Origin of the sequence: Laspinema palackyanum D2c, assembly GCF_025370875.1 — a bacterium.
Taxonomy (GTDB): domain Bacteria; phylum Cyanobacteriota; class Cyanobacteriia; order Cyanobacteriales; family Laspinemataceae; genus Laspinema; species Laspinema palackyanum.
Genome location: NZ_JAMXFD010000002.1, coordinates 57,672 through 115,342 on the forward strand (window position 1 = coordinate 57,672; position 57,671 = coordinate 115,342).

The 57,671-nt window shown below is 48.0% G+C and carries 50 protein-coding genes and 3 pseudogenes (2 of these 53 cut by a window edge); 27 read left to right on the top strand and 26 right to left on the bottom strand.

Going from position 1 to position 57,671, the window contains the following annotated elements; genetic code table 11:
- A protein-coding gene (locus NG795_RS03055; RefSeq protein ID WP_015147641.1) for an Hfq-related RNA-binding protein crosses the window boundary here: on the bottom strand, nucleotides 1-159 show its 5' portion. Its footprint begins 54 nt before the window's first position; the window shows 159 of its 213 coding nt (coding positions 1-159); the start codon lies at nucleotides 157-159; its stop codon lies off the left edge, out of view.
- 309 nt (nucleotides 160-468) lie between these two features.
- Here NG795_RS03055 and dapF point away from each other — a divergent pair, with 309 nt between their 5' ends.
- Both dapF and NG795_RS03065 read left to right on the top strand, forming a co-directional pair.
- Complete coding sequence (gene dapF / locus NG795_RS03060; protein ID WP_367287201.1) at nucleotides 469-1,323, top strand: diaminopimelate epimerase; 855 nt, start codon at nucleotides 469-471, stop codon at nucleotides 1,321-1,323.
- Nucleotides 1,324-1,375: 52 nt separating this feature from the next.
- Nucleotides 1,376-2,524 (top strand): hypothetical protein, encoded by a 1,149-nt coding sequence (locus NG795_RS03065; protein WP_367287202.1) that lies wholly within the window; start codon nucleotides 1,376-1,378, stop codon nucleotides 2,522-2,524.
- A 469-nt stretch (nucleotides 2,525-2,993) separates the two neighbouring features.
- On the opposite strand, the gene NG795_RS03070 is transcribed toward NG795_RS03065, so the two are convergent.
- Nucleotides 2,994-4,661, bottom strand: a complete 1,668-nt coding sequence (locus NG795_RS03070; protein ID WP_367287203.1) for a DUF1565 domain-containing protein — start codon at nucleotides 4,659-4,661, stop codon at nucleotides 2,994-2,996.
- 275 nt (nucleotides 4,662-4,936) lie between these two features.
- On the opposite strand from NG795_RS03070, the gene NG795_RS03075 reads away from it, so the two are divergent.
- Both NG795_RS03075 and thiS read left to right on the top strand, forming a co-directional pair.
- On the top strand, nucleotides 4,937-6,049 hold the full coding sequence (locus NG795_RS03075; protein ID WP_367287204.1) for a thiamine phosphate synthase: 1,113 nt from the start codon (nucleotides 4,937-4,939) through the stop codon (nucleotides 6,047-6,049).
- On the top strand, nucleotides 6,042-6,251 hold the full coding sequence (gene thiS, locus NG795_RS03080; protein WP_015147635.1) for a sulfur carrier protein ThiS: 210 nt from the start codon (nucleotides 6,042-6,044) through the stop codon (nucleotides 6,249-6,251). The genes NG795_RS03075 and thiS overlap by 8 nt, the downstream gene beginning before the upstream one ends.
- A gap of 685 nt (nucleotides 6,252-6,936) precedes the next feature.
- On the opposite strand, the gene NG795_RS03085 is transcribed toward thiS, so the two are convergent.
- Nucleotides 6,937-8,214, bottom strand: coding sequence for an MFS transporter (locus NG795_RS03085; RefSeq protein WP_367287205.1), 1,278 nt, complete (start codon nucleotides 8,212-8,214; stop codon nucleotides 6,937-6,939).
- 237 nt (nucleotides 8,215-8,451) lie between these two features.
- Here NG795_RS03085 and NG795_RS03090 point away from each other — a divergent pair.
- The 4 genes and pseudogenes from NG795_RS03090 to NG795_RS03105 all read left to right on the top strand — a co-directional run.
- Nucleotides 8,452-8,865 (top strand): annotated as a pseudogene (locus tag NG795_RS03090) (thiamine phosphate synthase); the annotation flags it as partial.
- 2 nt (nucleotides 8,866-8,867) lie between these two features.
- Nucleotides 8,868-8,978 (top strand): annotated as a pseudogene (locus NG795_RS03095) (MoaD/ThiS family protein); the annotation flags it as partial.
- 389 nt (nucleotides 8,979-9,367) lie between these two features.
- Nucleotides 9,368-10,333 carry a DUF1517 domain-containing protein gene (locus NG795_RS03100; RefSeq protein WP_367287206.1) on the top strand — a complete coding sequence of 322 codons (966 nt, stop codon included), beginning with the start codon at nucleotides 9,368-9,370 and terminating at the stop codon, nucleotides 10,331-10,333.
- A gap of 218 nt (nucleotides 10,334-10,551) precedes the next feature.
- Nucleotides 10,552-12,435: a protein kinase domain-containing protein gene (locus NG795_RS03105; protein ID WP_367287207.1), complete on the top strand. Its 1,884-nt coding sequence runs from the start codon at nucleotides 10,552-10,554 to the stop codon at nucleotides 12,433-12,435.
- A gap of 158 nt (nucleotides 12,436-12,593) precedes the next feature.
- Here the strand turns inward: NG795_RS03105 and NG795_RS03110 are convergent, their stop codons facing one another.
- From NG795_RS03110 to NG795_RS03125, 4 genes are all read right to left on the bottom strand, one after another.
- A complete protein-coding gene (locus NG795_RS03110) occupies nucleotides 12,594-13,871 on the bottom strand; it encodes a glycosyltransferase (protein WP_367287208.1) in 1,278 nt (425 codons plus the stop codon).
- 36 nt (nucleotides 13,872-13,907) lie between these two features.
- A complete protein-coding gene (locus tag NG795_RS03115) occupies nucleotides 13,908-14,129 on the bottom strand; it encodes a hypothetical protein (RefSeq protein WP_367287209.1) in 222 nt (73 codons plus the stop codon).
- Between the two features lie 417 nt (nucleotides 14,130-14,546).
- Nucleotides 14,547-15,494 carry a glycosyltransferase family 2 protein gene (locus NG795_RS03120; RefSeq protein WP_367287210.1) on the bottom strand — a complete coding sequence of 316 codons (948 nt, stop codon included), beginning with the start codon at nucleotides 15,492-15,494 and terminating at the stop codon, nucleotides 14,547-14,549.
- Between the two features lie 248 nt (nucleotides 15,495-15,742).
- Nucleotides 15,743-16,729 (bottom strand): glycosyltransferase family 2 protein, encoded by a 987-nt coding sequence (locus NG795_RS03125; protein ID WP_367287211.1) that lies wholly within the window; start codon nucleotides 16,727-16,729, stop codon nucleotides 15,743-15,745.
- Nucleotides 16,730-17,182: 453 nt separating this feature from the next.
- On the opposite strand from NG795_RS03125, the gene cobU reads away from it, so the two are divergent.
- Nucleotides 17,183-17,755 carry a bifunctional adenosylcobinamide kinase/adenosylcobinamide-phosphate guanylyltransferase gene (gene cobU / locus NG795_RS03130; RefSeq protein WP_367287212.1) on the top strand — a complete coding sequence of 191 codons (573 nt, stop codon included), beginning with the start codon at nucleotides 17,183-17,185 and terminating at the stop codon, nucleotides 17,753-17,755.
- Between the two features lie 354 nt (nucleotides 17,756-18,109).
- On the top strand, nucleotides 18,110-18,637 hold the full coding sequence (locus NG795_RS03135; RefSeq protein WP_367287213.1) for a hypothetical protein: 528 nt from the start codon (nucleotides 18,110-18,112) through the stop codon (nucleotides 18,635-18,637).
- A 35-nt stretch (nucleotides 18,638-18,672) separates the two neighbouring features.
- Here the strand turns inward: NG795_RS03135 and NG795_RS03140 are convergent, their stop codons facing one another.
- Complete coding sequence (locus tag NG795_RS03140) at nucleotides 18,673-19,650, bottom strand: ribonuclease Z (protein ID WP_367287214.1); 978 nt, start codon at nucleotides 19,648-19,650, stop codon at nucleotides 18,673-18,675.
- Between the two features lie 414 nt (nucleotides 19,651-20,064).
- Between NG795_RS03140 and NG795_RS03145 the strand changes: the two genes are divergently transcribed.
- Nucleotides 20,065-21,255: a SpoIID/LytB domain-containing protein gene (locus tag NG795_RS03145; RefSeq protein ID WP_367287215.1), complete on the top strand. Its 1,191-nt coding sequence runs from the start codon at nucleotides 20,065-20,067 to the stop codon at nucleotides 21,253-21,255.
- A 126-nt stretch (nucleotides 21,256-21,381) separates the two neighbouring features.
- Nucleotides 21,382-21,612, top strand: coding sequence for a hypothetical protein (locus tag NG795_RS03150; RefSeq protein WP_367287216.1), 231 nt, complete (start codon nucleotides 21,382-21,384; stop codon nucleotides 21,610-21,612).
- 49 nt (nucleotides 21,613-21,661) lie between these two features.
- Here NG795_RS03150 and NG795_RS03155 read toward each other — a convergent pair whose 3' ends face one another.
- Nucleotides 21,662-22,972 carry a hypothetical protein gene (locus NG795_RS03155; RefSeq protein ID WP_367287590.1) on the bottom strand — a complete coding sequence of 437 codons (1,311 nt, stop codon included), beginning with the start codon at nucleotides 22,970-22,972 and terminating at the stop codon, nucleotides 21,662-21,664.
- Nucleotides 22,973-23,157: 185 nt separating this feature from the next.
- On the opposite strand from NG795_RS03155, the gene NG795_RS03160 reads away from it, so the two are divergent.
- Nucleotides 23,158-24,138: a pentapeptide repeat-containing protein gene (locus NG795_RS03160; protein WP_367287217.1), complete on the top strand. Its 981-nt coding sequence runs from the start codon at nucleotides 23,158-23,160 to the stop codon at nucleotides 24,136-24,138.
- Nucleotides 24,139-24,709: 571 nt separating this feature from the next.
- Nucleotides 24,710-26,503 carry a translational GTPase TypA gene (gene typA / locus NG795_RS03165; RefSeq protein ID WP_367287218.1) on the top strand — a complete coding sequence of 598 codons (1,794 nt, stop codon included), beginning with the start codon at nucleotides 24,710-24,712 and terminating at the stop codon, nucleotides 26,501-26,503.
- Nucleotides 26,504-26,654: 151 nt separating this feature from the next.
- Here the strand turns inward: typA and NG795_RS03170 are convergent, their stop codons facing one another.
- The gene (locus tag NG795_RS03170; protein WP_367287219.1) at nucleotides 26,655-27,881 is read right to left on the bottom strand and encodes a type IV pilus twitching motility protein PilT; all 1,227 of its coding nucleotides are present in this window, start codon (nucleotides 27,879-27,881) and stop codon (nucleotides 26,655-26,657) included.
- Nucleotides 27,882-28,324: 443 nt separating this feature from the next.
- Complete coding sequence (locus tag NG795_RS03175) at nucleotides 28,325-29,047, bottom strand: hypothetical protein (RefSeq protein WP_367287220.1); 723 nt, start codon at nucleotides 29,045-29,047, stop codon at nucleotides 28,325-28,327.
- A 72-nt stretch (nucleotides 29,048-29,119) separates the two neighbouring features.
- Between NG795_RS03175 and NG795_RS03180 the strand changes: the two genes are divergently transcribed.
- A complete protein-coding gene (locus tag NG795_RS03180; protein ID WP_367287221.1) occupies nucleotides 29,120-29,356 on the top strand; it encodes a hypothetical protein in 237 nt (78 codons plus the stop codon).
- A gap of 165 nt (nucleotides 29,357-29,521) precedes the next feature.
- Here the strand turns inward: NG795_RS03180 and NG795_RS03185 are convergent, their stop codons facing one another.
- On the bottom strand, nucleotides 29,522-30,049 hold the full coding sequence (locus NG795_RS03185) for a hypothetical protein (RefSeq protein WP_367287222.1): 528 nt from the start codon (nucleotides 30,047-30,049) through the stop codon (nucleotides 29,522-29,524).
- 131 nt (nucleotides 30,050-30,180) lie between these two features.
- On the opposite strand from NG795_RS03185, the gene NG795_RS03190 reads away from it, so the two are divergent.
- A complete protein-coding gene (locus NG795_RS03190) occupies nucleotides 30,181-30,609 on the top strand; it encodes a hypothetical protein (RefSeq protein ID WP_367287223.1) in 429 nt (142 codons plus the stop codon).
- A gap of 180 nt (nucleotides 30,610-30,789) precedes the next feature.
- Here NG795_RS03190 and NG795_RS03195 read toward each other — a convergent pair whose 3' ends face one another.
- The 7 genes from NG795_RS03195 to NG795_RS03225 all read right to left on the bottom strand — a co-directional run bounded on the left by NG795_RS03195 (nucleotide 30,790) and on the right by NG795_RS03225 (nucleotide 40,267).
- Entirely contained in the window at nucleotides 30,790-31,812 is a 1,023-nt protein-coding gene (locus tag NG795_RS03195) for an NAD(P)-dependent alcohol dehydrogenase (RefSeq protein ID WP_367287224.1), read from the bottom strand.
- Nucleotides 31,813-32,296: 484 nt separating this feature from the next.
- Nucleotides 32,297-33,325, bottom strand: coding sequence for an alpha/beta hydrolase (locus NG795_RS03200; protein WP_367287225.1), 1,029 nt, complete (start codon nucleotides 33,323-33,325; stop codon nucleotides 32,297-32,299).
- Nucleotides 33,326-33,421: 96 nt separating this feature from the next.
- Nucleotides 33,422-34,318, bottom strand: coding sequence for an acetylglutamate kinase (gene argB, locus NG795_RS03205; protein WP_367287226.1), 897 nt, complete (start codon nucleotides 34,316-34,318; stop codon nucleotides 33,422-33,424).
- A gap of 115 nt (nucleotides 34,319-34,433) precedes the next feature.
- Nucleotides 34,434-34,982: a shikimate kinase gene (locus tag NG795_RS03210; protein ID WP_367287227.1), complete on the bottom strand. Its 549-nt coding sequence runs from the start codon at nucleotides 34,980-34,982 to the stop codon at nucleotides 34,434-34,436.
- A 70-nt stretch (nucleotides 34,983-35,052) separates the two neighbouring features.
- Nucleotides 35,053-36,498, bottom strand: a complete 1,446-nt coding sequence (locus tag NG795_RS03215; protein ID WP_367287228.1) for a hypothetical protein — start codon at nucleotides 36,496-36,498, stop codon at nucleotides 35,053-35,055.
- A gap of 4 nt (nucleotides 36,499-36,502) precedes the next feature.
- Nucleotides 36,503-36,835 carry a hypothetical protein gene (locus tag NG795_RS03220; RefSeq protein ID WP_367287229.1) on the bottom strand — a complete coding sequence of 111 codons (333 nt, stop codon included), beginning with the start codon at nucleotides 36,833-36,835 and terminating at the stop codon, nucleotides 36,503-36,505.
- Between the two features lie 108 nt (nucleotides 36,836-36,943).
- On the bottom strand, nucleotides 36,944-40,267 hold the full coding sequence (locus tag NG795_RS03225; protein WP_367287230.1) for a CHAT domain-containing protein: 3,324 nt from the start codon (nucleotides 40,265-40,267) through the stop codon (nucleotides 36,944-36,946).
- 100 nt (nucleotides 40,268-40,367) lie between these two features.
- On the opposite strand from NG795_RS03225, the gene NG795_RS03230 reads away from it, so the two are divergent.
- Both NG795_RS03230 and NG795_RS03235 read left to right on the top strand, forming a co-directional pair.
- The gene (locus tag NG795_RS03230) at nucleotides 40,368-40,589 is read left to right on the top strand and encodes a DUF6883 domain-containing protein (RefSeq protein WP_367287231.1); all 222 of its coding nucleotides are present in this window, start codon (nucleotides 40,368-40,370) and stop codon (nucleotides 40,587-40,589) included.
- 129 nt (nucleotides 40,590-40,718) lie between these two features.
- Nucleotides 40,719-40,976 (top strand): DUF4926 domain-containing protein, encoded by a 258-nt coding sequence (locus tag NG795_RS03235; RefSeq protein WP_367287232.1) that lies wholly within the window; start codon nucleotides 40,719-40,721, stop codon nucleotides 40,974-40,976.
- On the opposite strand, the pseudogene NG795_RS03240 reads toward NG795_RS03235, so the two are convergent.
- Together NG795_RS03240 and NG795_RS03245 are read right to left on the bottom strand one after the other, a co-directional pair.
- Nucleotides 40,971-41,318 (bottom strand): annotated as a pseudogene (locus NG795_RS03240) (type II toxin-antitoxin system PemK/MazF family toxin). The gene NG795_RS03235 and the pseudogene NG795_RS03240 sit on opposite strands and share 6 nt — an antisense overlap.
- A gap of 5 nt (nucleotides 41,319-41,323) precedes the next feature.
- Nucleotides 41,324-41,485: a hypothetical protein gene (locus tag NG795_RS03245; RefSeq protein WP_367287233.1), complete on the bottom strand. Its 162-nt coding sequence runs from the start codon at nucleotides 41,483-41,485 to the stop codon at nucleotides 41,324-41,326.
- 81 nt (nucleotides 41,486-41,566) lie between these two features.
- On the opposite strand from NG795_RS03245, the gene NG795_RS03250 reads away from it, so the two are divergent.
- Nucleotides 41,567-41,728 carry a hypothetical protein gene (locus NG795_RS03250; protein WP_367287234.1) on the top strand — a complete coding sequence of 54 codons (162 nt, stop codon included), beginning with the start codon at nucleotides 41,567-41,569 and terminating at the stop codon, nucleotides 41,726-41,728.
- A gap of 123 nt (nucleotides 41,729-41,851) precedes the next feature.
- On the opposite strand, the gene NG795_RS03255 is transcribed toward NG795_RS03250, so the two are convergent.
- The 3 genes from NG795_RS03255 to NG795_RS03265 form a co-directional block, all read right to left on the bottom strand.
- Nucleotides 41,852-42,325 carry a Uma2 family endonuclease gene (locus tag NG795_RS03255; protein WP_367287235.1) on the bottom strand — a complete coding sequence of 158 codons (474 nt, stop codon included), beginning with the start codon at nucleotides 42,323-42,325 and terminating at the stop codon, nucleotides 41,852-41,854.
- Between the two features lie 116 nt (nucleotides 42,326-42,441).
- Complete coding sequence (gene clpB, locus NG795_RS03260) at nucleotides 42,442-45,066, bottom strand: ATP-dependent chaperone ClpB (protein WP_367287236.1); 2,625 nt, start codon at nucleotides 45,064-45,066, stop codon at nucleotides 42,442-42,444.
- 190 nt (nucleotides 45,067-45,256) lie between these two features.
- Complete coding sequence (locus NG795_RS03265) at nucleotides 45,257-45,889, bottom strand: hypothetical protein (protein ID WP_367287237.1); 633 nt, start codon at nucleotides 45,887-45,889, stop codon at nucleotides 45,257-45,259.
- A gap of 175 nt (nucleotides 45,890-46,064) precedes the next feature.
- On the opposite strand from NG795_RS03265, the gene NG795_RS03270 reads away from it, so the two are divergent.
- Nucleotides 46,065-46,967: a WD40 repeat domain-containing protein gene (locus NG795_RS03270; protein ID WP_367287238.1), complete on the top strand. Its 903-nt coding sequence runs from the start codon at nucleotides 46,065-46,067 to the stop codon at nucleotides 46,965-46,967.
- A gap of 464 nt (nucleotides 46,968-47,431) precedes the next feature.
- On the opposite strand, the gene NG795_RS03275 is transcribed toward NG795_RS03270, so the two are convergent.
- The gene (locus NG795_RS03275) at nucleotides 47,432-49,918 is read right to left on the bottom strand and encodes an ATP-dependent Clp protease ATP-binding subunit (RefSeq protein WP_367287239.1); all 2,487 of its coding nucleotides are present in this window, start codon (nucleotides 49,916-49,918) and stop codon (nucleotides 47,432-47,434) included.
- Between the two features lie 694 nt (nucleotides 49,919-50,612).
- Between NG795_RS03275 and NG795_RS03280 the strand changes: the two genes are divergently transcribed.
- Both NG795_RS03280 and NG795_RS03285 read left to right on the top strand, forming a co-directional pair.
- Entirely contained in the window at nucleotides 50,613-50,819 is a 207-nt protein-coding gene (locus NG795_RS03280; RefSeq protein WP_367287240.1) for a hypothetical protein, read from the top strand.
- A 469-nt stretch (nucleotides 50,820-51,288) separates the two neighbouring features.
- Nucleotides 51,289-51,708 (top strand): hypothetical protein, encoded by a 420-nt coding sequence (locus tag NG795_RS03285; RefSeq protein WP_367287241.1) that lies wholly within the window; start codon nucleotides 51,289-51,291, stop codon nucleotides 51,706-51,708.
- Between the two features lie 38 nt (nucleotides 51,709-51,746).
- Here NG795_RS03285 and NG795_RS03290 read toward each other — a convergent pair whose 3' ends face one another.
- Nucleotides 51,747-51,875 carry a hypothetical protein gene (locus tag NG795_RS03290; protein ID WP_367287242.1) on the bottom strand — a complete coding sequence of 43 codons (129 nt, stop codon included), beginning with the start codon at nucleotides 51,873-51,875 and terminating at the stop codon, nucleotides 51,747-51,749.
- Between the two features lie 256 nt (nucleotides 51,876-52,131).
- Here NG795_RS03290 and NG795_RS03295 point away from each other — a divergent pair, with 256 nt between their 5' ends.
- The 5 genes from NG795_RS03295 to NG795_RS03315 form a co-directional block, all read left to right on the top strand.
- Nucleotides 52,132-52,821, top strand: coding sequence for a PPC domain-containing protein (locus NG795_RS03295; protein ID WP_367287243.1), 690 nt, complete (start codon nucleotides 52,132-52,134; stop codon nucleotides 52,819-52,821).
- 140 nt (nucleotides 52,822-52,961) lie between these two features.
- Nucleotides 52,962-54,182 (top strand): DUF790 family protein, encoded by a 1,221-nt coding sequence (locus NG795_RS03300; RefSeq protein ID WP_367287244.1) that lies wholly within the window; start codon nucleotides 52,962-52,964, stop codon nucleotides 54,180-54,182.
- A gap of 271 nt (nucleotides 54,183-54,453) precedes the next feature.
- The gene (locus tag NG795_RS03305) at nucleotides 54,454-55,092 is read left to right on the top strand and encodes a GNAT family N-acetyltransferase (protein ID WP_367287245.1); all 639 of its coding nucleotides are present in this window, start codon (nucleotides 54,454-54,456) and stop codon (nucleotides 55,090-55,092) included.
- Between the two features lie 124 nt (nucleotides 55,093-55,216).
- Nucleotides 55,217-57,097, top strand: coding sequence for an excinuclease ABC subunit UvrC (gene uvrC, locus NG795_RS03310; RefSeq protein WP_367287246.1), 1,881 nt, complete (start codon nucleotides 55,217-55,219; stop codon nucleotides 57,095-57,097).
- A protein-coding gene (locus NG795_RS03315) for a DUF8692 domain-containing protein (protein WP_367287247.1) crosses the window boundary here: on the top strand, nucleotides 57,094-57,671 show its 5' portion. The gene runs 136 nt beyond the window's last position; 578 of the gene's 714 nt are visible here — the first part of the coding sequence; it begins with the start codon at nucleotides 57,094-57,096; the stop codon falls past the right edge of the window. The genes uvrC and NG795_RS03315 overlap by 4 nt, the downstream gene beginning before the upstream one ends.

Sequence of the window (57,671 nt, forward strand, 5' to 3'; positions counted from 1 at the left end):
GTCGTAGTGATCCAGGATAGAAATGCAGTCTTTATCCTGCCAGAAAATTTTACCGGCTAATAAATCTCCGGTAACCAGTTTGAGTTCTATCTCGTGTTTGTCTTTAATGAAATTTTGAACTTGGCGAATGCTAGGTAAGTTAGTATCGAAGTCAGACATGATTGGGTCTCAATGAGAGAAAATTGGGCATCAAAATCGAAGCACATCGGACAAAATTCAGGCAGGCCAGTTATTTTGCCTCGATGTTAAGCGATCAACCGGCTCTATGAGTCATGTTAACCTGTCCGAGAATCAACTCAGGCCCAGTCAGGATTCACACCCGGAATAGCCTTCAGGATGTGAGGGATGGGGACTGCGATGGCGCTTTTACCGAGGGATAAAGATTCCGGTCCCAAAAGTGGGAACTTTAACATCGGGTATTATCAAATAAAACTAGGACAAGAACCCGAATAATCGCGAGTACAAGCCATGACTTTAGAGTTTACCAAATATCAAGGTTTGGGAAATGATTTCATTCTGATTGACAACCGTCAGAACCCAGAACCGATGATAACGCCCTCCCAGGCCGAACAGTTATGCGATCGCCACTTTGGCATCGGTGCCGATGGGGTGATTTTTGCCCTGCCGCCGACGGAACCGGACACCGACTACACCATGCGAATCTATAACTCCGATGCCTCGGAACCGGAAATGTGTGGGAATGGCATCCGCTGTTTAGCTAGGTTTCTCATGGATCTGGGAGTCCCAACCCGGAGTTCAGCAACAGGAACCGGAGAATATCGGATTCAGACTCTAGCAGGGGTGATGACCCTAACCCTGAAATCCGATGGTCAAGTTACCGTAGATATGGGCCTGCCTCGGTTGCTGGGGTCAGAAATTCCCACAACCCTTTGTCCTGCCGAGGAAAAAGCGGTCAATGTCCCCTTATCCGTGGCCGGAAAGACCTGGGATGTGACCTGCGTCAGCATGGGAAATCCCCACTGCATTACCTTTGTAGAGGATGTGGATGCGGTGGACTTAGCGGGGATTGGTCCTCAATTCGAGAATCACCCGGTTTTTCCGAAGCGGACCAATACAGAATTTATTCAAGTCATGGGGCGATCGCATCTGAAAATGCGCGTTTGGGAACGGGGTGCCGGTGCGACCCTTGCCTGTGGGACTGGGGCCTGTGCCACCTTGGTTGCGGGGGTCCTCACGGGTCGATGCGATCGGCAAGCGACCATCGAACTCCCCGGTGGCCCTCTCATCATTGAATGGTCTGAATCCGATGGCCGACTTTACATGACAGGTCCTGCCGAACGGGTATTTTCAGGCCGGATCTAGATCCGCGCCTACATCCAGATCGCAACACTAAATCACAATACGGAGAACAGAGATGGGTGGAGGCATTTACCTCATACAAGATGAAGACCGGCTTGTAGAAATGATAGAACAAGCCTACGACAACGAAGATCGACTGCAAGAATTACTCGAAAAATATCCTAACCTGATCGCCGGAGACCAAATTGACCGGGCGACCCCTCGCCAATGGTTATTAATTTCCCGGGAAATTCCACTACCCGCAGAGGATGAAGTCAATGGTCAATGGTCCTTTGAACATTTATTTATCGACCAAAATGCCATTCCCACCTTAGTTGCCGTCAAACATACCCAAGATGACCGAATTCGCCGGGAAATTGTGGGTCAAATGCTCGACTATGCCGCCAATGTTTTAATCTATTGGCCCATTGAGTCAATCATTACCCAATTTGAATCCAATTGTCGCGATGTCGGTCGCGACCCTGAACAAGTCTTTGAAGAATTTCTCGGCACCGATGCTCATGAAGACCGCTTCTGGGATAAAGTCAAAACCAACCTCCAAGCGGGAAAACTTAGATTAGTCTTTGTCTCTGATGAAATTTCTCCTGAACTCAGACGAGTGGTTGAATTTCTCAATGAACAATTAGACCCAACGGAAGTTTTAGCCCTGGAAATTAAACAATATGTCAGCCAGGATGGACTCAAAACCTTGGTTCCCCGAATCATTGGTCAAACCGCTGAAGCGCAACAGAAAAAAGCCAGTGCAACTCGGGAGAGACGTCGCTGGGATGAAGCGTCTTTCTTTCATGAATTTGAAACCCGTCAAGGGTATGAAGAAGCGCAAATGGCGCGCGAAATTCAACAATGGGTGCGACGTCACGAACCGTCTGTGGAAGTGGTCTGGGGAACGGGAGAACTCTATGGTGGATTTCTTGCCAAATTAAAGCTCAAAGGTCGGAAATCTATTGCGCTGTTTACAGTGGATATTTCCGGTGATTTTGTGATTTCTAGTAGCAGTTATGCGACTCAACCCCCATTTGATTCCCCAGAAAATTGGCAAGAATTGCGTTCTCGTTTCAGTTCGATTGGCTTGTCCCTTCCTGCTGATTCCAGTGAAACCCGATTACCGACCTTTCCCTTGTCTACCTTACAAGATGAAAGCGCTCTGCAACAGGTTCTGGAAACCTTTGAATGGATTGTGGAAAAAATCCAGTTTGGGAGTTGAAAATATACTTTCATCAGAAAGGTTGGCGCAATTGTAACTAAGCCTGCATTCTCAAAAGCCGATTGGTGTTTCCAAGGGGGGTTGGTGGGGAATTACAAGAATAGGTTTCTTACACTCATGGCGATTGACCTTCCTCTTAACTCCACTTCCGGTCCCCTCCCCAAGACACAGGGGAGGGGACCGGAAAGTGCATTTAATACTCCCTACGGTATTTAAAGGTCTATAAAAACGGATTAGTAGGGGCGCAATGCGCAGGCCCCTACACATACCCCTTGATGCCGGCTGTTTTTCTAGACTTATCAGTCCCGTATGGAGTATAATCTATCAGGCAAATCACCCTAAGTGTAAAAAACTTACCCTTGGCCAACTTTGCACAAAAAATCAGGAGTCTAATTGTTCACAATTCGTTAAGCGGAATTGCTGTTAATCGTGACTCCTGAAAGTGAATTTTTACAGATTAATTAAGAGATTATTCGATATCTAAAACCACCCCAGTTAATCCGTTGCGCTGAAGCAGTTGCATCATTTCATCTACTTTGTCTTGGGTGGCAAAAGCTCCAACCTGCATTACCATCCGACCATTAATTTGGGTGCGGAAGGCATCGGAAACGATGCGACGGACCCGTGCTTGTTCGCTGCTACTGGTGGCATTGACAATCACTCGATAGCGCAGTCCCAAAGCGGCAGCACGGCTCGGAGGTGACGGAGGCCCATTACCCGCACCGCCACTGGGAACACCCACAACCGGGACTCCAGCGCCGCCATTTCCGATCGGGGGGGTGGCATCAGGGACGGGTAGGAGGTTGGGTAGGGTATCTCCCGGTCGATTACCGATCGCCGGTGCCGGTGCAGGGGGTCGCGGTGCCGGTGCAGTCCCGGTTTGGGGGGGCGGCACCGGAATTGAAATACCTTGACCGGGTGTGGGAACGGGGAGACTTACCGTCGCCGATAAGGGCGGGGGAGGCTGAGGTGTGGTGGCGGTTGGACTCGGAAAAGAGGCTGGGGTTGCCGGGGGTGTGGGGGCTGGAGTCGCTGCGGGCCGGGGTAAAGGTAAAGGGCGCGGGGGTTGACTGACAACCGGGGCGCTGGCTACCGGGGCGAGGGTCCCATTCAGGTCCAAGCGTCCACTGGTGCGATCGCTGGCGACTTGATTCCCAAACGCCGGAACAATCTCTTTCGTCGCACTGCAATTAATATCCATCTGGCCGTTATTGCGGACCACATTCCCCCCGGGATCCCCCGAGGTCCCCATATCCGGACGAGAATTGCCAACGGCAACCACCCCATTGTCCTGATTGCTTTCAATCTGATTGTTCCGCAACACGGGACGGGCGGTTCCATGAATCACCACCCCATCTCGATTCTGCCTCACCTGATTCCCAGTCAAGATCGGTTCCGCTTTTTGGCCGATCGAGATTCCAAATCCAGTGCGCTCAAACACATTCTCCACAAGCTGGGGTCGAGAGGTTCCATAAATGGTGATGCCGTTGGCCCCATTTTCCACAAAATGATTCCCCCGGATTGTCGGTGCACTATTGCCCACGACGGAAATCCCATCATGTCCGCTGCGGGTGAAGGTGTTATCTGTGACCTCCATTGAGGCTGATTCAACCCACAAGGCATAACCGCTGGTATTGTCATTGGTCAGGGTAATCCCAGAGACCCGGGCTCCATCAGCGGCGACGAGACCCACATTTTGTCTTGCAGAAGTCCGACTCAGATACAGACCCCCGCCTCGGATGATGATTCCGCGTCCTCGATTGCTGGTATCCCCTTCCAGAGCTACTTGGGGTTTAAGGATTAGGGGAAAGCTCTCCCCAGTTTCAGCGCTATAAGTCCCGGGACTCAGCCGGATTGTAGTGTTGGGTTTGGCTTGTCGCAACGCTTGAGTAATCGTTTTAAAGGGGGCGGATTCGCTCCCGTTACCACTGGAGTCATTCCCCTGAGTGGGATTGACAAATAGCTGGGTTTGTGAGGCTACTTCGGTGCCGGAATTTTGGGCGGTTTGGAATTCAGGAACGTTTTGGGCGATCGCCGTTGACCCATAGAACCAAAACAATGCAGTCGTGGCAACTCCTAACGGGGCCAGGATGCGATACTTATCTGAATGCGATTGATGGGGGCTTCTAAAACTCACGACTCTCCTCCTACTAAACGAATCACCTTCTTCAGTTACAGTTCATCTGATGTAGATGCCGATAAAATGCCCGAATGTCAATCTCTTCCCTCCTGATTATCCAATGAATGTAACGGATGTCTAATTTTTTGTGCCACAATAAATTTCACCGCTTAAAAAAAATTAAAAAAGCGCCCAAGATATTATAAGTTTGCATCATAGAGTTCCTCAATGTTCACGCCTCATGGGAAACGTTAAAACAGACTGTTCGGATATAGCAATCACAGGGGGTTTCAATGGCTGACAAAAACAGCGGGTTAGCAAGGGTGTCGGATTTAGGGACCCTCCAGTTGCAACCGGCGCTCTGTCGGATTTTAGATGCCAATTTAGACCGGGCACGAGAAGGCTTGCGGATTATTGAAGAATGGTGTCGCTTTGGCTTGCAAAGTTCACCTCTGGCTCATGAGTGTAAATCCATGCGCCAGGAACTTGCCAGTTGGCACGCACCGGAACTGCGGGCGGCCCGCAATACCCCAGGGGACCCCGGTACAGACCTGAGCCACCCCCAAGAAGAAGAACGCTCTGGCATTGATTCCCTGTTGCAGGCGAACTGCTGTCGGGTGGAAGAAGCCCTGCGGGTCCTGGAGGAATATGGCAAGCTGTACCATCCAGATATGGGCGCTGTGTTTAAGCAGATGCGTTACCGCGTTTATACCCTGGAAAGTAGTTTAATGGCTTACCGGCGTCGTCAACTCCTGGATCAATCTCCTCTATATCTGGTTACGTCCCAAAATGATAAGTTGTTCGCCGTGGTAGAAGCGGCCCTAGAAGGGGGCTTAACCTTGGTGCAGTACCGTGACAAAAATACAGATGATGGGGAGCGTCTCAGGAATGCGGAACAACTCCGCCAGATTTGTCACCACTACGGGGCCCTTTTTATTATGAATGACCGGGTGGATTTAGCCTTAGCTGTAGATGCGGATGGGGTGCATTTGGGACAACAGGATATGCCGATCGCCTTTGCACGCCAGTTGCTTGGCCCTCAACGTTTAATCGGTCGTTCTACCACGAACCCGGAAGAAATGCAACGGGCGATCGCAGAAGGGGCGGACTATATTGGGGTGGGTCCGGTGTATGAAACGCCGACAAAACCGGGCAAAACTCCAGCGGGTTTGGCCTATGTTCGCTATGCTTCGGAGCATTCTTCGATTCCTTGGTTTGCGATCGGTGGTATCGATATGCACAACCTCACCGATGTCCTCGATTGTGGTGCGGAACGGGTGGCAGTGGTGCGTGGCATCATGGATGTGGAACAGCCGACATTAGTTACCCAATATTTTCTGTCTCAAATGAATCGGATTCAAACCCTGAAAGCTGTTGAACAACGGAATGTCCAGTCTAATGCCTGAAATAGCGTTACAAGTAAATGGTGAAACCCAGTCTTGTCCCCCGGGACTGAATCTCCCGCAGTTTCTAGAACAGTTGGGGTTAAATCCGCGATTGGTGGCGGTGGAGTACAACGGGGAAATCCTCCATCGGCAATTTTGGGAGGGAACTCAGATGCAGCAAGGCGATCGGCTGGAAATTGTCACCATTGTGGGCGGCGGTTAAGGGTCCATAAGGAAGGAGCAATTGCAACACCTATAGGGGTTAAAACGAGTTGCAACAACCGGCGGGGGATAAATCCCCCGCCTAACAGCTCAAGTCGGTTGAAACCGACTGAAAACACCACGACATAAGACTTGCAGTCGTCTTTAGACGACTTTAGCTATTAGGCCGCCAATCGTTTAAACCCCCGCCGGTTGTTGAGAATGGTGCAAGATCTCGGTTTCAACCCCCGCCGGTTGCCCGCCGGTTGTTGCAATTGGTGCAAGCTCTCAGATTGATGTAAAAACCCCTAGGTTCGGCTATCCTCCCCCAAATCCGTTGGAATTTCGAGTTCGGTTGGCAGAGGAAAACGATGCATTAGAAGGGAGGCAGAACGTTAAATCTGCCTGCCGACTCCCAAATTACAGAACGGTACTGATAGAACAGATACCTTCTGAGTCGGAACCCTTTTGAAGAGAATCGGACTTCCTAGCTGCTTTATGTATAGAAAACTGCTTTCAGCAATTAAACCCTTTTTCAAACCCCTCCTGGCGATCGCCTGGGTCGCCGTCCGTCTCGTCCGCACTACAAAAACGGTATTTTTTCTTAATAAGTAGGTCAATAAAATTAAATATCAAAACTTCAAAAAAACCGAGTTTTTAACCCCGTTTTTTTGAAGTTTAATTACGCATCACTTTTCCCCTTTCCCTTAACTAGCTTTAGAATTTTCTATTTCATCTAAAGGAATAAAAAATAGAGTGAGCATTCCCGGAATTGCTAGTAAACATACGAGTATAAAAAATCCTGGATAGCCAAGTTTTTCCTGAATGTAACCGCTAATTAATCCCGGAATCATCATGCCAAGTGCCATAATCCCTGTAGAGATTGCAAAATGAGAAGTTTTGTACTCTCCCTTGCAAATATACATTAAATAAACCGCGAAAGCAGTATAGCCTAATCCCGAACAAAATTGATCCAGGGAAACAAGGGGATAGACTAATAGTTTTTCCGGTTGAGTATAAGCCATATAAACGTAAAAGATATTCGGTAAATTCAAGGCTAACGCCATCGGCCAAATAGTTTTCTTTAATCCATATTTGGCAATAATAAGCCCGCCCAATATACCTCCCATCAGTAAAGATATTACCCCTACGGTTAGGTTAATCCAACCCACATCTTCGGTTGATAGTCCTAAGCCTCCTACTGCTAGGCTATCTTTAAAAAATAAAGTAGCCATTTTTCCAAGTAGTGCTTCTCCGAATCGATAGAGCAAGATAAATGCTAGTGTAGCCGCAATTTTATTCTGTCGAAAGTAAGAACTAATGACTTCTACAAAAGGAACAGTTTCTTTAATTTCCTTTGGAGAAAGTTGGGAATCACTTTCAGGGAAAGGTAAAATCAATCGGTGATAAAGGAAAAGCCCCCCAAAGATTAAAGCGGTTAAACCTAGGGCAAGACTCCAGCTTAAAGGAATATTGCCGAGGGATGTTGCCAGTCTACCCGCAAATACTATTAAAACTCCCTCCGTGAACATCCGGGCTACTCGGTAAAAAATATTGCGAATACCCACATAGAAAGCTTGTTGTTCTGGACTTAATGCCAGCATATAAAATCCGTCAGCCGCAATGTCATGGGTGGCGGAAATAAAAGCAGCGACTGTAAAGGCGCATAGAGAGATGAAAAAGAAATTCGACATTTGCACAGAGAGCGCTATTAAACTTAAGCAGCCCATCATAGCTAAATTTGTATAGAGTATCCAATTCCTTTTCGTTGAGTAAATATCAATAAAAGGTCCCCAAAACATTTTTATGACCCAAGGCAGGTAAAGAAGGCTTGTCCAAAAAGTAATTTCGGCATTGCTTATTTTTAGGTCTTTATAAATCAGAAGCGAAACCGTGTTAATAATGAAATAAGGGACGCCTTCAGCAAAATAAAGGGTCGGAACGAAAGTCCAAGGGTTGCGATACGAGCTTTTTTTGAATATCATGAAATTGATTTTAGGAAAAAAGGCCAGAAATCAAACGGGGGAATTTGCCTGTGGAAAACAGGAGCGTCAAGAAAGTCGGAAAATATTAATTTACCATGTGTCACTTATATCTTTAGACTTTCTTCATCAGGGATCGATCGCCACTTTGATGACTTTGCGATCGCGCATATTGGTACTCGGTAGCGCCAATGCCGCCTTTGCCGCCCGTTCTGGGGGACGCATTGGGGGTGGTTCCCTGTGGTAGAAGCGGCCCTAAAAGGGGGCTTAACCTTGGTGCAGTCCCGTGACAAAAATACAGATGATGCGGACTATCTCCAGAATGCGGAACAACTGCGCCAAATTTGTCACCACTACGGGGTGTTATTGATTATGAATGACCCGGTAGACTTGGCCTTTGGGGTGCCTGGGGGACAACAGGATATGCCGATCGCCTTTGCACGGCACTTGCTTGGCCCTCAACGTTTAATCGGTCCTCCTACCACGAACCCGGAAGAAAGGCAACGGGCGATCGCAGAAGGGGCGAACTATCTTGGGGTGGGTCCGGTGTATGAAACCCCCACAAAACCGGGTAAAGTCTCAGCGGGTCTAGCTTATGTCCGCTATGCTTCGGAGCATTCTTCGGTCCCTTGGTTTGCGATCGGTGGCATCGAGGGTTGATGGCGGTGGATTACACCGGGGAAATTCTCCATCGGCAATTTTGGGAGGAAACTCCGATGCAGCAAGGCGATCGCCTGGAAATTGTTCCCATTGTTGGCAGCGGCTAAGGGTCCCAGGGAAGCAATTGCAACACCGGCGGGGGTTTTAACCCCCGCCTCATAGCTAAAGTCGGTTAAAAACCGACTAAAGACATCACGAGATAAGACTTTCAGTCGGTTTCAACCGACTTTAGCTGTTAGGCCGCCAATCGTTTTAACTCCCGCCGGTTGTTGCAATTGGTGCAAGATATGACATCGGAGAAATCCCCAAGGTTCGGCTATCCTCCCCCAAATTCGTTGGGATTTCGAGTTCCGTTGGCAGAGGAAAACGATACATTAGAAGGGAGGCAGAAAGTTACCTCTGCCTGCCGACTCCCAAATTCCAGAATGGTACTGATATAGCAGACACCTTCTGAGTCGGGACCCTTTTGATGAGAATTGGACTTCCTAGCTGCTTTATGTATAGAAAACTGCTTTCAGCAATTAAACCCTTTTTCAAACCCCTCCTGGCGATCGCCTTGGTCGTTGTTTTGGTCCTCGGTAGTGCCGATGCTGCCTTTGCCGCTCGTTCTGGGGGACGCATCGGAGGCGGTTCCTTCCGTGCCCCCTCTCGCTCCTATTCTTCTCCAACCCGCACCTATCAACCCGGGGCGGGTGGTGGCTATTATCCCGGTGGCGGTGGATTTGGATTTCCCTTCCTGCTGCCGTTCTTCGGCTTTGGCGGAGGGTTTGGCGGATTGTTCAGTATCTTCATTGTGATCGCCCTTGCCAACTTCCTGATGCAAGCTTTCCGCCGTGCCGGTAGCGAAGAAACTGCTGAATCCACGAACAATCCGACAGTGGCGATCGGTCAAGTCCAAGTCGGACTCTTAGCCGAAGCGCGAGGACTACAAGAGGAACTCGATAAACTCGCCATGAGTGCCAATACTGGGTCTGCAGAAGGTCGTGCCCAAGTCCTGCAAGAAGTCAGCCTCGCCCTCTTGCGCCATCCCGAATACTGGGTTTACGGTGCCACCCAATCGGAAAAAACCCGCTTAGCGGTTGCCGAAGCCAAATTTAACCAACTCGCCCTCGCGGAACGGTCCAAAGTTCAAGAGGAAACCCTTTCCAATGTCAATAACCAGTTACGCGACGGTAATGCAACCAAAGCCTTACCGACGGATGAAAACGGCGAACTGATGACAACCGAAACCGCTGCACCCAGTGAATATATCGTGGTCACTTTAGTCGTCGGCACATTAGGTAATCTGCAACTCCCCACGATTAACGGTTCTGACCAAATGCGCCAAGCCTTAAGTCAAATTGGCGGCATTGGTAGCGAACAATTGTTAGCCTTCGAGGTCCTCTGGACACCGCAAGCGAAAGGAGATACTCTCACTACCGATGATATGTTGACCTACTATCCGAATCTACAATTGGTATAAGTTCACTGTTTTGAGCAGTTGACTTCAAAGAGGGAGGTATCACTTGCTATCTCCCTCTTTTTATGAAAGAAAGGGAACCACAGATTTCACAGATTTTCACGGATTTTTTTCTGTGTAATCTGTGAAATTTGTGTAATCTGTGGTTTCAGGATTACCACCAATCTTTATGCGATAATCAGGAAACGCTATATTGTCCTATTAGCTTCCCCTGAGACTGTATGAGCCTGTGCATCAACCCCCACTGTTCCAAACCCGATCGCCTCGATAATATCAATAACCGTTACTGTCAAAGTTGCGGTTCTGACTTGTTTCTGAATGAGCGTTATCGGGTCATGCGGCTATTGAGCGATCGCAGCGGTTTTGGCAATATTTACGAAGTGTTTGAGCAGGGGACCCCCAAAATCCTGAAAGTTCTCAAGTCAGAGTGGAATAGCGACGCGAAAGCCGTTGAGTTATTTAAGCGAGAAGCAGAAGTCCTGCGTCAACTCCCTCACCCCGGCATTCCCCAAGTGGAGGGTTACTTCCAGTATCAAACCCGATCAAATTTTGGGTTGCACTGCATTGTCATGGAAAAAATTGACGGGGTTGATTTAGAACAATGGTTAGAGCAACGGAATAATCAAGGGATTACCCAGGAACAAGCAATTCAATGGTTGAAAGAAATTGCCGAAATTTTGCAGCTTGTTCATGAAAAGCAGTTTTTTCATCGAGATATTAAGCCCGGGAATATTATGATTCGTCCCAATGGGCAATTAGTCTTGATTGACTTCGGCACAGCGCGCCAAGAAACTTATACTTACTTAGCAAAAGTGGGCGGAGTTGGCGGCATTACTTCAGTCACTTCTGCGGGATATACGCCACCGGAACAGCAAAATGCTCAAGCGGTACCGCAATCGGATTTTTTTGCCTTGGGGCGGACCTTGGTGCAGTTATTAACCGGGCAACATCCCTTAAAGTTTTATGATGCTCATCAGGATGAGTTAAACTGGCGCAGTCCTTCGGGAATCTCCCCTCTGTTATTAGATTTTATTGATAATTTAATGGAGCGAATTCCCAGCAAGCGCCCCATGAATACTCAGGCGTTATTGCATCGCATTGAGGAACTGGAAAAAATTTTAATAATAGTGCCTAAGTCGCCTCTAATAGGTCGAGTAAGCGGGTCCAATTATCTGCAAGCGAATCCTTGTGTTATCAAAAAAGCGACTTATTGTGTTAACACCCTAGCCAATATCCTAAGGGGTCATTCTAGCATGGTTAGCTCTGTAGCCATTAGCCCAGATGGGCAGACTCTTGTCAGTGGTAGTCTTGACGAGACTATCAAAATCTGGAATCTGGCCACCGGGAATTTAATCCGTACCCTAGCGGGTCATTCTCGCGGGGTTAGTTCTATAAAAATTAGCCCAGATGGGCAGACCCTTGTCAGTTGCGGTCGTGACAATTGCGGTCGTGGCAATATCAAAATCTGGAATCTCACCACCGGGAATTTAATCCGTACCCTAGCGGGTCATTCTCTCTGGGTTAGTTCTGTAGCCATTAGCCCAGATGGGCAGACCCTTGTTAGTTGCGGTGGTGACAAGGATATCAAAATCTGGAATCTGGCCACTGGGAATTTAATCTCTACCCTAGCGGTTTATTCTCCCTTCCTTGCTTCTGTAAAAATTAGCCCGGATGGGCAGACCCTTGTCAGTCATGGTGGCTCCACTATCAAAATCTGGAATCTAGCTACCGGGAATTTAATCTCTACCCCAGCGGTTCATTCTCGCAAGGTTAATTCTGTGGCCATTAGCCCAGATGGGCAGACCCTTGTCAGTGGTAGTCTTGACACGACTATCAAAATCTCGAATCTGGCCACTGGGAATTTAATCCGTACCCTAGGGCGTCATTCTCTCTGGGTTAGGTCTGTAGCCATTAGCCCAGATGGGCAGACCCTTGTCAGTTGCGGTGGTGACGCGGCTATCAAAATCTGGAATCTGGCCAATGGGAATTTAATCCGTACCCTAGGGGGTCATTCTCTCTGGGTTACGTCTGTAGCCATTAGCCCGGATGGGCAGACCCTTGTCAGTTGCGATCGTAACACTATCAAAATCTGGCGAGGTCAATAAAGTAGGCGGGGAACCGCAGTAAATTAACCACAGATTACACAAATTTTCAGGGATTTTTTCTGTGTCATCTGTGTAATCTGTGGTTTAAGGATTAGATGGGGACGATGCCTCGTTTGACGGCAACGATCGCCGCTTGGGTGCGATCTCGACCTAGTAGGTTATGGTTTCGCGAGCACAGGTTTTCCAGTCAAGACCACCTGTTCAATAATATCAGCCGCGCGCGTCACTCCTCCAGCCCGTTGAATTGCTTCTTGGAGCGCGATCGCCCGTTGTTTATAGGACTCCTCCCCCAACACCTTCTGAATCGCCGTTCGTAGCTTCGGAACGCTCAACTGCTTCAACGGAACCACTTCACCAACCCCCGTCCAAGCAATCCGTGCTGCCACTCCCGGTTGGTCATTGGTGACAGGAATGGCCACCATTGGAACTCCATTTTTCAAACATTCCATTGTGGTATTCATCCCGGCATGAGTAATGGTCAGGGTTGCTTTTTGTAACAATTCTAATTGGGGTGCATAACCCACAACAAGAGGATTACCTGGCAATTGAGGGATGGACTCAGGACTAATCCCCCCACCGAGAGAAATCACCAACTGCGCCTCTAATCCTTCACAAGCTGCGGCAATGGTTTGAAATACAGTTTCCCCTTGATTTTGAATCGTTCCCATTGAGGCATAAATTAAGGGGAGCCCCGTTAATTTTTCAAAGGGAAATGGGACTGATTTTCGCGTTTGGGGATTGTCATAAGGCCCTGTAAAATGAAAACAGGAGGGTAAAGTAGTTCGGGGAAACTCAAATTCCGCAGGTTGTTGGCTAAGTTGAGCCAGTTTAGAGTAAACCTCATTCGGGTGAGCGTGTAAAGGCAAATTCCACTGGCGGCGATAATCAGCAATGAGTTCTCGAACCGGCTTGCTTAAATAAGTGAGAAACTGATAGCCCAACTTATTCCGTAAACGCCCTTGCCAAGTTGGATTATACTCCCACGGAGTACAAAATGGAGGAATATTAGGGTCTCGGTTCATCATTAAAGCACTACATACTGTGACAAAAGGAATATTCAAAAATTCTGCAAGGGTTCCACCGTAGAGGGAAACTTGATCCACAAGTAACGCTTCTACCCCAGCTTTTTTGAGGATTGCGGGAGCTTGCTTGAAGGTAAGAGTTGCCTTTTCTGCAAAGATTTCAACCGTATATCGAAATCCTGCTAAACCCCGAAGCTGACCCATTTTTTTTAGCTGTTCTGCGACTGTTCCAGCAGGAATTTCCTGTTCGGCAATGGGGCAAAATTCTAAGCCACTTTCCAGAGTTTTGTCCTTGGCATCAATATAGTTAAATACCGTCACTCGATGCCCCCGTCGGATCAGCTCATACCCTAAAGGTATCATCGTATTAAAGTGCCCGGTAGAAAATGGACAAATAATTCCAAAATGAGTCATGGGTAGATGCTCCTTTAAATTTAAAGAATTTGCGGTTTATTCACCTTGTTTAACCCGAACCGTAAACTGTTTGACCACCCATTCTCGGTAAGAATAAGCAGCATTTAATCGGCGGTCCTGGGGTTGTTCCTGGCCGATCACCTCCGCTAACAGAGACAGCGGATCAGACCCACTATAACCCCGATATCCTGGAGGCGCAACCATCAGGCGATCGAGTGCCGGTAACCCAAACCCGCACTCGATACCCCAGGATGACAAAGACTTTGATAATATCAGTCCACTCCTTATATCCCTCGGGTAAACTGAGGCAAAAAGGTATGACTTCTCGGTGTTCGACTCCCGGAGAAACTTCTACAAACATCTCTTTATCCGGTTTCGGCCAAACTTGTGGAATTGACCAATCTGATTCTAAATTCAGGATAACAACTGTCAACGGACTGGAGTAAAAGTTAATAACTCCTAAGAAAAGCCATTCCCCTTTCTGAATGCTTGGATTCAGAGGGTCATCCAACGGTTGAAACTTTTTCAACTGAATCGCGGGTGAATCAATCCCTTCGGCATAGCGGTACTTTTGGGGAGGACTTTGGCAAAAAAGTAACCACAAATTGCACGGATTTTCACTAGGTCTGTGAAATCGGTGCAATCTGTGGTTAACAGTGGATTGAGAGGAAGAGTTTAGGCTGATTCTTTGATTTCTGGAAGGGTTGGGGTTTGGGAGGTGGGTTTGGTGGAGAGTTGATTTAACTGTCCGCCAAATTTGCGGAGTTCAAAGAGTTTTACTCCGATTTGATATTCATATTGACTTAACAGGCGTCCATAAATGTATCCGGCTTTGCCATCTAAAAAGCCTAGTTTAAGGATGTAGAACCAGATAAATCTGAGGAGGGGTTTGAAGGGGAGGCGGACCCAAACGGTTTTTAGAAAGCGTTTGCGTTGGACAGCATCGCCAAAGAAGTTGGCTCCAATGGTGCCACTGTCGTCTTTTCCGGTGAGTAGGTTGTAGTACACTCGCGCTTCCCAGTTGGAGTAGCGATTGTGACGTTCTAACCATTGATAAATGTCTCGGAAGTCTTCATGAATCATGTCCGCTTTCAGATAGGCGGCGGGACGATCTAAGATGACGTGCTCGTGGACTTCGTTATCGCCGGTGTTGGGAACGTCTTCGGTATTTAAGTTTTCATATCGGCCTTTTTGATGGCGGAATAAGCGGAGATTCCAGTCGGGATATTTGCCGCCAAAACGAATCCATTTACCGAGGAAGAAGACTTTACGATTCAGATAATATCCGTCATAGTTGGGATTTTGGATGGCTTGGGCCATTTCTTCCCAAAGTTCTAGGGGGATGCGTTCGTCACAATCGACGATTAGCACCCATTCGTTGCGAAAGGGGAGGTTTTCTAAGGACCAATTTTTCTTTTTGGGCCAGCCGCCGTTAAAGTGGAATTGAACAACTTTTGCACCCCAATTTTCGGCGATTTCAATGCTCCGATCGCTACTTTGGGAATCGACTAAAAAGACTTCATCGGCGAGTTCCAGACTCGCTAGGCAAGCCGGGAGATTGGCTTGTTCATTTTTAGCGGGAATCAAAACAGAAATTGGAATTTTTGAGGGTGTCGAGGCCATGATTATCTGGTTTAACCTAATGCAAGCTTACAGTATGGACAACAGGTTGACTTTGTACCCGCAGGGGTTAAGGGTAATTCTCAAACTCAGGGGTAGAGTAGGGGCAGCTTAGACGCTTAAGAATGGGTGAATATGACGATCGCCCTCGATACTCCACCAGCCTGTTCTGCCAATCTCGTTCATCTTCGTTTATCCTCGTTGATCTCCATCCTAGGCACATTCCAACCTCCGATTCGCTCTCTCTAGTTTTAACCTTGTTCGGCCCGATCGCTCGAATGCTTCTCCCCACCCGATGCGGTTGTGGATCCGGCAGATGGAGAACCCAAAAACAGGGCGCGGATGGCTGCACTTAAATACCCAATCTGACCGTAAGCGTACACCAAGTTGTCAAAGCTTAAGGCCGGATCCCGAACATATTTTAAAGATTTATAAATCCCCCGCAGGAATTTTTCCCCGCCATTACTCAACTGTCCCATGCCAGCGCGTCCTGTCAGTTGTTCGCGGTAACACTCGCTAATCCCCTGCCACCACCCGCGACTCAAAAACCAACTGCGCTTTAACCTTTCTGGCGCAACGTTATGGGCGGCGATCGCCTCGGGGAGATAAGCCACTTCCCATCCTTGATTCAGGGCCAGTTCAGTCATGTGGAGTTCTTCGTTGGAAAGCAAGGATTTCCCCACCCGCCCGAGGTTCAAATCAAAACCGCCCACTGTTTCCAGAAACGATCGCCGAATCGAGTAATTTAACCCTCTGGGAGTCAGACCCGGTTCACGAATCAAGGTAATTTGGTCCCCGAGGTCATAAGCGCCTAGATTGGACGCTAGACCGGCAGAAAGCCAAATCGGAGGTTCAACCCCTTCGGGCCAAATTAAGGTCACTTTCCCCCCAGCGATCGCCAACTTTTCATTTTGCTGATAAGCATTCCACAGGGTTTGCAACCACTGGGGTGAGGCGACTGCATCATCATCCAGATAGGCCAAAATTTCACTGCGGGCCTGTTTAAATCCCGTATTGCGGGCGAAGGATAACCCCAGGGTGGGTTCATAAATGTACTTGAGACGCGGATCCGACTCCCGTTGGGCGACCACCTCTTTGGTGCGATCGGTCGATCCGTTATCCACCACGAGGATTTCAAAATTGGGAAAATCTTGCTGGAGTAAGCTATCAATCGCATCGCCTAAATAGACGTCTCGATTGTGGGTACAAATAATTGCAGAGATATCGGGCTGTGGCATAAATGGGTTACTCCGATTGAGTCTAGCTCCTGTGCTGAGTTGTTAAATCGTCCCCGTGGGAATTGAATCTGCTTTCAAAAGAGTTCTGATCACTCCCCAGGGTTATCATGCGGCTTTTCACTAAACAGACCCTGTGCCCAGTCCGTCTGTGTCTTAAGATTTTATTTGGATTTGAGCGTTTAAACGGACGGTATAATTTACGATAAAAATTCGGGATACCCGAGCAGTTTGGACTCTTTCGTTTCTCTGTTTAACAGATTTCAACCTCCTTAACTCTGGGTGAAAGGATCTGGAATGGAGTGACTCTCCTTGGAGCAGTATAACTTACCGCTCTAGCAAAACAACTGATACACCAGACCGGATGACAGGGAACAAGGGTCGTCAGGGCGGGTGAGTCTTTGGGAAAATCCGGACACAGGACTGAGCCAATCACAACAATCAGGGATAGAACGGGTGGTGAAACGAATCATTTTGGTAACGGGACCGGCGCGATCGGGCAAGAGTGAATGGGCGGAACTGTTGGCGGAACAGTCGGGTAAACCCGTGATTTATCTCGCCACCTCTCGTCTGGAGTCCGATGACTCAGAGTGGCAAGAGCGAATCGATCGCCACCGCCAAAGGCGACAGGCAACCTGGAGGACCCAAGAGGTTCCGGTCGCACTCACCGCAGCCCTTCTCCAAGAGACTACTTCCGACAATCCCAGTTGTCTGTTGGTGGATTCTTTAGGCACTTGGGTGGCGAATCTGTTGGCAGAAGATGACCCAAGTTGGAGTGCAATTTTAGAGGAGTTGATGGAGAGTCTGAAGGGGTTGAAGCAAGGAACGGTGATTTTTGTGGCAGAGGAGACAGGATGGGGGGTGGTTCCCGCCTACCCAATGGGTCGAAGCTTTCGCGATCGCCTGGGGGATGTGGTGCGGCGTTTAGGGGCGATCGCTGACCCAGTTTATCTGGTGACTGGGGGTCATGCCGTGAATTTGAGTGCGATCGGTTCGGTTCTCCCCCCCACTAAAACCCAAGAGGATTAGGGAAAAAACCTATCAATTCAGCCTGACCCTAAATATCCCCCAGAGGAGGATTTCTCCCACTCAATCTGTGGATTTTTCTAAGCCGTCTCGGTTGAGCACAAGCTAAGATATATCTATGCTCATGTTTCCTAAGATTGGAAAGAGAATCGCCAGGGATCTCAGTCAGCGTAGGTCATCTTTATGGATGACTGGCTTGGATGGTGCGGCTAAATCCTGGGAACTGGCGATATCTAAATCCGCTAGAAACTCTCGGGAAACAGCCTCTTGGTCCATTCGTTAGGTTTAGTAACAATTGGGCGAATTACTCCGATAGAGTTGATTCGTCAGGACAGCAAAAAGATTTCAGGAAAATTTATGGCAACGGAAGAACAGGTCAAAAAATATCTTGCCTACTGGTTCCAATTAGGCAAAAAAGTTATGGTTAATAATGGGACGGATAAATTGCTGCCGGAGCCAATTTACCAGGACAATTCCTACAGTCCAGAATTTGAGAGATGTTGGCAAATGCTGACCGACCCCAAAAATGGCAGTTGTTATGTGGAGGGAACCCATGAAACGATCTCCGAATTGCTAACGCAAAAGTGGGACGTGATGCTCTGTGCAAGATGTACCATGCCGATTCCTGCCAAAATTCGGGGAACTCCGCCGGAAAATTGTCCTTGTGTGGATTTACCCTCCTGGCCGAATTTGGAGGTTCCCCAACCGCGATCGCCCATAGACTCAACCCATCGCCTCGGAGGAATTCGCGATCGCCTCCGCAATTATCGCCCCAAGGAAGACAACGGCAGCGCTATCTTCGTTCCCAATCAGAAAGTGATTCCTTTATTAGAAGACCTTCCGCGATGCGAATGTCCGGCTGTTTCCGAAACAGGAGGAGAATAAAAGCCCTTCAAAGGTTTAGGGCGATCGCGCTTAATTCACGACCTGCGATCGCTCCTAGTCCCCACCGACTCTAACTCCGTCGAACGATGGCGTTCCACCTCATAAGTCCAGAAATCATAAGCCATCTCGGTATTCGGAAAAATCGCCTGGGCTTCCTGGCGCAAATCCTCCAACTGGATATCATTTCCCGGGGCATATCGGGGGCTAAAATGGGTCATAATCAATGTTTTCACCCGGGCAGCTAAAGCCACCTGCGCCGCCATCGTACTGGTCGAATGCAGGCGATCGATTGCCAACTGGGCATCTTGATGGGAAAAAGTCGCTTCATGAATCAACACATCCACATCTTGCGCCAGTTGCACCGCCCCCTCGCAAAAAATCGTATCCGTACAATAGGCCATTTTCCGCCCCGGTTCCGTGGGTCCACATAACTCCTGACCCGAAATCTGCCGCCCATCGCTCAAAGTCACCGTTTCCCCGCGTTTGAGTTGACCATACACAGGACCCGAGGGAATCCCTAAAGCCGCCGCTTTTTCCACATTAAACCGTCCCGCGCGGTCTTTTTCCTCGACCCGATAGCCATAAGCCGTGACCCGATGTTCTAGGCGTCCGCATTTGACGATAAACTCATCATCCTCATAGACCACTCCCGGCCGACTCTGATGGACTTTTATCGGATAGGAGAAATGCGTTTGGGAGTAGCGACTACAGGCTTGAAGATAGTCATTTAACCCGGCAGGACCGTAAATATCAATCCGACTGGCATTACCGGCTAAACCGCAACTAGCTAACAGACCCATCAATCCAAAGATATGGTCCCCGTGGAGATGGGTGATGAAGATGCGACTAATTTGACTAATTTTGATATCGCTGCTGAGAATTTGATGTTGGGTGCCTTCGCCGCAGTCAAACAGCCAGACCTCCGATCGCTGAGGCAGACGGACCGCCAAACTGGATACGTTCCGCGATCGCGTCGGTACACCTGAACTGGTTCCTAAAAACGTAATCTGCATCTTAAGGCGCTCTTTTGACTGTTCAAATAACTTATTTTAGGCAATTTCTACCCTTCGGACTTCCTGCATACTGGGTTCAACGGGATTAAATCGAAAATCCTCTGATTCAGGCTCAATAAAACGGACTCAATTCTACTTTGAGGGAACAGAGAACCAGAGCCTTGAAACGATAACTCGCTATCCTATCATAGTTTTCAAGACTTACCCATTCCCTCTAGACCTCTTGTGCGGATTAAAATTCAGCCTAAAGAATAAGTACATCTGCCCTCTCATCTCCTCATATTGCTTGTATGATAGGGGGTTATGACAAGACATGGGGCAGACTTCCGCTGTGAAGAAAGCCCTTGAACCCAATTACCGACTATCTTTTGAACTTTATCTTAGAGGATTCCCTGTTTGAGGAGCTTGCCAACCATGAAACTAGCACCCAACCCAACCCGATTGTTATCTCCACTCAAGCCTTTGTGGGAAAGCCGACACCAGTGGTGGCTGATTGCTTTGATGTGGCTGATGATGGTGGCCCCGGCGCAAGCCAGTTTATTGTTGCGAGTCGCGATTAAACAAGATGTCAGCGAAGTAACCATTGGCAGTTCTACCCCCGCTACAGTCTTGGATAGTGCGGGTCAGTCCTTGGGACAACTCAATGGCATGGAGGCATCCTTAGCCCGGAGTACGGGGTCCGGTGTGGCCCTCGGGGGCTGGCAAGGCAACCAAATCGTGATCGAACCGAGTGGGGATGGGTTTGTTTATATTGGCGATCGCTGGTATCGCGGCAATACAATCCTGGTTCCCACCTCCGGCGGCCTCACGGTGATTAACCAGGTGGACCTCGAAGAATATCTCTACAGTGTCTTAGGGGCGGAAATGAGTCCGAGTTGGCCCCAGGAAGCCCTCAAAGCTCAAGCCGTAGCGGCCCGAACTTATGCCCTCTATCAGCGCCAAAAACGTGGAAATTCCCTCTATGACTTGGGCAATGACACCTACTGGCAAGTCTATCAAGGGGTCGAAAAAGAAGCCAATACCACCCATGCTGCGGTCCAAGCCACTGCCGGACAAGTCCTGGTTTACAATGGTCAACCCATTGAAGCCGTTTTCCACTCCTCCTCGGGGGGACATACAGAAAATGTGGAAGATGTCTGGATGGAACCGAGGCCCTATCTACGCGGGGTCCCGGACCATGATGCCGGTTCCCCGGTCTACCAATGGACCGAAACCTTCACCAGCAGTCAACTCAGCAGTCGGATCTCCGGCGTCGGGAATGTCCTGTCCATGAGACCTCAACGCACTAGCCCCCACGGAAGGATTCAGTCGATCCTGATTGTGGGAGATGCGGGTCAGCGGACTCTTGATGGGGAAGAATTACGGCAAGCCCTTAACCTCCGAAGCGCCCGGTTTACCGTGGTGCCCCAAGGGGGTCCCTCAGCGAGTAAAAATACCCTATCCAATACCCCCGCTGGATTTACCATTCAGGGTCGAGGATTTGGTCATGGCATCGGATTAAGTCAGTGGGGGGCTTACAATCTGGCTTCCCAGGGTGTAAATTACCAACAAATTGTCCTCCACTATTATCAAAATGCTACTTTGGCAAAAATTCGTGTAGAGTAAGCTGTTGAGGATTGGCTCACGGATCCGCTCGACTATTAACGTCTAATTCCAATTCTCCCCTCTATTTCCCACAGTAAGGGAGCGGGAGATATTTTTTGTCCAACCATCTATAACAGGAGAATCACTGTGCCAAAGTGGGAGTACCTTTTCGTTCGATTTGACTACTTTGCCGGTGACCTCTGCGTGCATAGTGCAAACGGACAAGAACTGCGAAACGAACAGAAAAAGCAACCGCTTTATGACTATTCCAATCAGATGGGAGAACAGGGTTGGGAAATGCTCAATTTTAATTTTACCCCGGCCTATGGTTATGGGTTTTTGACCTTTAAACGTCTGAAGCTGGATCAAGAAGAATGAGGGGAAGGATGAAGGGAGAAAGCATCTGTTTTCCTTCATCCTTCAGATTTTATCCTTCCAAACGCTTGCGCCATTCGGCATCCAGTTTGGCAGAATTTTGGCTTTCTTGTTCGATTAAATCGGTTTCGGTGGTGTAGGCAATATCCCCGCTTCCGATGATGTTTTGGGCGGCAAATTGTTGGGCGTAAGTGAGTTTTTGGCGCAACTCATCCGAGGGTTGATTTAAGACGATCGCCTGTTGTTGTCTGGCTTCGTTTCGAGCTTCGACTTTGCGGTTGCGTCCTTTCAGCCACAAGTACCGAATTAAGGGAACAGACAAAAATGCAATTCCATACCCAATCAACAGCCAGTAAATCGAGGCAGTAAACGCCACTAATCCGCCAATCTGAGCAGCGATCGCCCCGTCTTGCAATAAATACCCCAGGAAAATTCCTCCCCCAATATTCAACACCCCCAATCCAGCAGCTAGGCTTAATTGACTGGAAGAGGCTTCGCTAAATTTCCAGGTCAATTCCCGTAAATAGGACGGAACCGGCAAGGTGTTCCGTTGTTGGACTGTCGTCTGCAATTCGGGAAAATGATAGACAATCTGCCCGTCAGGACTGACTTCCGGACGACCATTAAATCGGGTCAGGACCGGCAGCATATAATCTTCATATTCCTTGCCATATCCCGTTCCCAAATCATCCAAATAGGGCGCAATTTGTTCGGCAACCACTGCGCCTTGATTATTCCGAATCGTAGCGGCGATCGCCTGCCAGCGTCGTTCCTCTAAATTGGCATTCGGGTTCCCATCTCCAAACAAAAATGAAAACACCGACTCCAAAAAGTTCATCGACTCTTCTGATGATGAAGCCGCCTGCGCTTTTTGTCTCCTTTCCCGCTGATACCGGCCATAGTTAGGATTGAAAAACCAGAAAATATCCGGTCCCCAAAACATTCGCGGGAAAAATATCATCCCCCCACCTCGGGACCGACTCCGATTGCTGTTGCTATCTTTATTCGACATGGTTAGCAGAATAAAGATGCTGGCAAAAATAATAAAAATCGACAGGATTAAAATAATCCCAAACGAAATCCGGATCAGGTAGAACAGAATCCGCCACACCTTTTCCCACCACTCCTGCAACTGAATTCGGAAATACTTATTCCGCAGAATGGCACGAAATTGTTTGGGAAACTGATAGACAATATCTCCCGTGTCCGCAACTTGTAAATGTCCTCCAGCTTCGGAAGCTAAAGCTAATAATTCTCGCTCGGCGAGATTCACTTGCAGTCCTGCGCTAGTTGCCACGTCACCGACGGTGACGCGATAATCCAGCTTTTCGACAGCCTGCATTACTGTGGGATTTAGAGCCATATCCTGCCCTCGTTGAATTTCCCGATCTTCTTCTAGTATAGGATTTTCCCGAGTGGGGCGGAGCATGAACCAATGCTAACCTCAGATTATCCGGAATCCGGTACTGATCGGTTTAACCCGCACCCTGAAGGTTTTTATAGACTTTAGATACCGGATTTCACACTCTCTCAGGAGACAGGAACACCATGAAACGGACGATCGCACCAAAACAGTTCGCAGCAACGCTGTTATCCGCTGCTGCTGCGGCATTACTTCCCTTCGCCTTTCCCCAAACCGCCTTCGGGGTTGATCCCGATCATGTCCTCCGGTTATTGCGAACCAATGAATGTATGGGATGCGACTTGATTGGGGCAGACTTGCGCGGGGCCAATCTTGCCGGGGCCAATTTACTCGGGGCGGATTTGCGCGGGGCCAATCTTACCGAGTCCAATCTCAGTCGGGCAGATTTACGCGGGGCCATTCTGCGCTGGGCCGATTTTTCTGGGGCCAATCTGAGTGAAGCGCGGTTTGTGCGACCCCTACCCACGACGATTCGCCGCGATCGCATTACCTCGGTTAACCCCCCGTTAGTCATCTCTCAACTCACGGCAGCAGACTTGCGCGATGCGATTATGAACGGGACCAATCTTCATAAAGCCAATTTAAGCGGGGCCAATCTCGTCCGTGCAGACTTGAGAAATGCCAACCTTACCCAAGCGGATTTATCCACCGCCAATGTGCGCGCCGCCAACCTCTCCGGGGCGAATCTCCGGGGGGCACTGTTACTCACCACCAAGCTCAATGGTACGGACCTAAGTTTTGCCGACTTGAGTTTTACCGAACTCAGCGGGGCCCATCTGATGGATGCCAATCTCCAACAAGCGAGTCTGCGCGGGGCTAATTTATCGGCGATCGAACCCACGGGTCGCCAATGTCCCGGGGCCACCTGTAAGGTTTCGCTGACCTACCTAGACCGGGCCAACTTACTAGGGGCCGATTTACGCGGGGCGAACTTCACCGGGGCCAGTTTAGAACGGGCAACCCTTCAAAATGCCAATTTATATGGGGCAAATCTAACCCGGGCGCGTCTGGGAGAGGCTAATTTGGAAAATGCCCAATTAATGAATACCAATCTCAATGAGGCGCAACTGAGTCTAACTCCTCAGCCTGATGGAGGGCGCAGATAGAAACCGAGGTAGAGGCGCTTCGAGAAGCGCCTCTACAGATGGGTGAAACCGAGGTAGAGGCGCTTCGAGAAGCGCCTCTACAGGCGGGGGTTTAAACCCCCGCCTAATAGCTAAAGTCGGTTGAAAACCGACTGCTCGTCTTATCCGGTGGTTTTTTTAGTCGTCTTTAGACGACTTTAGCTGTTAGGCCGCCAATCGTTTGAACCCCCGCCGGTTGTTGAGAATGGTGCAAGATGTCAGATTTATCCGACTTGCGCTATAGCTAAAGTCGGTTGAAAACCGACTGCTCGTCTTATCCGGTGGTTTTTTTAGTCGTCTTTAGACGACTTTAGCTGTTAGGCCGCCAATCGTTTGAACCCCCGCCGGTTGTTGAGAATGGTGCAAGATGTCAGATTTATCCGACTTGCGCTGTTAGCTTAAACCCCCGCCGGGTGTTGCCACTGGAAATCCGTAAAAACAAAAATTTAGATATCGCATCTGCAATCTCGATTAAGATGCGCTAGAATTGTAAAGAAATATAAATGCTATCTGCTTCACTTATTTCTGCAATTTCGCATCCCTGACGCAATTTATGAGTCTTCCCATTCGCAACCTCGCAATCATCGCCCACGTCGATCACGGTAAAACCACCCTCGTTGACGCTCTCCTCAAACAATCTGGCATCTTCCGCGAAGGGGAAGAGGTTCCTGATTGCGTCATGGACTCCAATGACTTAGAACGGGAGCGCGGTATTACCATCCTCTCCAAAAATACTGCCGTTCGCTTCAAAGACACCTTAATCAATATCGTCGATACCCCCGGTCACGCTGACTTTGGCGGTGAAGTGGAACGGGTTCTGGGTATGGTGGATGGCTGTCTGCTGATTGTGGACGCCAATGAAGGTCCCATGCCTCAAACTCGCTTTGTCTTGAAAAAAGCCTTAGAAAAAGGGCTACGCCCGATTGTGGTGGTTAATAAAATTGACCGCCCCCGAGCTGACCCCCACGCGGCAGTGGATAAAGTCTTGGATTTATTCATCGAACTCGGGGCCGATGATGACCAGTGCGAGTTCCCCTACCTGTTTGCTTCCGGTCTTGATGGATATGCCAAAACGACTATGGAAGATGAAGGGGTGGATATGCAGCCCCTCTTTGACCTGATTCTCGATCGCGTTCCGCCTCCGGTCGGAGACCCCACCAAACCCCTCCAGTTGCAAGTCACGACCCTGGACTATTCTGAATATGTAGGTCGGATTGTCATCGGTCGGATTCACAATGGGGTGATTAAAGCCGGTCAACAGGCTGCTTTGGTCAAGGAAGGGGGCGAAATTGTTAAGTCCAAAATCACCAAATTAATGGGATTTGAAGGACTCAATCGGGTGGATATGCCGGAAGCTTCTGCCGGTTATATTGTCGCTGTTGCCGGGTTTGCGGATGCCAATATTGGGGAAACCATTACTTGTCCCAATGAACCCCAAGCGTTACCTTTAATTAAGGTGGATGAACCGACCTTACAGATGACCTTCTGGGTGAATGATTCTCCCTTTGCTGGACAAGAAGGCACCTTCGTTACCTCTCGCCAATTGCGCGATCGCCTCCTGCGAGAACTGGAAACCAACGTCGCCCTCCGCGTGGAAGAAACCGACTCCCCAGATAAATTCCTCGTTTCAGGACGGGGTGAATTGCACCTGGGTATCTTAATCGAAACCATGCGTCGGGAAGGCTACGAATTCCAAGTTTCCCAACCCCAAGTTATCTATCGCGAAATCAACGGTCAACCCTGTGAACCGTTTGAATGTCTGGTTCTGGACGTTCCTGAAGAAGGGGTGGGCGGTTGTATGCAGCGCCTCGGAGAACGACGCGGGGAAATGCAAGATATGCGCGCCAATGCCACGGGACGCACTCAACTGGAATTTGCGATTCCTGCACGGGGTTTAATCGGGTTCCGAGGCGAGTTTATGCGTCTGACTCGCGGGGCCGGAATTATGAACCATAGCTTCCTCGATTATCGCCCTCTTGCCGGAGATATTGAAGCCCGTCGCAACGGTGTGATTATTGCCTTTGAGGAAGGGGCTGCAACGTTCTATTCCTTGAAAAATGCGGAGGACCGAGGCGTGTTCTTTATTACTCCGGGGACGAAAGTATATAAAGGCATGATTGTCGGGGAACATAACCGTCCCCAAGACTTAGATTTGAATGTGGCGAAGACGAAGCAGTTATCGAACGTGCGGTCTTCCACTGGGGATGAACTGGTGCAGTTACAAGCGCCGGTGGAAATGAGTTTAGAACGGGCGCTGGAATACATTGGTCCCGAAGAGTTGTTAGAAGTCACCCCGATATCGATTCGCTTGCGGAAGATGACGGTTAAGAAGTTAGCGAAACGCTAATTTATGTGAGAGTATTGGATGTAGCGGACAGGCTAAAGCCTGCCGCTATACAAACAAAGCCCGCCTACGCGGGCTATTTTATTGGATATAATAACTTCAGTCGTTCTCTTCGTTTGTAGTAACGACTTCAGTCGTTTCCCCCTCCAAAGAATCAAGCAAAATCCCGAGGCGATCGCGAGGCATCAAATCCCCCAGTCCGAATCAAGCGATCCAATTCACCAGGATCCGGAGAGTGCATCTCCGCGACTTCGATCGCCACGCGACCTTCCATGACTTTGCGATACAAGTCTTGGTTCATCACCTGCATTCCCTCATAAGTATCCGAATGCATTAAGGCAAACGCCCCATCCTCATCTCCTTTATACAAGTAATCCTGCATGGTGGTGGTATTGATTAACACATCATTAATCGTCGTCCGTCCTCCATCAGTGGTGGGAAGCAACAGTTGGGCGATTACGGCATACAACGTTTCCACAATCTGAATTCGCAGGGCGACTTGTTCTTCGGGATTGAACATATTTAAGAGGCGGTTGATGGCGCTGATAGCTGTGCGAGTATGGAGGGTTCCGAGGACCAAGTGGCCGGTTTGGGCGGCTTGGAGGGCGATATTGATCGTCAGGCGATCGCGCATTTCCCCAATCAGAATCACATCCGGGTCTTCCCGCAGGGCCGATCGCAAGCTGGAGTGGAAGTCATCGGTATGCAGTCCCACTTCCCGTTGCGAGATCAGGCAACTTTTTGAGGCATGGACATATTCAATCGGGTCCTCAATGGAAATAACGTGCTTAAAGCTGCTTTCGTTTAAACAGCGAATCATCGCCGCCATTGTCGTAGATTTTCCCGAACCCGTCGGACCCGTTACCAACACCAACCCTTGGGAATGGGAAATCACTTTTTTCAGGACTTCAGGTAAGCGTAGTTCGTCGAGGGAGGGAACATGGAGGTCAATCAAACGCAGAACCATCGCGCCACCCATCAGGGTTTCAAAGCAATTCACCCGACAGCGAATAAAGCCGGGGTAGAAGATTGCGGTATCCAGTTCTTTGGTTTTGGCAAATTGGGACCGCTGGGACGGGGTGAGAATTTCGTTCAGATAATCGTTAAACTTTTCCGGGGTCAGACGGTCTTGTTCGGGGGCTTCGCGCATTTGTCCCCGGATTCGGAATCGCGGGACCTCGCCGACGCGAATGTGAATATCCGAGGCTTTGCAACTATGAGCTTGTTCAACCAGGGCTTTGATATAATGGGTTGGAGTCGGTGGCGGTTGCGCGGCTTTGCGACTGGCGATAATACCCGAGGGAGGTGGCGGTGGTGGTGGCAGCACTCTTGGCGCTGCGCTAGATTTCTGGCGTTTTATAGAGCTATTTGTGATGGACATTTTTTTTCTCCTAAAATTGGCGATCGCCCCTGAGTTTTCCTAAAAATGAGTAAAAATACGGTTGGCCGGTGTAAATATCGGGTAGGCCGGTCAATTTTTTGATGTATTTACTCAATATTGTAGAAAATTTTTTGAGACTTGGCGGACTCAGTTTAGGGGTTTCTAATTTTGATAAACGTCTCCCCTGGCTGGGGATAATATTGCATAAAGTGGGATGAATCGCATCTATCAAAAGTAGGGACTAAACTGGGCAAAATAGGTCAGAACTCGGGGAAGAAATGAGGTCCAAATTAGAGAGTCAGCGGACCCCCTAGCCCGGTCCTTGTGCCTACTGGGTTGAGTTAAGGCATGGGTTGATTTTCAAAGCAGGTGTTCCGAAGGTTTGAGTGAGGATAGGTCACCATTCAGGGCCAGTTCAGTCTCCCCCAATCGGCTTCCGGGAGTTAGAAAACCGGCACATCGCGCTCGTCAGCGTGAGGGGGTTGATAGATATACTCCCGGTCAAACTGTAAATCTTTCGCTAATTCTCCTAGAGTTTCTATCTTTTCCAGTTTGAAGACTTCAAAGATATAATCTAAAAGTTTATCCTCACCTAGATTGGTTTTGGTATAATAATAACTGCCTGTGACATCCCGGGTAATCAGTTTTTCCTGAATTAATTTATCCCGAATGGGTTTGATATAGCGATAAAATATCATCACTTGAATGGCGTAGCGCCCCTGAATTTCAAAGAATCGCTGTTGTTCAATAAAGCTCATGGCGAAGAGGATTTTCATCACTTCTATGCCAATTATAAAATTCAAAAGATGAGTTAAATATTCGGTAGTTAGATTCTCGGGAATAGTTCCGGTAAGCAAATAATACCGATAATAATATTCGGCGATTCTTTTGGATTCTCCGGTTTCATCAACGCCAAAATACTGGAGGACCGTATGGATACGGTCATAGAGATAATTTTGAGTTTTTTCCGCCAAACTGACTAATTCAGATTGGATTAAATCATTTAATGCCTGATGTTGCTGTTCGGGAGAAATACAAGCAAATAAGGTTAAAGAATTTAATAAATAGCGGCGGGTACTCGGAGCTTTGGTGCGAAATTCTTCTAAGAAAGAATGGGGAATAACGTGACCTTTATCGAAGCGTTTATGTCTAAATTCTTGAGTCATAGAATAAATCCTTGACGGCAGCGCTCATGGGTGGATAAAGGGGATGAAAGAGCCAGCATTGGGGGTTTCTCCTTGGCGATACGCCTAGGCAGGATTTCACTCAACAGCACCGGGGGACTTCCACCGGGTGCCACACCGGGCAGGAGAAGGGGGAATGCCTCTGGGAAACCCCGGACCCTGGACATTGGAGCCACATCACGACAGGGTGCCAATGGGGAGGGATCGCGAAAGCGGATTGAATCAGCAGGAATCGGAGAAACCGCGATCGCCACCGTGGGTTTACCCCGCTCTAGCTTGATTCAGGATTGAGGATCTGGCGTCTGTGCCGAGGGGTCGCGGGTTATGCGGAACTCGGGTATGCCGTTAACCGAAGAATACAACGCACATATCCTGATCTTACCTTATTTTGGGACAGTTTGAAGGGGTTGGAGAAGGAGGGAGTAGCTCGTTTGGAACGACGCACCACCCCAACATTTAGCTGAACCATAGCAATCCCGCCACCAGTAAACCGATCGCCACCATTGCCACCCACACAAATCCATTATCTTGGGTATTGATTTGGGAGAGGTCCTCAAACGGCAGTTCCGATTCCGACGCTTGACGTTTTGGCTTTTTTGCTGTTGCCGTCATGCTGACTTGAGCGACTTTTGAGGTTCCCTCATCCAGGGTACTCATATCAGGAATGGAAACGAGCCATTCTGGACGGGATTTAAGTTCTGGCGCTTCTAAAATATAGATTAAGCGTTTGGCTTGTTTGCGGGTTTCGATGCTAGGATGGCGGACAAGAGTTTGGCATAAGGCGATCGCCTCGGAGGATTGCCCTGCTGCCTGGTAAGCGGTGACCAACCACATCAGGCATTCTCCCCCTACTCGGGAATTGCGATCGACTAACTGACTTGCTTTTGCTAAGAATTGCACCGCTTCTCGATACTGGCCGCGCTCAAATGCGTCTTTGCCAGTCTGGTACTCGATTTTAAATTGCTCTAAGGGTTCTCTACTCACGATTTTTCTATAAAATGTCACCGTTGATTGTTGATTTAGCCAATCTACTGAATCATTTTAGCGTCACTTCGCGTCACCGAACCTGGTACTGGATTTGATGAATTTGGTTTATCCCCTTTTGAGGCAAAACAATGTTTGAGAAATTTCGTTTGTTTAGACCGTCTCATCCCGTCGCGATCGCCTTGACACCGATGGCGATCGCCGCTGGCATCTTTCAGTTTAGCACTCCAGCAGCTCAGGCCAATGTATCCATCGTGATTGACCGGGGAATTTCCATTCAAATGGGACAACCGCGCAATGTCCATTATGGTCAACCGGGAGTCTATCCAGGTCAATATAATCCCTATTATCCTCCGAATTATTATCCCCAATATTATCCCCAACGCGGACAAGCGACGATTCGCAATTCTACCTTGATTAATCCGACAATTATTGATTCGCGCATCGAAAATTCCACCCTAATTAATCCGGTGATTATTGATTCTCAACACCCTCACCGGATACTTGTTCAACCCCCTCGGACGAATCGGGTGCGAGGCGTGCTTCCCGGTTCTTTGTAAAAGACTTAGTGGGTCCCTCAAGACTTCACCCTCTTTCTTTCCCACCTCTAAATGCTCCTCTCCCCTCCCAGGGGAGAGAGCTATCTATCCGGAATGAATATCTTGCAAGAGAGTCCAGAAACCTATTTACCCTAGAGTCCAAGGGACAAAGGACAATTGACCAATGACCCATTACCACCCTTATTCAGATAACAAGACAATCCGATAACGAGCTTGATTTGCTGCCACCTTATCCATCGCCTCATTAATCTGGCTTAAAGGCATGGTTTCAATCATCGGTTTAATTTGATTAATCGCCGCGAAGTCTAACATTTCCTCCATAAAACGGCGACCCCCCACGATGCTACCGACTAAAGATTTTTGGCCCAAAATTAACGGAATCAAGGGGACATTTAGAGTGGAAACGGGGAGGCCGACAAAACACAACACTCCATTGTTGCCTAATAAGCTAAACGCTAAATTCCAGTCTGTTTCGGCGGAAATGGTACAGATTACTAAATCCAAAGTCCCTTCTACCGCTTTCATTTCTTCAGCGGTCCCCCACTTTTGATAGTGATGGGCACCAAACTCTTGAGCTTGGTCTGCTTTATCTGCCGAGGTAGAAAAGGCGGTGACTTCCGCCCCCATTGCCCGGGCAAATTTAATCGCGAGATGTCCGAGTCCGCCAATTCCCATGACTCCAACTTTCGTGCCCGGGTGTTTGATATAGGTGCGTAAGGGAGTGTACACGGTAATTCCCGCACATAGTAGCGGTGCAGCACTGGCCGAGTCTAAGGCATCGGGAATTTTGTAAGTAAATGAGGCGTTCACGCGCAGGCGATCGGCAAATCCGCCATGATTACCGACTATTAGACCTGTATAGCCTTGGCGACAAATATTTTCTTCCCCTTGCAAGCAGTGGTCACAAGTTCGGCAAGAGTTACGGATCCAGCCCACTCCGACGCGAGCGCCTTTCTGGAGATGGGTGACTTTTTCTCCCACTTCCGTGACAATTCCCACGACTTCATGTCCGGCGACGAGGGGAAATTGACTCACTCCCCAGTCATTATCCCGCATATGAAGATCCGTATGGCACAGGCCATTATGAGTGACGCGAATTTCTATGTCATCAACTTGCAAGGGCGCGGGTTGATATGAGTAAGGTTGGAGCTTTTCCCTGGCTTGTAACGCTGCGTAAGCTTTGAACTTTGTAGCTTCGATCATAATACTTTTCCCAAATGGTGGTCAACCATATACATTTTAAATTTTATCCCCCGTATTATCCTTTCGCCAAAAATTTAATCAAAAATTAAGAAAGCTTTATACTATCAGTAAACTTTCTCAAGAAACAACTTCTTAAGAGAAGATAAAACAATCTAAATATATAACTGTGAGCAAGCATTTTTCTCACTCCAAGGGGTCCAGAATTTTATAAAATTTTTCTTTAGACAGGGAACCGATTATCCAGCCTGAACTCATCGCCTTTTTAGTCTCAGACTAACCCTAAGCGAATCAATTCCCATGCGAAAAACCCGGCCTCTGGAACAGGCCGGGTTTCTTTGATAACCCTAGTGTGTCGGTCCAGTATTAGATCAGCTAGGACAAGAAACCTGGTTTTTGTACTTAATCTGTTGCTAATCAACAACATTTTGGTTAAGAAACCGGGTTTGTCTTCCCTCTACTGTACCGACGCCCTACGGACTTAAAATTAAGCTCGACGCAACCAGGGATTTCGTTCCATCACGAGAGAACGCTTATCCAGCAAGGTCATGAAAATTGGCAGTTCTGCCGCAGCGCGATCGCCTACATTCAGAGTCCGAACTGCCGCATCAAATGTCTCCCCTCGGGTCATCCGTTCGGCAATATCCCCAATTTCATCCCAGGTTAACTTGCTGTCAATATAGGCTTTTGCCATCGCAATTAACATGGATTCGTGAGGATTTCCCTCCCCTTGAGTCATCATCGTGTGAGGAATATCCAAAACCCGGTCAAAAATATGATACCAACTCCGAGGTGCAAAGCGGGAAACCGACTCAAACAACGTGCGATGTTCCCGATGACCCACCGCGCGATCGCTCTCACTCGAAATAATAAACATCGGTGCAGAGGCTTCTCGTTTGGCCCGATTCAGTACCTCTCCCCCCATCAACAACACCGTTTTCAGTGCGGGCACTGCAAACCCATCGTACCCATATCGCCGCTGTCCCGGTCTCGGCGCACCCCAATCACAATAATCCGGAGTCAGCTTTCGCACAAACAAATCCAAAACCCGACTACTACTGCTCAAATAGGGTGCAAATAACAAACAACCGGCAATATCCGCAGCGCGTTCCAAGGCCAACCAGGCCGCTACCGTACCCCCGCCGGATAACCCGCCGATGTAGACCTCTTCTCCCAACTCTTGAGCGCGATCGAGCCATTCCAGGGCAAACTCTTGATACGCTGCTGCCGTAGTCGGTAATGGCGCAGGATTCTGGCGACTCCAATTCCCCCCGTGACCATGACCGGGCATTAAGGGGACTAAAACATTGTAACCCGCCTTAAAAAAAGCCTCTCCCATCGGCACAAACTGCCAGGGTGCAGCGGTAAATCCATGAAAGAACAGCAGCACTTTTTTGGTTCGGCGAGGATGGAGAAAAAAGCGCGATCGGCAGTGTTCATTCAGCAGAGGCAGCGCATCTTCACGGCTTTTGGCATTGCAAACAAAGTCGGCGATCGAACCACAGTAATTCAACATTTAAACACCCGGTGCAGTCAGAAGGATCAAGGATATATAGCTATTTCATCCTTCTGACTCGGCAATCCTGATATAATGAAAAATCGCTGGTGAAATTTACCGCTGATATCCCGAAGCGACAATCATCGAACCAATTCCCGTATCGGTCAAAATTTCCAGTAACAGGGAGTGATTAATCCGACCATCAATAATGTGAGCCGCTTTTACTCCTTGAGCCAAACTTCTTACACAACAGGTCACCTTGGGAATCATCCCCCCGGAAACCACCCCGGTTTTCATCAGTTCCCGCGCTTGTTGAATATCCAGTTGCGGCAGCAGAGTAGAAGGGTCCTTGGGATCTTGTAAAATTCCGGCAGTGTCCGTCATTAAGATTAATTTTTCCGCACCCAAAGCCGCAGCCAGTTCTCCGGCGATCGTATCCGCATTAATATTATACGATTGACCCGCATCATCCGCCGCCACACTGGAGACAACGGGGATATAGCCAGATTTGACTAAGGCTTCTAAAATTTTGGTATTCACCGAACTCACTTCCCCGACAAAACCAATGCCTTCATCCCCTTGAGGACGTGCGGTGATTAAATTCCCATCCTTCCCGCACAACCCGACAGCCGAACCCCCCGCTTGACTAATCAAGGCGACAATTTCCTTGTTGACCCGGCCTACTAAGACCATTTCCACCACATCCATTGTCGGCGCATCGGTGACCCGTAGACCATTTTTAAATTGGGGTTCAATGCCGAGTTTGTCCAACCAGCTATTGATTTCCGGACCGCCACCGTGGACCAGGACAGGCCGGACCCCTACACAGGCCAAAAACACCAAATCCCGCATCACTTGGTCTTTAAGGGTGCTGTCTTTCATAGCCGCACCCCCATATTTGACCACAATGGTACGTCCGGCAAATTGCTGGATATAGGGGAGGGCTTCACTAAGCACCTTCACCCGCATTGCTTCAGTTTCTTGTTGGCTGAGTTCTTTCTCGGTCACCATAGGTATTCCCTGAAAATAGGACACTCCTAGCTTATGGCAATTTTTCAACCCTGAGAATCATCGAAAAAATTTGGGTTGAAGGGAATCGAGGGATTGGCGTGGGGAAGGGGAGGATTTAGTTCTGATTAACACGGTGTTTGAGGATTTTGGAAATTTCGCTTAAAACTCCCGTAGCGATTTGTTCTGGGGTATCTTCAGGACCGACAATCACGCGCACATCGGCCTGGGAGTACAGGGATTGACGTTGGTCAAGGAGTGATCGCAGTTTACCCATTGGGTCAGGGTCTCTTAACAATGGCCGGGTGGTATCCCCTTCCAAGCGCTGATAAAGTTGCTCCACGGGGACATCTAACCACACCACCACCCCATGTTGCAGATAACTCCAGTTTTGCCGGTTCAGGATAATCCCTCCCCCCGTCGCCACAACCAGACGGGTATAGGCGCACAATTCGCTCAATACCTTGGTTTCCAGTTCCCGAAAAGCCGCCTCTCCACTTTCGGCGAAAATCTCCGGGATGGATTGACCCGCCACCTGTTCAATCAGGCGATCGGTATCAAAATAACGATACTCCAATTGGGGGGCCAGAATTTGGGCAATGGTGGTTTTTCCAGACCCCATCATCCCGATGAGATAGAGGTTGCATCCTTTAAGAAACTGATTCACGATAATTGGTTAAGGCAGGGCGAGGTTATTCTTACCATTGTTGGGGGTCGCAAATCAAGGGGAGAGAGAGTTATCCTCGTTTTTCTGCAAATGATTGTATTCCTCGTCGAATCAACCACACAAGTAATCCCAATAAAACCCCGATCGCAATGCTAATCCCCAGGACTTTGGTAAAAGGATGGAGGGGTTTATTGAAATCCGGAATCCATTGAATGGTCATCTCCCCAGTCTCACTTCCAGCAGTGAGATAGCCAGAACTAGAGGCGGCAATCCCAGCACCGGCTAATCCGGCACTGATGACATAAATCAGGGTTTCTAAGTGGCGATCGCGCTGTTTCTCCTGTTCCAACCGCAGGCGATCGCTTTTCGCTTGGTCGATTTCAACAATCCCTCGAATCGAGGCGATCGCCTGGTCCATCAACTCCGTCCCATGTTCAAAATAGCCTAAATCTGCCTTAATTTGCCTCCGGAAGTGCGGTGCGGTATTTTCCCCGAAGTGCTTCAGAAATGATAGTTCTTCCTTATCGATTCCTAGTTTAGCACAAATCTCGTCAATTGTCTCCAAATAGTTGTAAAGATTTATCTCGATTGTATTGGCAAAATCCTCCATTTTTCGCAGCAGACGAGTGTATTGCAGGGAGTCTCGGGCGAAGCCTTTTAACTGAGATTTGAAACTATCCAGATCCTGGTCACTCGTCAAGGCATCCGTGGAATCGAGTTTCTTTTGGAGATCATCCAGCTTCTGCTCAATTTGGCCATAGTCTGTATCTAATTTTGCATAAACCACCCGGCTATCATGAAATGCCTTAACAATTTTGGTACGATAAAGGAGTAAAGCGATGAGTTCCTGCTGGCAATTATCATATTGATTGTCGGCTGTTTTGGAATAAAACAGCCAAATGAGAAGCGGGGGATGAAGGGAAAGGCTAGGTTTACCATACTCAAAAATAGGGCTATCGAATAACTCCCCAGCGCGATAGAATGGCGGGGCAGCTTTACCCAGCAGGGATTGACCGCATTGATCGGCAATGTTTCGGAGAAATTTAACATCCTTTGGCTTGGTTTTGGTAGTTAACCAAGCCGTAATCAGGAGAGTTTGTCCTAAAAGTTGATCAGAGTTAGGCAGAGTTAAAACATCATTGGGATTGAATTTACTCAGCACTTGCACTGGGACAGTCTCAGCCGTATCATCCTCGTCAGAATAGCCGACATTTAACCAAAGCACATAACTATCTTGGAGTTGTTGCGGTTGAGCAAACCCTTCAATCTGCGGAGATTTTTCCGGGAGAAAATGAAGGGAAACATCAGTCAGCAAATCCGATCGGTTACTGGTTCCATTCTCCGGAAAAACAAGGTTGGGAATCAGAGTTTTCTCGGTAAAATGATGCAGAATATTATCCCCATATTGCCAGAGGGGATTGATTTTTCCTTCTGCGTCTTCTCGGAGAGAATAGGCGAATACATAGAGATTTGGGGCAAAAAGGCGATCGCCTGCCTCAGTTGGTTTAGGATCCATTCGATTAAGTCTCCCTGGAAGAATCTTTTCTATCTCGTTCCCGCAAAACTTGAGACAATTTCGGAAAGCGATTATCCAAAACCTTCTCCGATTGTGCCGATTCACTAGGTTTCGGCTTCGGTTTTCTGCTTGCACCAATAATTGCCTCGGCCAACCCTGAATAGGCTTCGCATAATTCCTCAATTTTCGTAGCGATCGCCGGATTAGAGAGATCTTCCAACTCCCCCATTTCAGCATTGAGAGACTCTAGCCCTGCCATTGCCCCAGTTGCCTCAAACACCTCCGGTTGATTATCCCAAACATTCAGAAAGTCAGCAATCAGTTTTTCTGGTTTCATAGTTTCTTCTCCATTCGCTATTGCCCAAGTACCTGCCGTAGGAACAAGGCCCCGCACTATCCTTACCCCTAGTCTTGGGGATAAAGATTTTCATCTTCTAACCTAATTCTACTGTCCAACGGCGCAAAAAGCAGCCCAATAATAGGGAGACTCAAACCGTTTGACATCGAGTTTCGTCTTGTATCCTAATCGTAAGTAATAGCACATTTCCTCCCGCCGTTCCCCCCCAATCAACGGACAACCCACAATCCACTCCAACAACTGCGCCACGGTAACTTGCTGCATCCACTCCTGAGTTTGCTTCACCGCCAATGCCACCGGGGGCTGATTTTCGCCCAGGAGGGTTTCGTAAAAGTGAATCATAAAAATCGCCGTGGATAAATCATTCACCGCCCATAATGTCCCGAGCACATTGCGCGAACCGGCAAAGAAAAATCCGGCGAGAATGCTGATATATTCATCGCTAGTGGTGCGAATATCCGTGATACCCGTTTCGCAGGCAGAGAGGGCGACGAGACGACATTGCCGGAAGCGCAGGTTAAAGATTTCTGGCAGAGTCAGGCATTCGCTAGGATTAAACTCACCGCGTTGAGAACGAATCCGGGGAACACCTTCCTCTGTCGCCGTGGTTTCGGAGAGTTTGGCATCAGCGAGAATCAGTCCCGAATTGCGGGGATTGGCAAAGTCAAAAGAACCATGACAGGCGAAGTGGACGAAAGCGGCATCTTTTAACAGGGTTGCCGCTTGGTTAAACCCAGTTTTGCTGGCAGCGTCTCCTTTTAGGACAGTGACTGCGTTAAAACCCGTTTGAATTGCCTCGACTTCGATATTCGTATAGTCTAAATCTGCCGTTGGGTTTTGTATCGCAAATAAAGATTTCTCTTCTCCCCCCTTTCCTAACGGGGTACTCTCTTGTGATAAAGATAACTGCAAAATCTGACTACTGGGGACATAGCGAATCCCTTGGGGAAATTTATCGCTGAGATATTCTGTCTGGGAAACGGGCAAAGCATGGAGGGGAAATAAATGCAGAAAGCGATAGGGAACTAAGACTAACTCCTGACAGTGGGAAGGAATACGAGAGAGCAGTTTATCCAGTTCCAAAATCTCCGCCAACCGCTGCAAGTATGAGGGTAACTGCTGCCGCCACTGGCTTTTATCTGTATTATAATAAGCGATTACATACTCACTCGTCAACTGTACCAACCCCTCCCAGGCATCCGGCTCGGTAGAGACCAGGATAGGTTCCCCCTGACGAGTGACGATAAAGGCATGGATACCTTTGTTCGTAAAATACCACTCTACAATCGCCCGGTTATCATCCACGAGTGCTTGAATTTCTCGGTAGGGCATGGGTTGCACTTGTTGCCCCAATCGGAATTTCGGGTTATGGGGGGTAATTTCCTCCTCGACTAAAGTATCGATTTCTTGGTGTAATTTCTTGCTTTGTTGAATTATTTCAGTCTTTGAAAGTGTGGAGAATGTGCTATTATCCGACTGCTGCTGGAGGTTCCACAATTCTTGGGATAAAGCATCGTAGCGTTCCCACACTTCTGAGGAAACCCCTGGCGGTTTGAGGCGGGTAGCTGCCATCAATTCCAGTAAGTTTCTCGCCTTGCTGCGTTCCGCATATTCCAAAGCAGCCGAGTAATTCTCCAATTCTAGACAGACTTCAACCATGTTGCCATAGAGTTTCTGCCATTCTTCCGCTAATTTCTGCTTGTCTGCCTCACCCCCAATAATTATGCCACTGCGAATTTCTTCTACGGTATCAATGGCAGCAACAAACGTCTTGTAGGCATTCTGTACTTGAGAACTGTCGCGATAGGCAAGTCCTAAATTAAATAAGGTTTCGGCATGGTTTTGCGGGAATGATTCCTGGGTATAAACTTGTAAAGCGGCTTGGAAAGAGGCAATGGCCAATTCCAGATTCTGCCTCCGTTCTCCTTGGATGAGGTTACGGTAGGTATTCCCCAGATTATTTTGGGTCATTGCCCAATCTTGGGGAAAGGCATCCCGGGTAAAAATTTGTAAAGCGTCTTGGTAACAGGCGATGGCCAATTCCAGATTCTGCCGCTTTTCCCCTTCGATGCGGTTATTGTAGGTATTCCCCAGATTATTTAGGCTCATCATTACCCAATCTTCGGGAAAGGCATCTCGTCGGGTTCTAACTTGTAAAGCGTCTTGGTAACAAGCAATGGCCAATTCCAGATTCTGCCGCTTTTCCCCTTCGATCCGGTCACCGTAGGCAGTCCCCAGATTATTTTGGGTCCCTGCCCATTTTTCGGGAAAGGCATCCTGAGTATAAACTCGTAAAGCGTCTTGGTAACAAGTAATGGCCAATTCCAGATTCTGCCGCTTTTCCCCTTGGATGCGGTTAAGGTAGGCATTCCCCAGATTATTTTGAGTCTCTGCCCATTTTTCAAGAAAGGTGTTAGGGGTTCTTACTTGTAAAGCTGCTTTGAAATATGAGATCGCCAATTCCAGATTCTGCCCCCGTTCCCCTTGGATGCGGTTATTGTAGGCAGTCCCCAGATTATTTTGGGTCCCTGCCCATTTTTCGGGAAAGGCATCCTGAGTATAAACTCGTAAAGCGTCTTGGTAACAAGTAATGGCCAATTCCAGATTCTGCCGCTTTTCCCCTTGGATGCGGTTAAGGTAGGCATTCCCCAGATTATTTTGAGTCTCTGCCCATTTTTCAAGAAAGGTGTTAGGGGTAAAAACTTCTAAAGCGGCTTGGTAACAGTTGAACGCCAGTTCCAGATTCTGCCTCGGTTCTCGTTGGATGCAGTTAAGGTAGACATTACCCAGATTATTTTGGAGACTAGCCCACCTTTCCGGGGCTTGTTCTCGGGTAAAAACCGTTAAACTAATTTCATAGCCGACTACTGCGATTTCCTGATTATTAATCGGATTTCCTAATGGAAATTCTTGAATTAAAGTGGCGAAGTCGCCAATATCTGCCGCAATACTAGCAGCTTGATTTTCCTCGATTTGATTGAGGGTTTTACTGGCCCAATTGTTCAAAATTTGTATCAGGTTCACATCCAATTTATCCAGGTTCTGTTGTAGCAAGGGATACACCACTGAGGGACTGCTTTGACTATCTTGAATTGCTTGCAATATCTGCATTAAAAAGTTGAAATAGTCTTCCGCTGTAGCATGACCTTGGGTTTCCCTGGATTCACCCCCACCGCCAGAGGGTTGTTGGTCGAGAAAGGCCACCACCTGTTGCGCCACATCTCGCAGAAACTGCGCCTGATTCTCTTCCCCTTCCTGCTGCAACTGTTGTGCCCGCAGTTGACACGCCTGCATAAATCCTTCATCTACTAACTCGATCGCCTGGTTGAGGATTTGGTCTTCCTCGCCATTGGGACAGGTGAGCAGTTGTTGAATCAGGTTGCGATAGGCTTGGATGCGTCGTTCGTTCATGGCAGGGGATACAGGAGGGGGATGGTTGTTATTATAACCCAACCTAAGTGACTGGGTTTTGAGATAAACTTTAAGGGAACTGGTTGAATCTTCTCACCTGATGCTGATTCCATACTCGGAGAACGCAGTGGTAGATATCCGTAAACTCCGGGACTGCTGCCTTAACCTAGAACATAATGATGGCAAGCACAAGGCGCGGCTGTTTTTGTCTATTCTGGGGATGAGTGCCGATGATGCAGAAGCCTTACGCCAAATTTTGCTAGAGGTTGTTAAAAGTCAAGAAGCACAACTCGGCAGACTCGATGACTTTGGTCAACGTTAGACTCTTGATTTTACAATGGAATGGCAGGAGAAAAAGGCAACCCTTCGCAGGGTTTGGATTATCGAGGCGGGTTCCAATATCCCTAAGTTAACGACTTGTTACCCATTATCCTAGTTGGAGGCAAAATTGATGAAACCTAAACCCATTAAATTATTAGATATCGTCGCGCTGACTGTGGATATTCCTGAATACAATTTATGGCAAGGGCAAGTGGGGACCGTGGTAGAAGTTTTGGCAAAGGGTGCGGCGTTTGAAGTGGAATTTACGGACTCTCGCACAGGTCAAACTTATGAATCGGTTGGTTTACGTCCAGAGCAACTCATGGTGTTACATTTTGACCCATTATCTCCAGATGCCAATGCTGTGATGCTGCCTTCCCTATTATAACCCCAAACAATAGCGCACTGCTTCTTCAATTTCTAGCATTTTTTCAGAAGATAAGCGGCCTGCTGCTTGGTCTGGAAATCGGGTTTGGTCGAGAGAACGAATTTGAAAACACAGAAATACTGTTTCTAGGGGAAGTCCACTGTCTTCGGGTAAGACTCTGACATTGGTTGGGAAATCTCGGCGAATATTTTCGCCTTTTATTCCCACAACTACTGTCACCACTAGGGGCAGTTAATTCAACGCATTGATGGATAAAACTAAGACGGGTCGTTTTCCCGCCTGTTCTTTCCCATGAATGGGGTTGAGATTGACAAAATAAATTTCTCCTCGTTGAATTGCCATCAAGTTTATAACCCATCAAGTTCGGCAATGGCAAATTCTTTATCGATAACTACAATTTCTGCTTGAAATTCTGGGTTTTGGGCCATTTTTTGCAGTTGAAATTTTAAAATTTGGCTGTCATTAAATTGGCTGGAATCTTGGGTTATATTTTTAATTTGATGAGCCAATTTATCTAAAAGCCACTGTTGTTCGGAAAGAGATAATTTGTGAATATCGCGAACAATTTCTAATAATTTAGATGAAAAATCATGTGCTATTCTCCCAGTTATAATCTTCTATTTTATCCGGGTTTATGGCTGGATATCAAGGCCCGATCGCCTTTACCAATGGGCAGAATAGAGGGCAGTGCTGTCTCCCTACGGGTTGGCGATCGCACTGTTAATGATTATTTTATGTCTTATGGAGAATAACGCCTGAAGGCGTTACTACGAACGGGGAGAGAAGAATTAGGATAGGATTTGATTAACGGTGATGGTGATGTCAGGAAAGGTTTGTAGGGAGAGGGTGTCTCCGGGATAGAATTGACTGATGATTTAATATCCGGTGGCGGTGGGTTGGCGGTAGACTTCTAGGCAGTTTTCGGGGAGGTTGACTAACCAAACTTCGGGGATGTTATGTTCGGCATAGAGGGGGATTTTGATGGTACGATCGCCTTCTAAGGTGGTGTCGGCAACTTCGACTAATAGGAAGATATCCGCCGGTTGCGGATGTTGAGTGGCATAGAAATCATCCCGGGGTTGCAGCAAGGTTACATCGGGTTGCGGTTGAGAATTGTTGCCTAATTGGATGGGGTTTTGCGGCCATGCGATCGCTCGATTTCCCAGGCGATTCATGAAGAGGTTTATCAGGCGAGCAACACAAGCGGCATGACGAGTTCCAATGGGTGACATTTCGATGATTTCTCCTCGGATTAATTCAACGCGATCGCTTTCTTTCAAAACCCCCATTTCTGCCATTTTACTATAATCATCAACGGTAAATTTATGCGAAACTAACTTCACACTCATCTCACCTATCCCTCCTAAATTCTTCCCTAAAATTATTCTCCCTAGTCGGTTTCAACCGACTTGAACGATTAGGCGGGGGTTTAAACCCCCGCCGGACCCCGCCGATTATCCAGACCCTACAAATCCGATTGAACTAACAAGTCAGACGGCAACCGCTTAAACGCTAAACGCTCATTTTCTACATCTACGAAAATCGTATCTCCATTGGTGAAATCACCCCGTAAGATAGATTTAGCAATTTGGGTTTCTAACTCGCGTTGGATGGAACGCTTCAGTGGACGTGCGCCATAAACTGGGTCATATCCCACTTCCGCTAAGAAACTAATCGCACTATCGGACAATTTCAACGACATCTTGCGATCGCGTAGGCGTTCCATGACTCGTTCGACTTGCAACTGCACAATCTGCCGGAGTTGCTCTTTCTTCAGCGAATGGAAGATAATCATCTCATCAATTCGGTTCAGGAATTCCGGACGGAAATTACTCCGCATCGCATCCATGACCCGACCCCGCATTTCTTCGTATTGTTCATCTTCCCCAGAGACATCTAAGATAAATTGTGACCCGACATTACTGGTCATAATTATCACTGAGTTCTTGAAGTCTACGGTATGTCCTTGTGCATCCGTCACTCGACCATCATCGAGAATTTGTAGCATGATATTGAAGACATCCGGATGCGCTTTTTCGATTTCATCGAATAGAATCACCGAGTAAGGACGACGGCGAACTGCTTCGGAAAGTTGTCCCCCTTCTTCATATCCCACATATCCTGGAGGCGCACCAACTAACCGGGAAACGGCGTGTTTCTCCATGTATTCCGACATATCAATTCGCACCATTGATTCTTCGGTGTCGAACAGATAGGCGGCGAGTGCTTTGGCGAGTTCAGTTTTACCCACCCCTGTGGGTCCGAGGAAGATAAAGCTGGCAACGGGGCGATTTGGGTCGGATAATCCGGCGCGCGATCGCTGAATGGCATCAGCAACGGCGGTGACTGCTTCCTCTTGTCCGATGACGCGCTTGTGCAATTCATCTTCAAGGTGCAGCAGTTTTTGCATCTCCGATTCTACTAATTTACTAATCGGAATTCCGGTCCATTTAGAGATAATTTCCGCAATATCCGCTTCAGTTACTTCTTCTCGGAGTAAGGTTTGACCGCTGGTTTGGGTTGCTGCTAAATTGGATTCCGCCTCTTGGAGTTGCTTTTGCAATTGGTTGAGATTGCCATATTTCAATTCGGCGGCGCGGTTGAGGTCGTAGTTGCGTTCTGCTTGTTGAATTTCGATGTTGACCCGATCAATTTCTTCTTTAATACTCTGAATTTTAGCAATGACATCTTTTTCAGACTGCCATTGAGCATTTAGAGTATGTTGTTGTTCTTTGAGGTTGCCGAGTTCTTTCTCTAACCGTTCCAATCGGTCCTGAGAGGCAATATCACTTTCGTTTCGTAAAGACAATCGTTCCATTTCTAACTGGAGGATTTTGCGGTCGATTTCGTCCAGTTCTTCGGGTTTGGAGGTAATCTCCATTTTCAGTTTTGCTGCTGCTTCATCTACGAGGTCGATCGCCTTATCGGGAAGGAAGCGATCGCTGATATATCGGTTCGATAAAGTTGCTGCTGCAACTAAGGCACTATCGGAGATTTTTACCCCATGATGCACTTCATAGCGTTCTTTGAGTCCGCGCAAAATGGAAATACTATCGGCAACACTGGGTTGATCGATATACACTTGCTGGAAACGGCGTTCTAATGCCGCATCTTTTTCGATATATTTGCGATATTCATCCAGAGTTGTGGCCCCGATACAACGGAGTTCGCCCCGTGCTAACATAGGTTTGAGCAAGTTCCCGGCATCCATTGCGCCCTGGGTGGCACCGGCCCCGACGACGGTATGAATTTCATCGATGAATAGGATAATATTGCCACCGGATTCGGTGACTTCTTTGAGGACTGCTTTCAGGCGTTCTTCAAATTCCCCGCGATATTTAGCCCCAGCAATTAATGACCCCATATCGAGGGTAATCAATTGCCGGTCTTTCAAGGATTGAGGAACATCTCCGGCGATAATCCGTTGGGCGAGTCCTTCGGCGATCGCAGTTTTACCGACTCCCGGTTCCCCAATTAACACCGGATTATTCTTTGTGCGCCGCGATAAAATTTGGATCGTCCGGCGAATTTCGTCATCTCGACCGATTACGGGGTCGAGTTTACCTTCTCGCGCCGCTTGAGTGAGGTCGCGTCCATATTTTTCTAGGGATTGATATTTGCCTTCGGGATTTTGATCGGTCACTTTTTGACTGCCTCTAACTTGGGAGATGGTTTCTTTGAGTTTTTGTTCGGTGAGTTTTAAGTCTTGGAACAGTCCTTTACCAAAGCGGTCATCTTTGGCGAATCCAAGTAATAAATGTTCGACGGAAATATATTCATCGGCATATTCTTTCCGATAGGCATCGGCGCGATCGAGGAGGGTATCCACACTCCGTCCAAGATAGACGGAACTGGTGCCACTCACTTTGGGTTGGCGATTGATAAATTGTTCCGTGCGATCGCGCATTTGTTGGATATTGACTCCCGCTTTATTCAGAATGCTACTGGAGAGTCCTTCTTGTTCGAGTAACGCCTTCATCAGGATTTCGCTTTCGATTTGCTGATGCTGCGCTTGTTTGGCAAGGTCCGGGGTCTGGGCGATCGCCGCCCACGCTTTTTCTGTAAACTGATTCGGATTATTGGGTTGCATACTATTTTTCCCTATTATTGTCACATTTTTATTCTAATTAAGCCCTGCCCAGAGTAGAGATCGGGATTCCCGAATCAGGGGAGGTGGGGAGGTTGGGGGAGGTGGGGAGGATTGGAGTTTGTAGTAACGACTTCAGTCGTTTCTTCCCCGTCCCCCGTTTGTAGTAACGACTTCAGTCGTTCCTTCCGCTTCAACCATCCCCGTTTCCCTGGAGAACCAGTTGCAACCAATGGGGATAGGCAAAGGATGCCGCCGGGGTTAAGGGAAATTCCGGGGGATAGGAGGCGCTAAGGACCGTTACGGTTGCTTTGAGGGTGTCAATCAGGGTGTCTGGGGGGCCATACGCTTCTAATGCAAGACTCCACCAGGGTTGATCGGCGATCGCCAGTTGAGTCAGTTCTAAACTGCACCCTTGGGAAATGGGGCGATCGCCACCGATGGGTTCAATCGTGGCATCTTGGACATGATAGAACCGTTGCGATCGCCGTTTGCGGACCCTCACCCAGGTTCCCTTTGCTTCCGCATCCGGTGGCATTGTGGCAGTCAACTCCTCACAAGCGCACTTTTGCCAAGTTTCCAGATTCCCCGATAAGCAATCTCCAAACTGGACCTCCCCCCATTCTGCTTGCCGCCATTTGATTTCTAGGCGTTCTTGTCGCCATTTAATATTAAGATAATCACAGTGTGGAGTGAACAGATATAAATCATCTCGCGTTTCTGGGGTGACTGGCCCTTGTTGAGGACATTCACTCTCAAACCAATGGGCGATTGCCTCCGGTGGAGAACCCGGATAAAACCAGCGCAGTTCACTTGTTAACCCCATATAACCTCCCCAATCCGATATCGTTATTATAGACAATTCAGGGTCTTTTCTGATGAATTTAGAAAACCGTTCCTCTCCGGTGCAGGATAGTGAAACCTTAACCCTTTATAATCATAGATATCCCGGAAATTCTTCCTTTTAAATTCTGCTGACTCCAAAACGGTCTGACTGTGGTATGTTTTTTTCTCCAACTCTTTCTAGTGCGATCGCCGCTGCCTGTGCCGATACAACGGTCAGACTCTGGCAACTTGATGGCAGTGTTGATACGATTCTCAATGGTCATAGTGACAGCGTTTTGAGTGTGGCATTCAGTCCTGATGGGAAACTCATCGCCACCGCCAGTGCGGATAAAACGGTTAAACTCTGGCGGCGAGATGGAACCTTTTTAACCACCCTGAAAGGACATAGTGCGGAAGTGTTTGGGGTTGATTTTAATCCAAAAGGGAATCGCATTGCCACCGCCAGTGCGGATAAAACGGTAAAATTTTGGAAACGAGATGGCACATTGATTTCATCGATTAAGCGACAATCTTCGGGATTTTTTGATATTAATTTTATGCCTAAAGGAAAGTTAGTAGCATCAGGTTTGGCCGATGGTACGGTTAAGTTATGGCAGTTTAATGGAATTTGTTTAAGAACCTTAGAAGGTCATGAAGATAGTGTTTACAGCGTTAATTTTAGTGCCGGTGGGAATCAATTAGTTTCCGGCAGTGGCGATGGTACGGTCAAATTGTGGGTGAGAGATATTACCTGGGGTCGTCATGGAACGGTTCGCACCTTAACGGGTCATCAAAATGCGGTATTAGATGTTTGTTTTAGTCCCGATGGCGAGTTAATTGCTTCAGCAAGTGCGGATAAAACCGTAAAAATTTGGCGCAGTGTAGATGGCGCTTTGTTGGTGACGTTACGGGACCATCAAAATATTGTTTATAGTGTAAGTTTTAGTCCGAATGGGAAGATTTTAGCCTCTGCTAGTGAAGATAATACGGTGCGCTTTTGGAATTTGCGGAGTCAGGTGAGTAAAACGTTTAAGCAATATCCCGGTTCGGTTTATCGGATTAAATTTAGTCCGCGATAAGCGATAACCGGCGGGGTTTAAACTTGATCGCGATAACCGGCGAGGCGAGGGTTTAAACCCCCGCCTAATAGCTAAAGTCGGTTAAAACCGACTTTATGAATTGGATGGTTTAGATTAAATTGGGCGATTTTATGATAATTTTAAACGGGATAAATTAATCCATTTTTAACTTAATTTAGCTGATTTTACAGGGTAGTTAATCTGGCATATAAACCGTTCCTCCATCAGTCGGATTTATCCGACTTTAGCTATTAGCAGGGGGTTTAAACCCCCTGCGGTTGTTGCGGTGAGGTTTGAACGATTGGCGGGCGGTTGTTGCAGTTAAAGAGTGTAAGCTGCTGGGTTTGTCTCAGTTACTGTTCCCGGCCTTCTGCCCTACCGCATTGTATCAGAAAAGGCGGAGGATTTCTCCCCCGCCTTGTGATGATTTAGAGGGAACTTATCCCCCTATCAATTTCTATTGCTTATCGAGTGCTAGGAGACACCAACGATCGCCCTTCTACACGATGTACCACCACTTCCCCTGCTTCATCCAGGTCAATGATTGCCGAATCCCCTTCATCGAGGTTGCCGGTTAACATCGCTTCGGCGAGATGATCTTCCAACAGGCGCATAATGGCGCGGCGTAATGGTCGTGCACCATAGCTGGGATTATACCCTTCTTCAACGACTCGTTCTTTGAAGCGATCGCTGATTTCCAGGCTAATCTGTTTCTCAACCAGGCGTTTTAATAAGTCGCGCAGCAGGATTTCAGCAATCTCTGTGACTTCATTCTTGGTCAACTGATGGAAGACAATAATCTCATCCAAACGGTTGAGAAACTCGGGACGGAAGTAATTCTTCAGTTCTTCATTCACCAAGCTGCGAATGCGGTCATAGTGAGCTTCGGCGCGGTTGTCGGCAAACTCAAATCCGAGTCCACCGCCACCTTTTTCAATGACCCGAGACCCGATATTTGAGGTCATAATCAGCAGGGTATTCTTGAAGTCTACCACCCGACCTTTAGCATCCGTCAGCCGTCCATCTTCCAGGACTTGCAGCAACATATTAAAGACATCGGGATGTGCCTTCTCGATTTCGTCGAATAGAATCACCGTATAGGGACGACGGCGCACTGCTTCGGTGAGTTGTCCCCCTTCGTCATACCCGACGAATCCCGGAGGGGAACCAATCAGTTTGGAGACGGTATGACGTTCCATGTATTCGGACATATCCAGGCGAATCATGGCGTCTTCTGACCCGAAGAAGTAGGCAGCTAAGGCTTTTGTCAGTTCCGTTTTACCGACGCCGGTAGGACCGGAGAAGATAAAGCTGGCGATCGGACGGTTGGGATTTTTTAAGCCAACCCGTGCACGACGAATGGCACGAGAAACTGCTTTCACCGCTTCTTCTTGACCGATTAACCGTTGATGCAGGGTTTCTTCCATTAGCATCAGTTTCTCGGACTCGGATTCGGTGAGTTTGCTGACTGGAACGCTCGTCCAGAAGGCGACAATTTGGGCGATATCTTCCCCGGTAACGACCAGGTTTTTGGTATTTTGGACTTCCGCGTGCTCGTTTTTGATGCGTTGATCCAGTTCTTCGTCTAGGGTTAATTCGCGATCGCGCAATTTGGAGGCTTTCTCAAACTCCTGAGCACGGACTGCCGCTTCTTTTTCTAACGTCACTTCCGTGAGTTGTTTTTTCAGTTCTCGCAGTACCGATGGAGTTTTGCCATTGCGCAAGCGCACTCGGGAACCGGCTTCATCAATCAAATCGATCGCCTTATCCGGTAAGAAGCGATCGGTAATATATCGTTCCGATAACTCCGCAGCAGCAACCAACGCTTCATCAGAAATCGTCAATTTGTGATGTTCTTCATAACGAACTCGGACACCCTGCAAAATCTCAATTGTTTCTTGGATTGTGGGTTCGCCAATGATGACAGGTTGGAAGCGCCGTTCTAACGCTGCATCCCGTTCGATATGTTTGCGATACTCATCTAAGGTTGTCGCACCAATACACTGGAACTCACCCCGCGCCAAGGCGGGTTTGAGCAGATTCGCTGCATCCATCCCACCTTCCACGGAACCTGCACCAACAAGGGTATGGATTTCATCAATCACCAGGATGATATTCCCCGCTTGACGCACTTCTTCCATAATCATTTTGATGCGTTCCTCAAAATCTCCCCGGAAGCGGGTCCCGGCCAAGATTGACCCCATATCCAGGGTAAACACTCGTTTATCTTTGAGGGTTTCAGGAACGTCTTGGTTGGCGATGCGTTGTGCCAATCCTTCCGCCAGCGCGGTTTTACCCACCCCGGGTTCCCCGACTAAGACGGGGTTATTTTTGGTGCGACGTCCCAAAATTTGGATAATCCGCTCAATTTCTTTTGTCCGTCCCACCACGGGATCCAGAGTCCCTTCCATCGCTTTTTCGGTGAGGTTGACCCCAAATTCGCTGAGTTGCAGGGCTTTTTGGGACCCAGGACCCCGACCCCGTTCGCCACCAAAGACGGCACCGGCGGGTGCGGGATTTTCCCCGACTCGTTTAATGACTTCTGCACGAACTCGTTCCAGGCTGACGCCAAGGTTTTCCAGGATTTTAAAAGCCACCCCTTCTCGGCTTTGGGTTAAGGCAAGCAGGAGGTGTTCTGTGGCGATGTATTGTTGTCCCAGTTGGCTGGCTTCGCGCAGGGACATTTCTAAAATGCTTTTACCGCGAGGGGTGAAGGGGATTTCCACGGGGACGAAGCCGCTGCCTCTACCAATGATTTTTTCGACTTCAACCCGCGCTTTATTCAGGGTGACGCCTTCGGATTTGAGGACCTGCGCGGCAATGCCAGTTCCTTCGGCTATTAATCCTAAGAGTAACTGCTCGGTGCCAACGAAGTTATGACCGAGGCGGCGAGCTTCCTGCTGCGCCAGCATAATTGCTTTTATGGACTTTTCTGTGAAATACTCAAACATGAGAATTTTTCCTGACTGTAAAGTTTTATGTAGTTCTGTCTTCTAAGGTATCTCAATTGGGGTACTTCGGGAGTGCAGACATCCGTATTCTCTCAGGAGTAGTAGCCGTCTGAGGGCCGATCGGCTCACCTCGGAGGGAGCATCGGTGGAGGGTTGATGGGGATGACGGTTCCTGAAAAAGGCAGGAGAGGCTCCTAGGGCTAGGTTTACTCGATTCCCGAATCCGTTGTCAAGCTTCATAGGGATGAAGGGGGCGAAATTCACCCAGAATGTGACCATTTAATCCATAGCAGACGCGGGTTTAAAGGAGGCGGGAGTTGGGGGAGAGAACCTGCCTGGGTTGGCATCCACTCCGGTTGGGATGGCAGAGGACATGGAACAGATGGGTTTTGGAGGTTGGGATAGAGCAAGGATTCGCTTCAAGGGTGAATACTGCTGAGTTACAACTATTTGGTTAGATGGGTTCAGTTCAAGTTTAAACGCTCACGGGTAGTCTGTGCTAGGAAGAAAGCTAAGGTTTCTTCATAATTGAATGATCTTTTTAGATTTTAACAAAAAATGGAGGCCCGGTGAAGGGGAGAAACTGCGGCGATCGCGATCGCACCCGAGGGTAAATCTACATCACTGGCAAATTGTTTCCTGAGATACATACTAAAGTCATGGCTTCACCGAGGTTGATCAGGAGCGTAAGGCGATGATTTCTGACATTATTAAGCAAGTATTACGAACAGGTTATTTGAGTGTTACAACGGAACAGAAACTCCGGGTGATGTTTGAGAACTGTTCGACTTTAGAAGAATTGGATGCTTTAAGCGAGTTACAAGCCGCTATTTTATCAGGTCAGGTGACCCGGGATTTGTGCGTGAGCGCTCATCAGCAAGGGTCTGTCTCAGTAGAGTAATTGTAACCTACCCACACCGATACCGAGTGGGGGTTACCGGAACAAAACGATCCGAACCCAAGCTAAATTTTTCTAGATTATCCTCGTTCCCAGGCTCTCCCTGGGAATACTCTATTGGAGGCTTAAGCTCCTGTTTTTCCCGCCAGCACTGGTTCCTAGGCTCGCCTCCCCTAAAATCCCCACAAATTTTCCGAACCCATCAGAAGATTGTGCATAATTTCTCCAACCCTCTCCTAGTAACTAATTAGAGAGCGATCGCCAATCGGATGCAGTCCCTGTCTCCCCATGAGACAGCCGCCTGAACCGACGCACCGCAGAACCCTGAATTGGGGTTTTTAACGGGCGATCGCACCTCAAAAGGAGCCAGAGGTTCAAACCCGCATCCGCGTTATCCCCAGGGAAAGCACTGATGCCAACCTCCCCTGCTCAGAACTCTCTAATTGTTCAACACTGTGACAAGAGGTCAATTATGGCAGTCAACTTAGCCGATTTAAACTTTTATCGCGCCGTAAACTCGGATTTAGCCGGTTTAAACGACCCGCAAGCCTTTTCCCATCTCATCAATGCTGGACTCAACGAAGGACGAGTTTTTTCCCCTTACATCGACCTCAATTTATATCGCGCCGTCAATACAGACTTAGCCGCAGCCGGATTAACCAGTAACCGGCAATTGTACGACCATTTACAAAATGCCGGAGTAGCAGAAGGACGCAGTTTTTCCCCAGTTTTTAATGCCAATTTCTATCGTGCCGCCAATCCAGACTTAGCCGCTGCTGGACTAAATAACGAGCAACTATTGGACCATTTTCGAGCATCCGGCATCAACGAAGGACGAGCTTCTGCACCGAGTTTTTCCGTGAGTTTTTATCTCGCCGCCAACCCCGATTGAGCCGCAGCCGGTTTCAACTTCCAACAGGCACTCCAACACTATGTCTTCGCCGGAATCCGCGAAGGACGAACCGCTTCACCAGGCGGTCCCGTTGCGCCACCACCCCCGCCACCACCTGCCGATCCAGGCAATACTCCTGGAAGTGCCTTAAATGTCGGTACTCTCATCGGTACTCGTGCCTTTGACCAATTTGTAGGGTTTGACGATCGCGAAGATTAATATCGCTTTGATGTCAACAGTCCGATTAACTTAAACCTGTATTTAGATGGATTGACGGCTGATGCTGATGTAGTTCTGTATGAAGATATCAACAGAAACGGTGTCATTGATTCCGGTGAAAATATTTCTACCTTTAGCCAGAGAAGTGGAATAGATTCTGAATCAATCTTTCGCAACTTGGCAGTGGGTAATTACTTTGCTCTTGTGAAATCAGATTCCCAAGGACGTAATACAAACTACACCCTTCGGCTTGTTAACGAAACTAGCGAAGCTATCGATGTTGGTCTACTCAATGGAACCCGCACTTTTAGTGAGTTAGTTGGAAGAACAGACCCTCGCGATTATTACCGATTTAACCTCACCAGTCCCAGTAGCTTTAATTTGACGTTAGACGGATTAACTGCTGATGCCGATGTACTTCTTTATGAAGATACAAACAACAATGGTTTAATTGATTCCGGTGAAAATATTTCTACCTTTAGCCAGAGAAGTGGAATAGATTCTGAATCAATCTCTCGCAACTTGCCATCAGGTAACTACTTTATTGTGGTTGCAGGTGATGCAGCAAATACGAATTATAACCTGCAATTTTCTGCGACCCCTGGAGTTAGTCCTCAAAGCACCAACCCCATTAACCTCAGTGACAGTACAATTTCCGAATTTACTGTTGACCCGCTCCTCAATTCCCGCAGTTTCAATACAGCCAATGATTCAGCGATTCAAACCTTCACAGCAAATGGGAATGCTGGGAGTGATTTGACTGGTGGATTGGGGAATACAACGGCAAATTTACTCCTAAATGAATCCTTTACCGAAGGGAATGACTTTGCCAACCTATTAGCCGCTAACCCGGTGGAAACTCCTGATTTTAGTCAAGGGTTGGCTTTGATTTAGGGGATTGCAAAATATAAATTATCCAAACGTTCGTAGTGACTCCTTCACCGAGTCATCTTTAAAGAAACCCCTGAAGGGGTTACTACAAACGTTGAGATTGGGGTAAGATAAGATGAGCTAATCTTCACCCCTTGACGCCGATGTTACCGAGTGACTTGCTGAGTCATCGCATGAATGGAGAGACGATTGTTCCCAAGCGATTGGAAATTAATTCTAAAAACTTGGCGATCGCCTCTCAACTGATTACCTGTTTCCAAGAAGCAGTGGGTTGTCCCCAAAGTGAACTTGATCGCCAACTCCACGACATAGAAGGAGATGGCACCGACTACCGCATCAAACGGGGACTCGCTCATATTTTAAAAGGCAGTTTAAGCACCTTTGAGGTCATTTCTCCCCTGGAACCCATTGAATTGCGCCAGCGCGTATTTACTGCTGCTGCGGAAACCGTTCCCAGTAAAGAATCAACTCAACTCACCCTAGAAAAACTCGCCACTCAATTAAGTCAAGAATTAGAACGCGAAGTTCTCCCTCTGCATATTCAATTGGGATTATATGCCGATTTAAACGAGAATAAAATCCTCACCGAATTTGATGCACCCACTCCAGAATTGTTACTCCATCGTTACAACGTCTCCCAAGTGCAAGGGGTATTTTATCGCGCCACTCATTTATTAATTAACGCTCATCGCAATGACCCAGGGGAATATAAACTGTTATTCAAGTATTTGAAATTATTTCAATTAATGGCCTATATAGAAGGCGATGCGGACTGCGGATTTACCATTACCATTGATGGTCCAACCAGCTTATTTAAACCCAGTACCCGCTATGGATTAGCCATTGCTAAACTCTTGCCTGCATTACTGCACGTCACCAAATGGAGTTTAGACGCCACCCTCCAAAGTCGCGACCCCTACACCGGGGATTGGAAAACCGGACGATTTACCCTAGATTCTGACTGTGGATTAGTTAGTCACTATCCTCCGGGTAAGCCTTATGATAGTATGTTAGAAGCCTCATTTGTCAGTCGGTGGGATGCGACTAAAACGGAATGGAAATTAGAACGAGAAGTGGATTTAATTCCCATTCCCGGCAGTGTGATGATTCCCGATTTTCGCCTCGTTCATCCCGATGGCAGAACGTTTTTATTAGAAATAGTCGGCTATTGGCGTCCAGAGTATTTGCAGAAGAAATTTGCTCAGGTAAAGAAGTCTCATCGGAATGATTTAATTTTAGCCATTTCGGAACGGTTGAATTTAGAAAAGGCGGGGATTAATTTAAAGGAGGTGACGGTGCCGATGGTGTGGTTTAAGGATAAATTGCAGCCGAAGCAGGTGTTGGAGGTGTTAGAATCAAATTGATTTTAATTGGGTGTGATTGTAGATTCGGCGGGGGATAAATCCCCGTTGGTTGTCGCCACCCACCCGGCGGGGGATAAATCCCCCGCCTAACAGCTAAAGTCGGTTAAAACCGACTAAAAACATTACCGCATCGGCGGTTGTCGCCACCGACAAATTAAACCCCGTCTTTTTATTCCATCTCTTGAGTCGGTTTTAACCGACTTTAGCTATGAGACCGCCAATCGTTTAAACCCCCGGCGGTTGTCGCTTAGTTCCACATCTCCCAAAAACTATGCTAGAAATTGTCCAACTTACCGATATCAATCATCCGGATTTTCAAGGTGCTTTACAAATTTACCTCGATTCCTTTCCTGCTTGCGAAAGACAACCCCTTGAAATCCTGGAAACCCGATTATCCAATCAGCTTTATCAATGGTTTGTTGCCAAATGGGAAACCCAAGTGGTGGGAATTGCTTTACTCTACCCCTTGAACCCAACCGATTTTATCCTGCTGGACTATCTGGGAACTGATAAAGACTATCGCAGTCGTGGCATCGGAAAAACCTTGATGTCACACTTGGTTAAATTGGCTCAACATCAGCAAAAACACTTATTAATTGAGGTAGAAAATCCCCAGTTTTGCGAAGATTCAGAACAAGCAGAACGACGGATTCAGTTTTATCAAAAAAATGGAGCAAAAGTTCTGAAACCCGTGAGATATGTTCTGCCGCCTTTATCGGGAGATGTGCCGACGGAGATGTTATTAATGATGTTTCCCGAATATCCGGGAGGTCAATTGTCAGGGAGTTTGGTTAAACAACTGATTGAGCAAGTTTATCAGGAGATGTACGATCGCCCTTCTCAAGATGCACTATTAAGGTCCTTTATTGAGGAAGTTCCGGATGTTGTTTCATTGGTGCATCTCTCCTAGGGATTAAAAGTTAGGATGGGAAATCTCTACCTCATTCGATTCGGTGCGTTTCCCCATCCCTGGATACCTTTGCTAAAATAGAAAATCCAGGATGAATTCATCCCGATTTTATGCCTAAACTCTTATGGAAACCACCCAACCTTTAACTCTGATTCAAGACGCAGAACGACTGGAAAATCGACTCAAGGAAATTCCCCCGGTTCCGGGGGTCTATTTGATGCGCGATCGCGACGATCGCATTCTCTATATTGGCAAGTCCAAAAAGTTGCGATCGCGGGTGCGGTCCTATTTTCGCGACTCCCAAAGTTTGAGTCAGCGGATTGAACGGATGGTGCAGCAAGTGGCGGATATTGAATTCATCGTCACGGATACAGAAGCAGAAGCATTAGCATTAGAAGCAAATCTGGTCAAGCAGCATCAACCCTATTTTAATGTCCTGCTGAAAGATGATAAAAAATACCCCTATCTCTGCATTACTTGGTCGGAAACTTATCCCCGCATTTTTATCACCCGCAAGCGCAAGGCGGGAAGTGCTAAAGACCGCTATTATGGTCCCTATGTCGATGCAGGGGTATTGCGGAGTACGGTGCATTTAGTCAAGCAAATTTTTCCCTTGCGTCAGCGTCCCCAACCCCTATTTAAAGACCGACCTTGTTTGAATTATGATATCGGTCGTTGTCCCGGGGTTTGTCAAGGATTAATTGACTCAGAAGACTATCGCAAAACTGTCCAAAAGGTGGCGATGGTGTTTCAGGGTCGGACGGAGGAATTACTGGATATTTTAAAGCAGCAAATGGAGGCGGCAGCGGAGGAGTTGAACTTTGAACAAGCGGCAAGACTTCGCGATCGCATTCAAGGATTGCAGTCCCTTCATGCGGGTCAAAAAGTCTCCTTGCCGGACGATCGCCTCTCCCAAGATGCGATCGCACTCTCCAGCAATGGCGATCGCGCTTGTATCCAACTCTTCCAAGTTCGCGCCGGACAATTAGTCGGACGGTTGGGATTTGTGGCAGAAGCGCAAACTGCCGAACCTGGCGCAATTTTACAACGGGTGTTAGAGGAACATTACCGCAATGTAGACTCCGTGGAAATTCCTGCCGAAATTTTAGTCCAACATGAATTACCCGAGGCGGAAATACTGGGAGATTGGTTAAGCGATCGCAAGGGTCGCAAAGTCTCCATTCTCACTCCCCAACGGCAAACCAAGGCGGAATTAATCGAAATGGTTGCCAAAAATGCCGACTATGAAATGGCGCGGATGCAAAAATTCAGCGATCGCAATGCTGCTGCAATGCAGGATTTAGCAGAACTCCTGGATTTGCCAGAATTGCCACGGCGCATCGAAGGATATGATATTTCTCACGTCCAAGGGTCCGATGCCGTTGCCTCTCGCGTCGTCTTTATCGATGGACTCCCGGCAAATCAGCATTATCGCCGCTACAAAATCCGCAATCCCGAAGTGCAATCGGGTCACTCCGATGACTTTGCTAGTCTTGCAGAAGTGTTGGGACGCCGGTTTCGCGATGCGGGTCAACAAAAACGAGACACTGGTAAAATTGAACACTCCCCGGATTGGCCGGATTTGGTTATGATTGATGGTGGTAAAGGTCAATTGTCCGCAGTGGTGGAAGTGTTGCGGGAGATGGATTTATTAGAAGAGGTGCGAGTCGTGAGTTTGGCGAAACAGCGTGAGGAAATCTTCCAACCGGGAGAGTCTTTGCCTGTGCGATCGGACGCGGAACAACCCGGGGTGCAATTGTTGCGACGGTTGCGAGATGAAGCACACCGCTTTGCTGTGACGTTTCACCGGCAACAACGGACCGAACGAATGAGGCGATCGCGTTTAGATGAAATTCCCGGTTTGGGATTTGAACGGCAAAAACAACTGTTAGCGCATTTCCATTCTCTGGATTATATTAGTATCGCGACGCCGGAACAATTGGCCGAAGTTGCGGGAATTGGTCCAAGGTTGGCACAGCAAATTTATGAGTATTTTCATCCATGAACCTGAACCCCAAATTGCTTAGACGTGCCATTCCTTATTGGATTGGGGGATTAATTTGCTTTGAGGTGGCGATCGTCATCATTTACCTTGGCGGCGTCTTCATCAATCAAGAAGTTTATCCCCCGTTTGATATGGATGGATTCATGACGATTCCCACCCTATTACAAGCATCGATTCTCTTCCAAATCTCCTTGGTTTATTTAGGGATGTTCTTCTGGTCCCGCAAGTCCTCGGAACGGCCTTCTCCCGCATTTTGGTTGGTTCAATCGGTGTTATTATTCTATGTCGCCTTAGATGAACTGGTCAAACTTCACCTGGGATTAGGATCATCCAGTTGGATGCCAATTTCTGGGACAAAATATTGGATTGGAATTTATAGCTTTTTAATCGTGGCGATCGCTGTCTTCTTTTTCCGAGATTTTAAAGCACTCTGGTATGGTTATCGAAACCTAGTCATCTTAGGGTTATCAGGATTGTTGCTGGCAATTATTGGGGGATTTGGTGGCGAGATATTTAAACATATTGTTTTGAATCCTCTCCTGTCCCAGTTGTTTCCAGAACGGGAAGTATTAAC

What these genes read in the sequence shown, in the direction of transcription:
- NG795_RS03110 (WP_367287208.1), bottom strand. Translation starts at nt 13,871, where the DNA reads ATGACTCATTTTGGAATTATTTGTCCATTTTCTACCGGGCACTTTAAT.
- thiS (WP_015147635.1), top strand. Translation starts at nt 6,042, where the DNA reads ATGCCTGAAATAGCGTTACAAGTAAATGGTGAAACCCAGTCTTGTCCC.
- NG795_RS03075 (WP_367287204.1), top strand. Translation starts at nt 4,937, where the DNA reads ATGGCTGACAAAAACAGCGGGTTAGCAAGGGTGTCGGATTTAGGGACC.
- NG795_RS03305 (WP_367287245.1), top strand. Translation starts at nt 54,454, where the DNA reads ATGCTAGAAATTGTCCAACTTACCGATATCAATCATCCGGATTTTCAA.
- NG795_RS03215 (WP_367287228.1), bottom strand. Translation starts at nt 36,498, where the DNA reads ATGGATCCTAAACCAACTGAGGCAGGCGATCGCCTTTTTGCCCCAAAT.
- NG795_RS03220 (WP_367287229.1), bottom strand. Translation starts at nt 36,835, where the DNA reads ATGAAACCAGAAAAACTGATTGCTGACTTTCTGAATGTTTGGGATAAT.
- NG795_RS03255 (WP_367287235.1), bottom strand. Translation starts at nt 42,325, where the DNA reads ATGAGTGTGAAGTTAGTTTCGCATAAATTTACCGTTGATGATTATAGT.
- NG795_RS03250 (WP_367287234.1), top strand. Translation starts at nt 41,567, where the DNA reads ATGTGCTATTCTCCCAGTTATAATCTTCTATTTTATCCGGGTTTATGG.
- NG795_RS03120 (WP_367287210.1), bottom strand. Translation starts at nt 15,494, where the DNA reads ATGGCCTCGACACCCTCAAAAATTCCAATTTCTGTTTTGATTCCCGCT.
- NG795_RS03175 (WP_367287220.1), bottom strand. Translation starts at nt 29,047, where the DNA reads ATGACTCAAGAATTTAGACATAAACGCTTCGATAAAGGTCACGTTATT.
- NG795_RS03265 (WP_367287237.1), bottom strand. Translation starts at nt 45,889, where the DNA reads ATGGGGTTAACAAGTGAACTGCGCTGGTTTTATCCGGGTTCTCCACCG.
- NG795_RS03125 (WP_367287211.1), bottom strand. Translation starts at nt 16,729, where the DNA reads ATGCCACAGCCCGATATCTCTGCAATTATTTGTACCCACAATCGAGAC.
- NG795_RS03280 (WP_367287240.1), top strand. Translation starts at nt 50,613, where the DNA reads ATGATTTCTGACATTATTAAGCAAGTATTACGAACAGGTTATTTGAGT.
- NG795_RS03285 (WP_367287241.1), top strand. Translation starts at nt 51,289, where the DNA reads ATGGCAGTCAACTTAGCCGATTTAAACTTTTATCGCGCCGTAAACTCG.
- NG795_RS03235 (WP_367287232.1), top strand. Translation starts at nt 40,719, where the DNA reads ATGAAACCTAAACCCATTAAATTATTAGATATCGTCGCGCTGACTGTG.
- NG795_RS03145 (WP_367287215.1), top strand. Translation starts at nt 20,065, where the DNA reads ATGAAACTAGCACCCAACCCAACCCGATTGTTATCTCCACTCAAGCCT.
- NG795_RS03085 (WP_367287205.1), bottom strand. Translation starts at nt 8,214, where the DNA reads ATGATATTCAAAAAAAGCTCGTATCGCAACCCTTGGACTTTCGTTCCG.
- NG795_RS03160 (WP_367287217.1), top strand. Translation starts at nt 23,158, where the DNA reads ATGAAACGGACGATCGCACCAAAACAGTTCGCAGCAACGCTGTTATCC.
- NG795_RS03170 (WP_367287219.1), bottom strand. Translation starts at nt 27,881, where the DNA reads ATGTCCATCACAAATAGCTCTATAAAACGCCAGAAATCTAGCGCAGCG.
- NG795_RS03155 (WP_367287590.1), bottom strand. Translation starts at nt 22,972, where the DNA reads ATGGCTCTAAATCCCACAGTAATGCAGGCTGTCGAAAAGCTGGATTAT.
- NG795_RS03200 (WP_367287225.1), bottom strand. Translation starts at nt 33,325, where the DNA reads ATGTTGAATTACTGTGGTTCGATCGCCGACTTTGTTTGCAATGCCAAA.
- NG795_RS03065 (WP_367287202.1), top strand. Translation starts at nt 1,376, where the DNA reads ATGGGTGGAGGCATTTACCTCATACAAGATGAAGACCGGCTTGTAGAA.
- NG795_RS03225 (WP_367287230.1), bottom strand. Translation starts at nt 40,267, where the DNA reads ATGAACGAACGACGCATCCAAGCCTATCGCAACCTGATTCAACAACTG.
- NG795_RS03195 (WP_367287224.1), bottom strand. Translation starts at nt 31,812, where the DNA reads ATGATCGAAGCTACAAAGTTCAAAGCTTACGCAGCGTTACAAGCCAGG.
- NG795_RS03140 (WP_367287214.1), bottom strand. Translation starts at nt 19,650, where the DNA reads ATGCAGATTACGTTTTTAGGAACCAGTTCAGGTGTACCGACGCGATCG.
- dapF (WP_367287201.1), top strand. Translation starts at nt 469, where the DNA reads ATGACTTTAGAGTTTACCAAATATCAAGGTTTGGGAAATGATTTCATT.
- NG795_RS03290 (WP_367287242.1), bottom strand. Translation starts at nt 51,875, where the DNA reads ATGAGAGTACCGACATTTAAGGCACTTCCAGGAGTATTGCCTGGATCG.
- NG795_RS03135 (WP_367287213.1), top strand. Translation starts at nt 18,110, where the DNA reads ATGGCAACGGAAGAACAGGTCAAAAAATATCTTGCCTACTGGTTCCAA.
- NG795_RS03275 (WP_367287239.1), bottom strand. Translation starts at nt 49,918, where the DNA reads ATGTTTGAGTATTTCACAGAAAAGTCCATAAAAGCAATTATGCTGGCG.
- NG795_RS03270 (WP_367287238.1), top strand. Translation starts at nt 46,065, where the DNA reads ATGTTTTTTTCTCCAACTCTTTCTAGTGCGATCGCCGCTGCCTGTGCC.
- clpB (WP_367287236.1), bottom strand. Translation starts at nt 45,066, where the DNA reads ATGCAACCCAATAATCCGAATCAGTTTACAGAAAAAGCGTGGGCGGCG.
- NG795_RS03230 (WP_367287231.1), top strand. Translation starts at nt 40,368, where the DNA reads ATGCTGATTCCATACTCGGAGAACGCAGTGGTAGATATCCGTAAACTC.
- NG795_RS03190 (WP_367287223.1), top strand. Translation starts at nt 30,181, where the DNA reads ATGTTTGAGAAATTTCGTTTGTTTAGACCGTCTCATCCCGTCGCGATC.
- typA (WP_367287218.1), top strand. Translation starts at nt 24,710, where the DNA reads ATGAGTCTTCCCATTCGCAACCTCGCAATCATCGCCCACGTCGATCAC.
- uvrC (WP_367287246.1), top strand. Translation starts at nt 55,217, where the DNA reads ATGGAAACCACCCAACCTTTAACTCTGATTCAAGACGCAGAACGACTG.
- argB (WP_367287226.1), bottom strand. Translation starts at nt 34,318, where the DNA reads ATGGTGACCGAGAAAGAACTCAGCCAACAAGAAACTGAAGCAATGCGG.
- NG795_RS03105 (WP_367287207.1), top strand. Translation starts at nt 10,552, where the DNA reads ATGAGCCTGTGCATCAACCCCCACTGTTCCAAACCCGATCGCCTCGAT.
- NG795_RS03300 (WP_367287244.1), top strand. Translation starts at nt 52,962, where the DNA reads ATGTTACCGAGTGACTTGCTGAGTCATCGCATGAATGGAGAGACGATT.
- NG795_RS03100 (WP_367287206.1), top strand. Translation starts at nt 9,368, where the DNA reads ATGTATAGAAAACTGCTTTCAGCAATTAAACCCTTTTTCAAACCCCTC.